Raw genomic sequence first — 55121 nt, forward strand, 5'->3', positions numbered from 1 at the left:
ACAGACGGTCGACGAGGCGATCCGGCTGATCCGTGGCCGGCGCTCGCCGTGGGCGCTGCACAACGACCTGTTCGTGGAGTACCTCCAGGCCGGGCTGTCGACGGCCCGGCTGCTGGAGGAGCTGACGGAGTAGGGCGGCCCGGACCCGCGGAACGCAAAAAGGACTTCCACACGAATAAGGTGGTCAGGCCCACGCATACCCCCACCCGGACCCCTGGAGCACAGTGCCACCCGCCCGCCGCGCGCCCCGTGCCGTCGCCGTAGCCGTCGCAGGCCTGCTGAGCGCGGCCGTGGCGGGCTGTGGTGACGCGGGCGACCTGGTGGGGGCGGGCTCCACGCCGACCGCGATCAGTCCGGACCGGCTGTGGCCGCAGCTGACGCCCGCCTCCAGCCCCGCCTTCGAGGTCGGGGAGGTCGAGTCGGAGGTGGTGGCAGGCGTCTCCGTGCCCCATGACGACATCCGGCGGGTGGACCCGGTCGCCGTCGTACGCGCCGAGATCAAGGAGGACCGGAGCGACTACGAGACCGGGGGGTACGTCGAGACGCTCCGCCGGATGGCGGACTGCGGCAAGCAGGGGGCGGCCGGGAAGAAGTGCCCCGTCCTGGAGCCGTACTACCGCGACCTCACCGGCGACGGGCGGGCCGACCTCACGCTGGGCTTCCGGCAGCTGCCCGGGAACGTCACCGCCGTGCGGGTCTACACCGTCGAGAAGCACCGGCTCGTGCGGGTCATGCACTGGGAGGACGCCGTCAGCGGGGTCGAGCTGGCCGGGCACTCCGTGATCATCCGTTCGCCGTCCGAGGTGGCCGGGTACGAGTACCGGCTCCAGTGGACCTGGGACCCGCAGCAGAAGTCGATGCTCCTGACGCACGACGAGATGCTGCGCTCCGGGCCGGACGGACCCTCGCCCCGCCCGTCGGCGAGCGGGGAACGGCGTTCGCCCGGCCCCTCCGCGAGCGCGCGATGAGACTCCCCCGCTGGTCCGGCACGCTGGCCGTGAAGGCGGCCGTGTTCATCACCGTGATGTGCTGTGCCCTCGCCGCGCTGCTCGGTGTGCTGGTGCATGTCTCGGTGACCAACCAGACCGTCGGCGAGGCCCGTGAGCTGGCCCTGAGCCGGCTGCGGGACGCGACGGCGGCGTACGAGGCCGGGGACACCCTGAAGTGGGACGCGTGGGTGGATCCGCCGGACCTGCCCGGGTCGTTGCGGGCGCTGGCGGTCGCCGGGGACCGGGGCACGATGGTCGGCGTGCACGGCGGGCGTCCCACGATGTGGGCGGCCGGTCCGGTGGACGGGGGCCGGGCGCTGGCCGTGGAGGTCGACTACTCGCAGGGTGCCCGCACGATCGCGGGGCTCGACCGGGCGATCCTGTGGTCGTCGGGTCTCGCGATCACGGCGACGCTGCTGGTGGGGGCGTTCGCGGTGACCCGGGTGACGAGACGGCTGGACACGACCGCCCGGGTGGCCCGGCGGATCAGCGCGGGCGACCTCGACGCGCGGGTCGACGACCCCCTCACGAAGGATGTCTCGCGGCCGCAGGACGAGGTGGCCGCGGTGGCCGCCGCGCTGGACACCATGGCGGCCTCCCTCCAGGGGAAGCTGCTGAGCGAGCAGCGGTTCACCGCGGACGTGGCGCACGAGCTGCGTACCCCGCTGACCGGGCTGCACGCGGCCGCCGAGCTGCTTCCGCCGGGGCGGCCCACGGAGCTGGTGCGGGACCGGGTGGGGGCGTTGCGGACGCTGACGGAGGATCTGCTGGAGATCTCCCGGCTGGACACCGGCCGGGAGACGGTCGAACTGGACACCGAGCCGTTGGGGGCGCTGGCCGAGCGGGTGGTGCGGGCGTCGGGGACGGAGACCGAGGTCGTCGTACGGCGGGATGTCGCCGTGGAGACGGACCGGCGGCGGCTGGAGCGGGTGCTGGGGAATCTGGTGGCCAATGCGCATCGGCACGGGCGGGGGCCGGTGTCCCTGACGGTCGACGGGCCTGTGGTGACCGTGCGGGATCACGGGGACGGGTTTCCGGAGTACCTGGTCGAGCACGGGCCGCAGCGGTTCCGTACGGAGGGCGGGGCGCGGGGGCACGGGCTGGGGTTGACCATCGCGGTGGGGCAGGCGGAGGTTCTGGGGGCTCGGCTGTCGTTCTCGAATGCAGTCGATGGTGGGGCGGTCGCGACGTTGGTGCTGGGGTGAGTGGTCGGCCGCGGGTTCGATGTGGCTGGTCGCGCCCACGCGGCGGAGCCGCATATCGACACAGCCCCGCGCCCCTGAGTGGGTTCCCCTATGGCCCATTTGAAAAGGCGACCTCCGTTCACGCCTCCTAACGTGGCGAACAGTCAGGTTTGTCGCTCCTCCCACGGAGGTCTCCCCATGTCCCTGCGCTCGCGCTTCTCCATAGCCGTCACCGCCGGTGCCCTCGCCGTCTCCGCCCTCGCCGTGCCCGCTGCCGTCGCCGACGACTGGGACGGCCCCGCCTCGACGAGTCACCAGAGCCAGAACCCGAACCAGGGGCAGAACCACACCGACCAGCGGCTGTACCGAGGCGTCGTGACGGCCAGTTCGCTCGCCCTGCGCAGCGCGCCGAACCGCGGCGGGCAGATCATCCGCTGGGCCGAGCGGGGCGAGGTGGTCAGCATCTTCTGCAAGACCAACGGCCAGAACGTCCAGGGCAACCGCCAGTGGTACCTGCTCACCGACGGCACCTGGGCCTGGGGTTCGGCCCGGTACATCCGGGACCTCGGAACCTCGCCACGCTGGTGCTGACACCCCGCGGAAACAGCGCAGACAACCCGTGATATTTGGGTAAGTTCCGGACATGACCAAGGCCGGAACCACCGTGGCCCCACCCGCGGACACCCCCGCTTCCGCGGTACGCCTGCCCCGGCGCCGCGGCATCGAACTGGCCCTCATCGTCCTCGCCGTCCTGCTCTGCGTGTACGGCTACTGCGCTGTCGGCCTCGCCCGGCACGGCACCGTCCCGCCCGGCGCCGCCGGTTACGGCGCCGGGCTCGGCGTGCTGGCGCTCCTCGCGCACCTCGCCGTCCGGCTGCGGGCGCCGGACGCCGATCCGCTGCTGCTGCCGATCGGGGTGCTGCTCAACGGCCTGGGCCTGGTACTGATCTACCGACTGGACCTGGAGACGCCCGGCGACCGTGCGGCCCCCACCCAGCTGGTGTGGTCCACGGTGGGGGTGGCCCTGTTCATCGTGGTGGTGCTGGCGCTGCGCGACCACCGGGTGCTCCAGCGCTACGCGTACGTCTGTGTGGCCGCCGCGCTGGTCCTGCTGACCCTGCCGATCCTGTTCCCCTCGGTGAACGGCGCCCGCATCTGGATCCGGATCGCCGGATTCTCCATCCAGCCGGGCGAGTTCGCGAAGGTGCTGCTCGCGGTGTTCTTCGCCGCCTACCTGGCCGCCAACCGCAACGCGCTGGCCTTCGCCGGGCGCCGGTTCTGGAAGCTGCAGCTGCCCACCGGGCGGGTCCTCGGGCCCGTGCTCGCGATCTGGCTGATCAGCGTGGGCGTGCTGGTCCTCGAACGGGACCTCGGGACCTCGCTGTTGTTCTTCGGACTGTTCGTGGTGCTCCTCTACGTCGCCACCGGGCTCAGCGGCTGGATCGCACTGGGGCTGCTGCTGGCCGCCGTCGGTGCCTTCGCCGTGGGCTGGCTGGAGCCGCATGTGCACACCAGGGTGGAGGACTGGCTGCACCCTTTCGCGTCGATCGAGGCGGGCCTGGGCCCGAACCAGCTCGCCCAGTCCCTGTTCTCCTTCGCGGCGGGCGGGGTGCTCGGCACCGGGCTCGGGCTCGGGCACTCCGTCCTGATCGGTTTCGCCGCGAAGTCCGACTTCATCCTGGCGACGGCGGGCGAGGAGTTGGGCCTCGCCGGCCTGTCCGCGATCTTCCTGCTGTACGCCCTGCTCGTGGAGCGCGGCTACCGGGCCGGGCTGTCCCTGCGCGACCCGTTCGGGCGGCTCCTCGCGACCGGGCTCGCCTCGATCGTGGCGCTCCAGGTGTTCGTCATCGCGGGCGGGGTGGGCGGACTGATCCCGCTCACCGGCATGGCGATGCCGTTCCTGGCGCAGGGCGGCTCGTCGGTCGTCACCAACTGGGCGATCGTCGCGCTGCTGATCCGGGTGAGCGACTCGGCCCGCCGCCAGTACGACGGGACGGAGGCCCCATGAGCACGCACGGTCCCGGCATGGCCCGCTACATCCGGCACGCGGCCTGTTTCTGCGCCCTGCTGCTGGTGGCGCTCCTCGTCAACGCCGCCCGCGTCCAGGTCTTCGAGGCGGCCGCCCACGACGACAACCCGGCCAACCGCCGTGAGGTCATCGCCCGTTACGGTCTGCGGCGCGGCGACATCCTGGTCGACGGGCGGCGGGTCACCGGTTCCCGGGACACCGGGGAGCAGCTGCGCTACGAACGGACGTACGCCGACGGGCCGTTGTTCGCTCCGGTGACCGGCTTCGCCTCGCAGGAGTACGGCACGACCCTGCTCGAGCACACCGAGGACGGGGTCCTGTCCGGCTCGGACCCGCTGCTGACGCCGTTCGCGCTGTGGAACGACTTCACGAGGCGGCGCAACCCGGGCGGGGACGTCGTCACCACGATCGACGGGGCCGCGCAGCAGGCGGCCTTCCGCGGGCTCGCCGGGCGCAAGGGCGCGGTGGCGGCCGTGGAGCCGGCGACGGGGCGGATCCTGGCGCTGGTGTCCTCGCCGTCGTACGACCCGGAGGTGCTGTCGGGCAACGACCCGGGGGTGGGCCGGTCCTGGGCCCGGCTCAACGCGGACCGGGAGAAGCCGATGCTCAACCGGGCGGTACGGCAGACCTATCCGCCGGGTTCGACGTTCAAGGTGGTCACGGCGGCCGCGGCCCTCGACGCGGGGGTCGTGACGGACCTGGACGCGCCGACGGACTCGCCCGCGCCGTACCGTCTGCCCGGCACCCGGACCTCGCTGACCAACGAGTCGGACGGCTGCGAGGACCTCTCGCTGCGGGAGGCGTTCCGGTGGTCGTGCAACACGGTGTTCGCCAAGCTCGGGGTGGACGTGGGGGTCGGGGACATGACGGCCACCGCGCACGCCTTCGGCTTCAACGACTATGCGCTGCGGATCCCGTTCTCGGTGGCCCGGTCCACCTTCGATCCCACCGTCGACAAGGCGCAGCTGGCGCTGTCGTCGATCGGCCAGTACAACACCCGGGCGACCCCGCTCCAGATGGCGATGGTCTCGGCGGCCGTCGCCAACGGCGGTCAGCTGCGGACGCCGTACCTGGTGGAGCGGACCACGACGAGCCGCGGCACGACCGTGACGACGGCGGGCCCGCGGCCGGTGCGGCAGGTGATGTACCCGTCCACGGCCGCGCAGCTGAGGGAGCTCATGACGCAGGTGGTCACGGAGGGCACCGGCACCAACGCGGCCATCCCGGGGGCCGTCGTCGGCGGCAAGACGGGCACCGCCCAGCACGGCATCGGCAACGCGGGGACGCCGTACGCCTGGTTCGTGTCCTGGGCGCAGGGGGACCGCGACATGGAGCCGAAGGTCGCGGTGGCGGTGGTGGTGGAGGACGCGGCGGCCGACCGCGGGGAGATCACCGGGGGCGGGGTGGCGGCGCCGATCGCGCGGGCGGTGATGGAGGCGGTGCTCAACTCCAAGGAGTAGATCGAGGAGCGAGGCGGTGCTCCCCTCCAAGGGGTGAGACGGGGATTGAGGCGGCGCGAGACACCGACCTAACGTTCGGTCCATGACTCACGCCGCCCCGTACCAACTCGCCCAGGTGAACATCGGACGACTCAAAGCCCCGCTGGATTCCGCGCAGTTGAAGGACTTCGTCGACAACCTCGACCCCGTGAACGCCGACGCGGACGCGGCCGACGGGTTCGTCTGGCGGCTGGAGGACGAGACCGGGGACGCGACGGACATCGCCGTGTTCGGTGACGAGTGGCTGATCATCAACATGTCGGTGTGGCGGGACGCGGAGGCGCTGAAGGCGTACATGTACCAGGGCCGGCACCGCGAGATGCTGGCCCGCCGGAGGGAGTTCTTCGAGCGGGTCCAGGAGGCGATGGTGGCCCTGTGGTGGGTCCCGACGGGCCACCGCCCCACGGTCGCCGAGGCGGAGTCCCGCCTGCTGCACCTGCGGGCGAACGGGCCGACTCCGTACGCCTTCACCCTGCGCAGTCTCTTCCCGGCCCAGGGCACCGAGCCGGCGGTCGCCCTGGAGCTCCCGGACGACCTGGGCTGCTCGGTCTAAACCATCAGCCGATCGGCTTCCGCATCTCCGAGCGGACCTGGAGGGTGGTCGCCGCCAACTTGTCCAGGTCCACGTCAGCGGGGTCCTGGGTCATCGTGGAGGCCCTGAGCTCGCCAACCGACGCGCCCGTGTTGGCGTCCGTCCACGCACAGACGGGGACGGTCATGTCCGTGCCGCTCTGGGTCTTGGTGAGGACCTCGCAGGTGACGGTGACACCGCCGGAGCCGTCCGGATGGAAGTCCTGCGGCGCCAGGGCGACCTTGGTGCCCTGGCCCTTGCCCGCCCCCTTCATAATGTTGTTCCGCGTCGCCTCGGGGTCCTTGAACCGCCCGTACATGCCCGACACCACGAGCGAGGCCTCCGTGGTGTTGCCGGCCGAGCTGTACTGCCCGACCACGACTCCGTCGACCTTGGCCTGCGAGTAGCCCTTCGCCGCGTCCATGATCTTCTGCCCCTCGGAGTCCGAGTAGTCCTGGGCTAGTTCGTAGCGGCCGATCAGCAGGGTCCTGGGAAGGGACAGGGTGTACTCGGCTGCCGGGTAACCGGCGTTCTTCGCCGCCGACTGGAGCAGGGCGTACCCCACGACGATCAGCACGACCAGGCCGACGACTCCGCCGACACCCCCGACCACCAGCCCGCGCCGCCGCTTCGGCGGGGGCGGCGGGGCCATCGGGGGCGCGCCCCAGCCGTAGCCGGCAGCCGGCTGCGGTGGGGGGTACGGGGTGCCGTACGGCGGCTGCGGCTGCGGCTGTCCGTAGGGGCCGGTGGCGTACGGGTTCTGGGAACCGTAGGGATTCGGCGCACCGTAGGGACTCTGGGGTGGTGGAGGCGTGGACACGTCAGAACACTACTGGAGGTTGGAGTTGCCCAGGTGGCGGGCCTCAGGCGCCTGCCAGTGAGGGTCCCCATGTCCCGCATGGCCGCCCCTTCGTAGACGCGGGGTCAACAAGTCGTGCGCAGGGGATTGACGGGCTTGCTGACAAGCAGTCTCATAAGTGCCATGACGAGTCTGACAGAAGTCGACGCGCTCGCTGGGCTGCGTGACGCGCTCGGTCTGCTCAAGGACCGGGAGCAGGTGGCCGAGCGGCTGCTCGACTCTTCCGCGAAGCACTCCTTCGACCCGGACGAGGAACTGGACTGGGACGCGCCCTTCGAGGAGGGCAAGTGGTTCTGGCCGCCGGAACTGGTCTCGCTCTACGACACCCCGATGTGGAAGCGGATGAGCGAGGAGCAGCGCATCCTGCTGTCCCAGCACGAGGCCGCGGCGCTCGCCTCGCTCGGCATCTGGTTCGAGATCATCCTCATGCAGCTGCTGTGCCGGCACATCTACGACAAGGCGGCGACGAGCGCCCATGTGCGGTACGCGCTCACCGAGATCGAGGACGAGTGCCGGCACTCGAAGATGTTCGCGCGGCTGATCACCCGGGGCGGGACGCCCTGGTACCCGGTGAGCCGGGGTCATCAGCAGCTGGGCCGGCTGTTCAAGACGATCTCCACGACACCGGGTTCCTTCACCGCGACGCTGCTCGGCGAGGAGGTCCTCGACTGGATGCAGCGGCTGACCTTCCCCGACGAGCGGGTCCAGCCCCTGGTCAGGGGCGTGACGCGGATCCATGTGGTGGAGGAGGCGCGCCATGTGCGGTACGCCCGCGAGGAGCTGCGGCGCCAGATGCTGACCGCCCCGCGGTGGTCGCAGGAGTTCACCCGGGTCACCTCCGGCGAGTTCGCCAGGGTGTTCTCGGTGGCCTTCGTGAACCCGGAGGTCTACACGAACCTCGGCCTCGACCGGCGGGAGGCGCTGGCCCAGGTGAAGGCGAGCGGGCACCGCAAGGAGGTCATGCAGACCGGTGCGAAGAGGCTGACCGACTTCCTGGACGACATCGGCGTGCTGCGGGGAGTCGGGCGACGGCTGTGGAAGTCGTCCGGGTTGCTGGCCTGAGGGTCGGGCGGGCGCCGGCCGGGCTGCTCAGCGGTGGCCGTCGCCCGCCCGCTCCCCCGCCCTGAGTGTCAGGTCGCGCCGGTACCAGGTGCCGTGCTTGCCGCCGAGGTCGGCAGGACCGGCCGGGCCCGCCGCGAGGAAACCGGCCTTGGTCAGGACCTTCCTGGACGCGATGTTCTGGTGGGCGACGGCCGCCCGCAGGGTGCGCAGGCCGTACGCGGCCGGCGCCCGTCGGCACAGGTCCCGTACGGTCGCGGTCGCCACTCCGCGGCCGGTCACGTGCTGGGCGACCCGGTAGCCGAGCTCCGCCGTACCGTCCTCGATGTCGAGCAGGTTGAACCTGCCGAGCACCGAGCCGTCCTCGTCGACGAGCACGTGGAAGGCGCAGACACCGGCCTCCTGCTCGGCCAGCAGGGCCGCGAACCGGCCGGTGAAGCACTCGAAGAAGGCGTCGCCCCGGTCGGAGACCGAGGCCGCGAAGTACGCGCGATTGGCCAGCTCGAAGGCCAGGACGGCCGGGGCGTGACGGGCATCCAACCGCTTCAGCTGGGGCACGGCCCGACCGTATCCGGGGGAAGGGCACGGCGGCCACCGGGTTTCCCAACCATGCGCCGGGCATCGGATTCCGGTCGCACGCCAAGCACCGGGTCCGGGCCACGCACCCCACACCTGCCAACACATTCCCGGCCGCGAGCCGGGCACCGGGTTCCCGGCCCCACGCCGGCCACCGGGGTCTCCCGCCGCGCACCGGCCGACAGATTCCCGACCGCGACCATCGGGTTTCCGGACGGCGCACCGGACACCAGGCCGGCCACGGCGCCGAACACCAGGTTTCCCCGCCCCACGCCGACCACCAGATCCCCACGCCGCGCGCCGACCACCATGACCACCGGGCCTCCAGCCGCGCGACCAGCCACGACGCCCCCGCCGACGCCGGACTACGCTGCATCCATGAGCCCTGCCGCGCCCGCCTATCGCCGTCTGAGTGTCGAGGAGCGACGCAGTCAGCTGCTGGAGGCCGCCCTCGGCCTGTTCGCGCACCGCGCCCCCGAGGACGTGTCCCTGGACGACGTGGCGGAAGCGGCCGGCGTCTCCCGTCCCCTCGTCTACCGGTACTTCCCCGGCGGCAAGCAGCAGCTCTACGAAGCCGCGCTGAGGTCCGCCGCCGACGAACTGGAGCAGTGCTTCGACGAGCCCCGGGACGGCCCGCTCCTGATCCGCCTGTCCCGTGCCCTCGACCGCTACCTCGCCTTCGTCGACGAGCACGACGCCGGTTTCAGCGCGCTGCTCCAGGGCGGCAGCGTCGTGGAGACGTCCCGGACCACCGCCATCGTGGACGGGGTACGACGGGCCGCGGCCGAGCACATCCTCCGTCACCTCGGGGTCAGCGACCCGGGTCTGCGGCTCCGGATGACCGTACGGATGTGGATCACCGCGGTGGAGGCGGCCTCCCTGATCTGGCTCGACGAGGGCAAGCAGCCGCCCGTGGCCGAGCTGCGCGACTGGCTGGTCGAGCAGTTCGTGGCCGTGCTGTCCGTGACCGCGAACCGTGACCCGGAGACCGCCGCGCTGGTCACGGCCCTCGCGGCGGATGGCTGACACTGGTGCCGTGAAGAGCGAAGACACCCCCTTCGAGGGCGGCCCCATGGACGGCCGGGTGCTGCCTGTGCTGCTGGGACCGACGGGCCACCCGCCGAAGACGTACCGCATCCCGGTCCCGGACGCGGCCGGCGGCCCGCCCACCGTGCTGGTGTACCGCCGGGTGCCCAGGGGGCACAGCAAGCTGGGGATCCAGAAGGGGTGGAAGTACGAGTACGCCCCCGAGGGCGACGCGGACGGCGGGCTGAAGTGGCCCTGGTCCAAGCCCGGCAAGCCCGGCAAGCCGACCGACACCGACGGGTGACGAGGTTGCGCCGAACCGCCCACACCCGGCGCGCGAAAACCTGAGCACCGGCTGATGCTCGCCGTGCGGAACAGAGGGGCTGCTCCGCACGGGAGGTGATGACGTGTCAGGAAGGCTTCTGCGTCTGGTGTGTACGGCGGCGGTGGTGGCCGGCACCGTCCTCGCACCGCTGCCGGCGGCGGCCGTACCGGAGCCCGAGCCGCGCGAGCGCACCGTGGCCGAGCTGCTGACGGACCTTCAGCGGCTGTACCAGGAGACCGAGAAGGCCACCGAGACCTACAACGCCACCGAGGAGCGGCTGCGGGAGAAGCGCGCCGAGGTGGTCCGTCTGGACACCGCCCTGTCCAGGGCCCGGCTCTCCCTCCAGGACAGCCGGGGTGCCGCGGGGCGGCTGGCCCGGCAGCAGTACCAGAGCGTCACCGCCATCTCCCCGTACGTCCGCCTCCTGCTGGCCCGCGATCCCCAGCACGCCCTCGAACAGAACCAGGTCATCGGCCGGTTGGCGAAGGAGCGGGCGAAGACGGTGGGCCGCCTCACCGGCACCGAGCACCGCGCCGACGGGCTCGCCCGGGTGGCCCGCAGGGCGCTCGACGACCAGCTCACCCTCGCCGCCCGGCAGAAGAGGGAACGGGACGCCGTGCAGCAGAAGCTCACGGAGGTGGAGGACCTCCTCGCGTCGCTCACCGCCGAACAGCTCGCCCGGCTGGCCGAGTTCGAGGAGAAGGGGGTGGCGAAGGCGCAGGAGGAGCTGACGACCTCCGGCGCCCTCGGCCACGGCGAACGCAAGTCGACCAAGAAGGGCGAGAAGGCCCTGGAGTACGCGCGCCGCCAGCTCGGCAAGCCGTACCAGTGGGGCGCGGAGGGACCGAGGACCTACGACTGCTCGGGCCTGACCTCCAGGGCCTGGGCGCACGCCGGCACCCGGATCCCGCGGACCAGCCAGGAGCAGTGGGCCCGGCTGCCGAGGGTCGAGCTGAAGGACCTGCGTCCGGGGGACCTGGTGATCTACTTCCCCGAGGCCACGCACGTGGCGATGTACGTGGGGAAGGGCAAGGTCATCGAGGCCCCGAGGACGGGCCAGAGGGTGAAGGTGTCCCCCATCGCGTCGCACCCGATCCTCGGAGCCGTACGGCCGGACGGTGCCGGTCAGGCCCCGGCGACCGAGGCCAGGTAGGCGCCCGCCTTCTCCGGCTCGTAGAAGTACTCCTCGAAGTCCGCGGGGTTGTCGAAGCCGTTGGCGAAACGGTCCGCCACCGGCGGCAGCTGCCCTGCCGCGCCGATGAGGTTCAGGATGTGCTCCGGCGGCGGAGCGAGCATCGCGTTGGTCCACTTGGTGACGTGCCGGGCGGTGTCCCAGTACCGCTCGAACGTCCCCCGCATCCACTCCTCGTCGAACTCCTTCTCGCCCTGCTCCAGGATCGAGGCGAGGTAGGAGGCGGCGCACTTGGACGCGGAGTTGGAGCCCTGCCCGGTGATCGGGTCGTTGGCGACGACGACGTCGGCCACGCCCAGGACCAGTCCCCCACCGGGCAGGCGGCCTATCGGGTTGCGCACGGTGGGCGCGTAGCGGCCGGCCAGTGTGGCGCCGGCGTCGGTGAGTTCGACGTTCGTGGCGCGCGCGTACTCCCAGGGCAGGAACTTCTCCATGAGGTCCAGGGTCAGGGAGAGGTGCTGCGCCGGGTCCTTCACGCCGTTGAAGACGTCGAGCGGGCCGCCGGGGACGCCCTCCCAGAACAGGATGTCGGCGCGCCCGGAGGTGGTGAGCGTCGGCATGACGAACAGCTCGCCCACGCCCGGGACCAGGTTGCAGCGGACCGCCTCGGTGTCCGGGTGCTCGGGGCGCGGGCCCAGGCCGTGGACGTAGGAGACGGCGAGGGCGCGCTGCGGCTCGGTGTACGGGGAGCGCTCGGGGTCGCGGGCGAACATCGACACCAGCTCGCCCTTGCCGGCGGAGACCAGCACCAGGTCGTAGGTGCGGGAGAAGTAGTCGAGGTCGCCGACGGCCGCGCCGTGGATGACGAGCTGGCCGCCGCGCTGGGCGAAGGTCTCCATCCAGCCGGCCATCTTGACCCGCTGGTCGACCGACTGCGCGTACCCGTCGAGCCTGCCGAGCCAGTCGATCGCGCGCTGCGAGGGGCCCGGGTCGAAGGAGCCGGGGGCCGCCACCGAGACGCCGAGCCCCTCGATCTTCGGGGCCTGGGACTCCCAGAAGTTCAGCTGGAGGTCGCGCTCGTGCTGGAGTGCCGTGTGGAACATGCACTGCGTCGACATGACCCGGCCGGAACGGATCTCGTCCGCGGTCCGGTTGGACATCAGGGTGACCTCGTAGCCGTGCGACTGGAGGCCGAGGGCGAGCTGGAGTCCGGACTGGCCGGCTCCGACGACGAGTATCTTCCGCATGCGGGTGATGGCTCCTTACAGGGCAGTGCTGCTCGGGGACGACGTCCGCCTCCGGGCTCGCTCGGGGGTGAGGTCCACACCGGGCTTCCGCCGGGGTGACGTCCGCGACCGGGCTTACTCGGGGGTGACGTCCAGCGCGTGGCCGACGAGGGACAGGAGCGTCTCGATCACCGAGATCCGCCGCCGCGCGTCCATGATCATGACAGGTATGTGTGCGGGGACCGTGAGCGCCTCCCGCACGTCCTGCGGGTCGAACAGCTCGCTGCCGTCGAAGTGGTTGACCGCGACGACGTACGGCAGTCCGCAGCTCTCGAAGTAGTCGAGCGCGGGGAAGGAGTCCTTGAGGCGGCGGGTGTCGGCCAGGACGACCGCGCCGATCGCGCCGCGCACCAGGTCGTCCCACATGAACCAGAACCGCTCCTGGCCCGGCGTCCCGAAGAGGTAGAGGACCAGGTCGTCGTCGAGCGTGATGCGGCCGTAGTCCATGGCCACGGTCGTGGTGACCTTCTCCGGGGTGCCGGTGAGGTCGTCGACCTGCTCGCTGGCCTCGGTCATCAGCGCCTCCGTCTGGAGGGGCTCGATCTCCGAGACGGTGCCCACGAGGGTGGTCTTGCCGACGCCGAAGCCGCCGGCCACGACTATCTTCGTGGCGACGGGCGCCCGGGTGCGGTCCGTCTGCCAGGACTTCAGGTTGTCGTCGGTGTCCTCGAGAGCGAGGTCCCTAAAGGCGACGGAGTCCACTCAGCACCCTTTCCAGCAGAGCGCGGTCGGGACGGCCCGTACCGTGAGCGGTACCGGTGCCGTACACACGGATCTTTCCCTGGTCCGCGAGGTCGCTGAGCAGCACCCGGACCACACCGAGCGGCATCTTCAGCAGCGCGGAGATCTCGGCCACCGTGCGCATCCGGCGGCACAGTTCGACGATGGCCCGCAGCTCCGGCATGACCGACTTGAGCGAGCCGTTGGTCAGCTCCCTGCGCTCCTCGGGAGCTTCGAGAGCCGCCACGAAGGTCTCGACCAGGAGGACGTGACCGAAGCGGGTGCGGCCGCCGGTGAGGGAGTACGGCCGTACGCGCGCGGGTTTGCGGTCGCCGCCGCGGACGGGGAGGTCGGGCCGGTTCGTCATCGGGCGCTCCCCGTCCCCTCGTTCTCCAGCGACTGCCGTAGCTCGCTGCGGAGTTCGGGGGTCAGGACGTGCCCGGCGCGGCCGACGAACAGGGCCATGTGGTAGGCCACCACGCTCATGTCGCAGTCCGCGGAGCCGTGCACGCCGAGCAGCGAGCCGTCGCTGATCGACATCACGAACAGGCTGCCGTCGTCCATCGCGATCATGGTGTGCTTCGTGGAGCCGAAGTCCATGAGCTTGGCGGCGCCGAGGGTGAGGCTGCCGATGCCGGAGACGATGGTCGCGAGGTCGGCCGACGAGCCGCGCGGGCCCGCTGGTTTGCCTTCCCGGGCCTCGCGTGCCTCCGCGTTCCGATCGGCGTCGGAGGAGAGCAGGAGCAGGCCGTCGGAGGAGACGACGGCGACGGACTGGACACCGGGGACCTCCTCCACCAGGTTCGTCAGCAGGAAGTGGAGATTGCGGGCCTCACGACTCAGTCCGAAGGTACTGGGCGCGGTCAACTGCTTGCCTCCTCGACAGTGCCCCCCGTGGCTTCTTCGGATGCGGTGCGGTGTTCTGCGGCCGGCAGCTTGGTCTCGCCGGTTCGTTCCTTGATCTCTGCCTCCACGTCCCGGTGACCGGCCTCCGCCCCCCGGCGGAAGCCGCCCAGCCTGCGGCGGAGTGCCTCGGCGTCCACCGACGCGTTGCGCCGGCGCGGGGCCGGGGCGGTGGGCGCGGTGATCTTGGGCGTGCGCTTGGGGAGGCCCTTGTCGGTGAGGGGTTCCTCTTCGGCGCGGGTGTGTTCGGTCTCGATCTCGGCGGCGGGTGCGGGTGCCGGTGCCTGCGGGTCGTGCGGTGCGGTTTCCGGGGTCTCCTGGGCCGGTACCGGTACCAGCAGCTCCATCGTCGTCTCGGCCGGGGACTCCGGCGCCTGTGCGCGGACGGCCTGCTCGGCCAGCGCGACCAGGGGGTCGCCCTGGTCGCCGTGGCTGTCCTGGTCGCCCTGGTGGCCTCGGTCGCCCTGGGAACGGCCGCTGAGGACGTTGGAGTTGACCTCCGCGTCCGCGCCCGGCAGGGCGAAGGTGTGGGTGGTGCCGGTCGCCGGGGTGTCGGCGGCCGGTACGGCCGACGCGGGCGCGGCGGAGAGCAGGGGCCCCGGGAGGACGACGACCGCGGCCACGCCCCCCTGCTTCTGCTCGCGCAGCTGTACGCGGACGCCGTGCCGGTGGGCGAGGCGGGCCACGACGTACAGGCCGAGGCCGAGGCCCTCGTCGCCCTCGTCGTACGACTCGTAGGCGGCCTCGGGATCGAACTCGGCGAGGCGGGAGTTGAGGGTGGTCATCCGCTCGGCGGTCATGCCGATGCCCTCGTCCTGGACGGAGAGCATGACCTCGCCGCTCTCCAGGAGCCAGCCGGAGACCTCGACGGGAAGGTCGGGCGGGGAGAACGCGGTGGCGTTCTCCATCAGTTCGGCCAGCAGGTGGGAGAGGTCGTCGGCGGCGAAGCCCGCCACATGGGCGTGCGGCGGCAGGGCGGCGATGCGGACCCGCTCGTAGCGCTCGATCTCGCTGACCGCGGCCCGGACGACGTCGACCAGCGGGACCGGGCCCGCGCTCTGCTGGACGTGTTCCGTGCCGGCCAGGACGAGGAGGTTCTCGCTGTGGCGGCGCATGACGGTGGCGAAGTGGTCGAGCTTGAAGAGGGTCGCGAGGCGCTCGGGGTCCTGCTCGCGCTCCTCCAGGTTCTCGATGACGGCGAGTTGGCGTTCGACGAGGCCGAGGGTGCGCAGCGCGAGGTTGACGAAGGTGGCGCCGATCGTCCCCCGCAGGCGCGTCAGCTGGGCGGCGGACTCGGCGAGTTCGCCCTTGAGCTGCTCGCGGGCGTCGGCCATCTTCTGGCGCTGGCCGACCAGGTGCTTGCGGTCGGACTCCAGTGTGGTGATCCGCTCGGCGAGGGCGACGGCGTGCGCGTGCAGGGCGTTGACGGAGCGGACGACCTGGGCGAACTCGTCGTTGCGGCCGGTGAAGGAGACCGCTTCCTCGGTGGTCGGGTCCTCGGCTCCGGCGAGCCGCGCGGAGCCCCGGCGCAGCACGGACAGCGGGCGGGTGAGGGTGCGGGCCATGGCGGTGGCGATGCCGACGGCGAGCAGCATCAGCGCGCCGAGTATCGCGACGCGCAGCTCCAGCGCGCTGACGTCGTCGTCGCGCAGCTGCTCCAGCGCCTTGACCCGGCGGTCGAAGAGGGCCGATTCGGCGCCCCGCATCAGGTCGACGCGGGCGGAGAGGGCGTCGTCGAGCTTGGTGGTGCTGGTGCCGAGCTCGCCGCCGGCGAGGGTGGGCTGGTCGGTGAGGGCCGCGAGGTACTTGTCGGCGGAGTTGACGTCGGGGCCGGTGACCGTGGAGTCGAAGCTGGCCTTGGCGGCCGCGGGCGCGGATTCCTGGAAGTCGGCGAGGGCCGCGTCGGAGCGCAGCCGGGCCTGCTGGGCGGCGGCGCTGAGCGCGTCGCGCTGCTTGGCGTCGGCGGCCGAGGTGACCTTCTTGGTGTCGGTCAGGCCGGTGAGGGGGTTGTAGACGCTCTGGGTCGTCGTCGGCACGCTGAGGGCCGCGAGCAGCAGCCCGCGGGTGGCGGCGGCCTGCTGTACGGCGGAGTCGAGCTCTGCGAGGGCGTAGGCGCCGGAGCCCGCGCGGGGCGGGGTCTTCGCGGCCAGCTCCTCGGCGAGCCGGTGCAGCTCGGTGACGGCAGCCGAGTAGGCGTTGTGCGCCTCCAGGGCGGTGGACTTCCCGGTGAGGGCGGAGTGCCGCACGGCGGCGATGTCGTCGAGGTCGCCGCGCAGGGCCGGGGAGAGGTCGGTGTCGGCGCGCAGTTCCTCGATCTGGCGGTCGACGCGGGCGCTCGACTGCTCGCCGGGCGCCTTGGACTTGGGGCGGCCGGCAGCGATGTACGGGGTGACCTCGTCGCGTTCGTCGGCGAGCGCGTGGGCGAGGTCGAGCGCGTCCTGGGTCTGCTCGGCGAGCGTGACCAGGTCCTGGGAGTCGTGGAGGTCCGCGGACGCGGTGACGAGGGAGGGGGCGCCGGCCCCGGCGATCGCGGCGGCCACGACGGCGACGGCGAGAATCAGCCGGGTGCGGACATGGGTGGGGCGGCCCTTGCCGACGGGGGTCTCGGGGGCGCCGGGCGCGACGGGTGTGCGCTCCGCTTCTTTGCCGGAGGCCGTCTGCTTGCCTGTGCGACGAGGCCGCGTCTTCTGCACCGCTGCTCGCATTCCTGAACTCGTGAAACCCATGGGCCCGGAGTGACGCTCCGTCAACTGGTGTGCACACCGGGGTGCGATTCCCGACCCTCCCAGCGCCGGTGGGCGGTGGGCGAGCATCGCCTGAGCCGCCACCCGAAGGAGTGAACCCCGTCGGGGAGTTGGCGGGCAAGTTCCTGCGGCACGCGCGCGTGTCGGGCCCGGCGGGCCGGTTGGACGCCGGGGAGAACCGATGGCAGGATTCGCCACCACGTCGGGCCGGAGTGCGCCAATCCCTCCTAAACCAGGCGTCTGACCTGCGCGTGTGCGTCAATTCCGGGACCGTTGCCGGGCTTTGGCGAAGCTTGTGAAGGGGTCGTGCAGACTGGCCGAATGCGTACGGAACTTGTCACGGAGCCCGGGGATGTCCAGCGGCCCAACGAGGACTTCGCGAGTGTCGCTCTGCCCGCGTCCGGGCGGGGCGGAGTGCTGGTCGTGCTCGACGGGGTGACGCCGCCGCGGAGCGGGACCGGGTGTCTGCATTCGGTTCCCTGGTTCACGGCCCGGCTCGGCGGGGCGCTGACCGAACTGGCCGTTTCGCTCACGGATGTTCCGCTGGTGGAGGTGCTGTCGGAGGCCATCGTGCGCACAGCTCGGTCACACGGTGAAGGTTGTGACCTTTCTCACCCGCGCACGCCCCAGGCGACGGTGGCGATGGCGCGGTGGTCGCCGTCGGCCGTGGAGTACCTGGTCCTGTCCGACTCGATGCTGCTGGCGGAGTCCCCGGACGGGGTGGTGACGCCGGTGCTGGACGACCGGCTGGCGCGGATCCCGCGCGCCGCGCTGGCCACGGACGCGCTGGTCGACGCCCACCTCCGCAACAAGGAGGGCGGCTTCTTCACGGCGGCCGCGGATCCCTCGGTGGCGGAGCGCTCGGTGACGGGTTCCCTCCCCCGCGCCGAGGTCCGCGTCCTGGCCGCGCTCACGGACGGCGCGGCCCGCTGGGTGGAGCGCTTCGAGCAGGGCACCTGGACCGACTGCCTCGCCTTCGTACGGCAGCACAGCGCACAGGCCCTCGTGGACCGCGTACGAGAACTGGAGCACGGGGACGCGGAGGCGCGAGTCCGCCTGGGCCGCGCCAAGACCCACGACGACGCGACGCTGGTCTATGCGGAACTGTGAGGGGCGGGGGCTGGGCCGATCGGGGGCTCGACGGGGTGCGTGGGGCCACGGACCAGGCGGGGCGGGTGCTCGACGGGGTGGCGGGAGGGGCGTCCGGTCGGGTGCCCCGGAGACGTCGGCCGGCTGTCGCCCGCGATCCTCTCCGAGGCCCCAGGTGCCCCGATCGGCTCAGCGGCCGGGTTCCGGGGGACGCCGACCCGGCACCGCGAACAGCTGGGCCGACTGACGCCGGACGGCCCGACCCGGCGCGGCGCCAGGGGCGGCTTGTCGGTCAGGTCGCAGACGTCCGGCTACTTCTCCATGCCCCGGTTCAGCTGGTTCAGGAGGCGGGCCAGTTCCGTGACCTCTGCCGGGTTCCAGTGGGCGAGGCGGCCCGCGTAGCGGGCGCGGCGGGCGTCGCGGACGCGTTGGACCCGGGTGCGGCCCTCCTCCGTGAGGTCGACGAGCCAGGCGCGGCCGTCCGCGGGGTCCGGTTCGCGGGCGACCAGGCCCAGTTCCTCCAGGGCGCGCAGCTGGCGGGACATCGTGGCCTTGCCGACGCCGATGTACCCGGCCAGTTCCGTGGCGCGCTGACGGCCGCATTCATCCAGACGGACCAGCAGGCCGTACGCCGCCGGCTCCAGGTCGGGGTGGACCTCGCGGGCCATCTCCCCCTGGTTGGCCCGGGCGCGCCGCAGCAGGACGGTCAACTCGCGTTCCAGCGCGAGGAATCCGGGCTGGTCCACACCGCTCGGCGGGGCGTCGGCCGTACGTCGGTCCCCGCCACCCTTTCCGTCTTCGTGCACGTCAGCCCCTGCCTCGGATTTCCCGGTTGTGAAAGTTTCCGCCAAATTGCGCCGTAGCCGCAGCTCCGTAAGTATTTCGCAGGGCTAGACCATCGGCAGCAACCGGTCCCTCTTCCCAGCCGCTCACAGCCGTGCGTAGCTTCTTGACCGGGCGATGTCTGGCATGCCCACGCCACACACCCCGGCCGGGTGTTCCCCCACCGAGCATCACCGAGCCCTTCGGAGGCCCGCCATGCCCGTGCACAGACCCGGATCCCCCCGCCCACGGCGCGCGTTCCTCGCCGGCGCCCTGATAGCCGTATGCGCGTTGGTGCCCATAACCCCGGCGTCGGCCGCCCAGTCGCCCGACGCCACCAGCAGCGCCGGCGCAACGGCCAACGCCCCCACCACCCCACCGCGCGGCACCGCCCGCATGGGCATGGGCGTCGCCGCCCACGACGGCCAGGGCGGTCTGCCCACCGGCACCCGCGCCGCCCAGACCGAAGGCGTCGACGTTGCCAGCTACCAGGGCAACGTCTCCTGGACGACCCTGTGGAACAGCGGGGTCCGCTGGTCGTACAACAAGGCCAGCGAGGGGACGTACTACACGAACCCCTACTTCTCCCAGCAGTACACCGGCGCCTACGGCGTCGGCATGATCCGCGGCGCGTACCACTTCGCGACCCCGGACACCACGACCGGCGCAACGCAGGCCAACTATTTCGTCGACCACGGCGGCGGCTGGTCCGCCGACGGCAGGACCCTGCCCGGCACCCTCGACATCGAGTGGAACCCGTACGGCGACACCTGCTACGGCAAGTCCACGAGCGGGATGGTCAGCTGGATCCGTGACTTCCTGAACCAGTACAAGGCCCGCACCGGCCGCAACGCCGTCATCTACACCTCCACCACCTGGTGGTCCCAGTGCACCGGCAACTACGCCGGCTTCTCCGCCAACCCGCTGTGGATCGCCCGGTACGCCTCGACCGCCGGAACGCTGCCCGCGGGGTGGAGCACCTACACGATGTGGCAGTACACGTCCTCCGGGCCGACGGTCGGCGACCACGACAAGTTCAACGGGGCGCCGGACCGCGTACAGGCGCTCGCCAAGGGCTGACGCGCTCTCCGGCACGGCGAAGGCCCGGGCCTCCCTCACGAGAACCCGGGCCTTCACCTCATCCGGCAGCCGCGGGACGGGCCCGCTGACGGACTACGGCGTCACGCCGCCACCGGAACCTCCGGCGCCGCCCCGTTCACAGCCGGGGACAGCGCCAGCTCCAGGACCTGGCGGACGTCGGTGACGGCGTGGACGTCGAGCTTGTCCAGCACCTCCGCCGGGACGTCGTCCAGGTCGGCCTCGTTGCGCTTGGGGATGATGACGGTGCTCACCCCGGCGCGGTGCGCGGCGAGCAGCTTCTGCTTCACGCCGCCGATCGGCAGGACCCGGCCGGTCAGGGAGACCTCGCCGGTCATCGCCACGTCCGTGCGGACCAGGCGGCCGCTGAGCAGCGACGCCAGTGCCGTCGTCATCGTGACGCCCGCGCTCGGCCCGTCCTTCGGGACCGCGCCCGCCGGGAAGTGGATGTGCACGCCCCGGTCCTTGAGGTCGGCGACCGGCAGCTCCAGCTCGGCGCCGTGCGACCTGAGGAAGCTCAGCGCGATCTGCGCGCTCTCCTTCATCACGTCACCCAGCTGGCCGGTCAACGTCAGACCCGCTGCGCCCGTCTCCGGGTCGGCCAGCGACGCCTCCACGTAGAGCACGTCCCCGCCCGCTCCGGTGACCGCGAGTCCGGTCGCCACACCCGGGACCGCCGTACGGCGCTCCGCCGGGTCCTGGGCCGACTCGGGCACATGGTGCGGCCGGCCGATCAGGGCCCGCAGGTCGTCGGCGCCGATGGTGAACGGCAGCTCCCGCTCGCCCAGTTCGTGCTGCGCCGCGACCTTGCGGAGCAGCCGGGCGATCGAGCGCTCCAGGGTGCGCACGCCCGCCTCGCGGGTGTACTCCCCGGCGAGCTTGCGCAGCGCGCTCTCCTCCAGCGTCACCTCGTCCTTGTCGATGCCCGCCCGCTCCAGCTGGCGCGGGAGCAGGTGGTCACGGGCGATGACGACCTTCTCGTCCTCGGTGTAGCCGTCGAGCCGGACCAGCTCCATACGGTCCAGCAGCGCCTCGGGGATCGCCTCCAGGACGTTCGCCGTGGCGAGGAACACCACGTCGGACAGGTCGAGTTCGACCTCCAGGTAGTGGTCGCGGAAGGTGTGGTTCTGCGCCGGGTCCAGGACCTCGAGGAGGGCCGCCGCGGGGTCGCCGCGGAAGTCGGAGCCCACCTTGTCGATCTCGTCGAGCAGGACGACCGGGTTCATGGAGCCGGCCTCCTTGACGGCCCGCACGATCCGGCCGGGCAGCGCGCCGACGTACGTACGGCGGTGGCCGCGGATCTCGGCCTCGTCGCGGACGCCGCCGAGGGCGACCCGGACGAACTTGCGGCCCATGGCGTGCGCGACGGACTCGCCGAGGCTGGTCTTGCCGACGCCGGGCGGGCCGACGAGCGCCAGCACGGCACCGCCGCGCCGCCCGCCGATGACACCGAGGCCCCGGTCGCTGCGGCGCTTGCGCACCGCCAGGTACTCGGTGATCCGCGCCTTCACGTCTTCCAGGCCGGCGTGCTCGGCGTCCAGGACCGCCTTGGCTCCCTGGATGTCGTACTCGTCCTCGGTCCGCTCGTTCCAGGGGAGTTCGAGGACGGTGTCCAGCCAGGTGCGGATCCAGGAGCCCTCCGGGGACTGGTCGCTGGACCGCTCCAGCTTGTCGACCTCCTTGAGGGCGGCCTCCCGCACCTTCTCGGGCAGGTCGGCGGCCTCCACGCGGGCGCGGTAGTCGTCGGACTCCTCGCCGTCCTGCTCGCCGTTGATCTCGCGCAGTTCCTTGCGGACGGCTTCCAGCTGACGGCGGAGCAGGAACTCGCGCTGCTGCTTGTCGACGCCCTCCTGGACGTCCTTCGCGATGGTCTCGGCGACGTCCTGCTCGGCGAGGTGGTCGCGGAGCTGCTGGGTGGCGAGCTTGAGGCGGGCGATCGGGTCGGCCGTCTCCAGCAGTTCGACCTTCTGCTCGGTGGTCAGGAAGGGCGAGTAACCGGAGTTGTCGGCGAGCGCGGACACATCGTCGATGGCCTGCACCCGGTCCACGACCTGCCAGGCGCCGCGCTTGCGCAGCCAGGCGGTGGCGAGGGCCTTGTACTCCTTGACCAGTTCGGCGACATGACCGGGCAGCGGTTCGGGGACGGTCTGCTCGACCGTGGTCCCCTCGACCCACAGGGCGGCACCCGGGCCGGTGGTCCCCGCACCGATCTTCACCCTGCTCCGGCCGCGGATGAGGGCGCCCGGGTCGCCGTCGGCCAGCCGGCCGACCTGCTCGACGGTGCCGAGCACACCGGTGCTCGCGTAGGTCCCGTCGATCCGCGGCACCAGCAGGACCTTGGGCTTGCCGGGTTCCGAACGGGCGGCGGCCTGGGCGGCCTCCACCGCGGCGCGGACGTCGGCGTCGTTCAGGTCCAGCGGCACCACCATTCCGGGCAGCACGACCTCGTCGTCGAGCGGCAGCACAGGCAGAGTGAGCGGTGTGGACGTCGAAGCCATGATCTCCCCTTCGGCAGTCAAGTTGAGCTATGCCGACTCAATGCACGTGAGCCTCCGAATGTTCCCCACCCGCTTTCCTGTTCGCTGTGGGCGATCACCGCTGTCTGGAGCAGCCGTCCGGCACCTATCGTGCGGTAGGTAACAGTCGGAATGCTTGATAGACCATTACAGGGGGTTCGGTGGACGGGATCGTGCAGGCATGGGTGGACGGCTGGGTCGTGTCCCGCGGGGCCGCCCCGCCGCAGCGTGAGGCGTGGGGGTTCACCGTGGACGTGGGGCAGACCGGGCACGTCTCGCGGCATGTCTTCGACGCGCTGGGTGACGGGGTGGACGAGGGCGCCGTGCGCAAGGTCGCGGACGCGGTGACGGGCGCCGGGGTGTGGCTGAAGGTGTTCCAGGACCCGGAGACCGTCGGCGCGTGGCTGGGCGAGGGCTGGTGGGTGGACCCCGAGCCCGGGTATCTGATGACGGTCCCGCTGGCGGGCACGCGAGCGGAAGCCGGTGTGCCGGACGGTTACCGCACGCGCGTGTGGTCCGCCGGCGGCGTCACGCGCATGCTCGTCGCCGCGTCCGACGGCTCCCTCGCCGCCCGCGGCCAGGTGGCCCCTACGGGCGCGAGTGCCGTCTTCGACCAGATCGAGACCGTGCCCGCCCATCAGCGGCGGGGGCTGGGCAGCGTCGTCATGCGCACGCTCCAGGCCGCGGCGGCCGCCACGGGTGCGCGGACCGGCGTCCTGGCGGGCACGCCGGCGGGCCGGGGGCTGTACGAGTCCCTGGGCTGGCATGTGCAGGCTCCGCTCACCAGTGCGAAGTTCGTGGGACCGAACACCGGGTGACCGCCCCGCCGTCTCCGGCGGTGCCCGCCGGCCGCACAGCGGACAACACCCGGCCGCGGTCGGCTCTTCCCGGGTACGGGGAGGACCGCCGCAGGGGAGCCCCGGATCGTCTACGACGGCCCTGCGAGGACCTGGTCGGCCGGCTGCGGGTGCCGCTCGTGGTGCCAGCGGCGTACCAACGGCCAGGTCGCGATGCCGGTCAGCAGGGCGATCGGGTGGCCCCAGTCGGTCAACGGGTCGGTGAAGGCGATCAGGTCGGTCGCCAGCTCCCAGCCGAAGAGGGCGAGCAGCGGCCAGCGCAGCCACGGGCGGAGGAGCCCGGCGAGCGCGCCGAGGCTCGCGGCGACGCCGAAGCTGACGCCGTAGTCGAGGCGATGCAGTGAGGAGGCGGGCAGGTGTCCGGCCAGGACCGCGACACCTACGGGGCCCTCGGTCGCGAGGGTCGCGCCGACGTGCCCCAGCAGGAAGACGGCGGCCGTGCGCATCCCGCCGATCCTGCGCTCCAGCGCGGTGAGGACGAACAGCAGGGCGACGGCGTACGGCGAGAGGATGCCGCCCGCGATCCACAGCGCACTGGCCGCGAGCACCAGCATCGGCGTCCGCACCAGGTGGGCCACATCGGTGCTGGAACCCTGGTGCAGGGTGTGCACGAGAGCGGGGCTCAGACGCGCCGAGACGAGCGAGACCGCGACCAGGACGGCGCCGTAGCCGAAGGTGAACGGGGTTCCGGTGGGCGTGGGGAACAGCCGCCGACCGCGCCGGACGTCAAACCGCCGGGCGGGGACGGTCGTTGCCGCTTCCCGTGGCTCAACTTCCCGTGGCTCAACGGTGGTCTCCGCCGCCGCACTCCGCTGCCGGGGCATGCCGTCGAGCAGCACGGCGACATCCGGGAGGCGGTCGTCGGGAGAGGACCCGTCGGGAGGAGCTGCGGGGGCGGTCCGTTCCAAGGTGAGCTGCTCCTTCCGTTTCACCCCCAGCCTTCGCGCCCGACCCACCCGCTGTCTGTGACCCGCACCACCCCGGCCGCGATTCACAGCGACTTCTCAAGAAGCCCCGTCCCCCTGGGCATTGCTGCCAGGATGGGCCGATGCCCACCTCGTACGACATTCCCGAAGTCCTGGACCGTCGCGAGGGCCCCTACGGGGAGGTCGTCCTGCGGCGCCACGGCGAGTTGCTCCAGATCATCGCCAACGGCTGCTTCCTGATGGACACCTCCGACGGGCGCTCGGAGCGGATCCTCGTCGACGCGGCGCTCGGTGCGCTGGACGACCGCCCCCACCCGCACGTCCTGATCGGCGGTCTGGGCGTGGGCTTCTCGCTCGCACACGCCGCCGCGAATCCGCGCTGGGGCCGGATCACGGTCGTGGAGCGGGAACCGGCGATCATCGGCTGGCACCGCGACTCCGGGCCGCTCTCGGCGCTCTCCGCGGCCGCGCTGGCCGATCCGCGGACGAACATTCTGGAAACGGATCTAGTCGGATTCGTCAATGAGACATGCGCCACTTTTGACGCGCTCTGCCTCGACATCGACAACGGCCCCGACTGGACGGTCACGGACGGCAACCACGGCCTCTACGCACCTGCCGGACTCACAAGCTGCGCAAGGGTGTTGAAGCCGGGCGGGGTACTGGCGGTGTGGTCCGCCAGACCATCAGCGGAATTTGAGGGATCCCTAGCAAATGCCGGGTTCCAGCAGGTACGTACCGAGGAGATCCCCGTTGCCCGGGGCGTACCCGACGTCGTACATCTCGCCGTCCGACCTGGATAGCAAAGGGGTGATGACTCCCCGTACTCTGCTTCCCTACGCCGATCATTCAAGCGTCAATCGCAGTCATGCGCAGACAAGGAATCACCCCACATGGTTCCGGAAAGCACTCCCCAGGGGCGGGCGATGGAGCAGACACACACCTCCCAGAACGGCACGACGACCACCCAGGGCGCACAGCGCCGCGTGCTGGTCGTCGAGGACGATCCGACGATCGTCGACGCCATCGCGACCCGCCTGCGCGCCGAGGGATTCCTCGTGCAAACGGCGGTCGACGGTCCGTCGGCGGTCGACACGGCCGAGGCCTGGCAGCCCGATCTGCTGATCCTCGACATCATGCTGCCCGGCTTCGACGGTCTGGAGGTCTGCCGACGTGTGCAGGCCGCCCGTCCGGTGCCGGTGATGATGCTCACCGCGCGGGACGACGAGACCGACATGCTGGTCGGACTCGGCGTCGGCGCCGACGACTACATGACCAAGCCCTTCTCGATGCGTGAGCTGGCCGCGCGCGTGCACGTCCTGCTGCGGCGGGTCGAGCGGGCGGCGCTGGCGGCCGCGACCCCCAGAAGCGGCATCCTCCGGCTCGGCGAGCTGGAGATCGACCACGCGCAGCGCCGGGTCCGGGTGCGCAGCGAGGACGTCCACCTCACCCCGACCGAGTTCGACCTGCTGGTGTGCCTCGCGAACACCCCGCGCGCGGTGCTCTCCCGTGAGCAGCTGCTGGCCGAGGTCTGGGACTGGGCGGACGCCTCCGGCACCCGCACGGTCGACAGCCACATCAAGGCCCTGCGCCGGAAGATCGGCGCCGAGCGGATCCGCACGGTGCACGGCGTGGGCTACGCCCTGGAGACGCCGACGCCATGAGCGAGGGTCCGGCAGGCCGGAGAGGCCCCAGGGAGCCCTGGGGGGGCGTCAGCCCGTTCTCGATCAAGACGAAGCTGGGCGCGCTGGTCGTCATCGCGGTCCTCATCACCACCGGGCTGATGATGATCGCGATGCGCACGGCGACCGAGCTGCGCTTCATCACGGTCTTCTCGATGATCGCCACCCTGCTCATCACGCAGTTCGTGGCGCATTCGCTCACCGCGCCCCTGGACGACATGAACGCGGTCGCCCGGTCCATCTCGCACGGCGACTACACCCGCCGGGTCCGCGAGAACCGCCGGGACGAGCTGGGCGACCTGGCCCAGACCATCAACCGCATGGCGGACGACCTGGAGGCCCAGGAACGCCAGCGCAAGGAACTTGTGGCAAATGTCTCCCACGAGCTGCGCACCCCCATCGCGGGCCTGCGCGCGGTGCTGGAGAACATCGTCGACGGGGTGACCCAGGCCGACCCCGAGACCATGCGCACGGCCCTCAAGCAGACCGAGCGGCTCGGACGGCTGGTGGAGACCCTGCTGGACCTGTCCCGCCTGGACAACGGCGTCGTACCGCTGAAGAAGCGCCGTTTCGAGGTGTGGCCGTATCTCTCGGGCGTGCTGAAGGAGGCCAACATGGTCGCCACCGCGCGCGCGGGCATCGCCTCCGGATCCGGCAGCCACACCCGCAACGACGTGCACCTGCACCTCGACGTGACGCCGCCGGAGCTGACCGCGCACGCCGATCCCGAGCGCATCCACCAGGTGGTCGCCAACCTGATCGACAACGCGGTCAAGCACAGCCCGCCGCACGGCCGCGTGACGGTCAAGGCGCGGCGCGGGGCCCTGCCGGAATCCCTCGAGCTGGAGGTCCTCGACGAGGGCCCCGGCATTCCGCGCTCCGAGTGGCACCGCGTCTTCGAGCGGTTCAACCGCGGCCAGGTGCCGCGGCCGCACGGTCCGGGCAGCGACGGCGGCACCGGGCTCGGGCTCGCGATCGCCCGCTGGGCGGTGGATCTGCACGGCGGCCGGATCGGTGTGGCCGAATCCGAGCGGGGTTGCCGGATTCTTGTCACCCTTCCAGGGCTTCCCTCTCTGCCAAGTTGACGTAAAGTTCGAAGCGGAGCCACAAGATCCATCTCTGTTCCGCGCCGACGGACACGTGTGATCAGGCAGAGGGCCGCGCGGTCGTCGCGCAGGGCCCCGCTCGGCGCTTCCCGAACCGTCCGTCACTGAACGGAACCCCGCTTGTTTCCCGCCATTTCCGGCCCCGAAACCCGCTGTTTCATGTGACTTACACGACGATGGACGGGCCCGGCCTGACCTCAGGGGTCTTGGGGGCGTAGCCTTTATTCCCGCTGTCCATCACCTTGTGAGAAGCGGAAGAGGGCGGTTGCCGCCGTGTCGCCACAGTCCCCCAGTAACTCGAGCATCTCGACCGACGCAGACCAAGCGGGCAAGAACCCCGCTGCCGCGTTCGGCCCGAACGAGTGGCTCGTCGACGAGATCTATCAGCAGTACCTCCAGGACCCGAATTCGGTAGACCGAGCCTGGTGGGACTTCTTCGCCGACTACAAGCCGGGTGCTGCGGGCGCTCCGGCTCCGGCGGGTACTGCGGCCGCGGGGGCCGCAGGGACCACCTCCCCGGCTCCGGCCGCCGCGGCTCCGGCCCAGGCTCCCGCGCCGGTCGCCCCGGCCGTGCCGGCTCCCGCCGCCGCGAAGCCCGCCGCCGCTCCGGCTGCCGCCCAGGCCGCCGCGCCCGCCGCCCCGGCCCAGGCGGCTCCGGCCGCCAAGCCGGCGGCCGCTCCCGCGAAGCCCGCCGCCGCGAAGCCGGCCGCGCAGGCCTCCTCGCCGGAGGGCCCGGAGCTGGTCACGCTGCGCGGTCCCGCCGCCGCGGTCGCGAAGAACATGAACGCCTCCCTGGAGCTGCCCACGGCCACGTCCGTGCGCGCGGTCCCGGTGAAGCTGCTCTTCGACAACCGCATCGTCATCAACAACCACCTCAAGCGCGCCCGGGGCGGGAAGATCTCCTTCACGCACCTGATCGGGTACGCGATGGTGCAGGCCATCAAGGCCATGCCGTCGATGAACTGGCACTACGCGGAGAAGGACGGGAAGCCCACCCTCGTCAAGCCCGCGCACGTCAACTTCGGCCTCGCCATCGACCTGGTGAAGCCCAACGGCGACCGCCAGCTGGTCGTCGCGGGCATCAAGAAGGCCGAGACGCTGAACTTCTTCGAGTTCTGGCAGGCCTACGAGGACATCGTCCGCCGCGCTCGCGACGGCAAGCTGACGATGGACGACTTCTCGGGCGTCACGGTCTCCCTGACCAACCCGGGCGGCCTCGGCACGGTCCACTCCGTGCCCCGCCTGATGCCCGGCCAGTCGGTCATCATGGGCGTCGGCTCCATGGACTACCCGGCGGAGTTCCAGGGCACCTCCCAGGACACCCTGAACAAGCTCGGCATCTCGAAGGTCATGACGCTCACGTCGACCTACGACCACCGGGTCATCCAGGGCGCCGCCTCCGGCGAGTTCCTGCGGATCGTCGCGAACCTCCTGCTCGGCGAGAACGGCTTCTACGACGAGATCTTCGAGGCGCTGCGCATCCCGTACGAGCCGGTCCGCTGGCTCAAGGACATCGACGCCTCGCACGACGACGACGTCACCAAGGCCGCCCGCGTCTTCGAGCTGATCCACTCCTACCGGGTCCGCGGCCACGTCATGGCCGACACCGACCCGCTGGAGTACCGCCAGCGCAAGCACCCCGACCTGGACATCACCGAGCACGGCCTCACCCTGTGGGACCTGGAGCGGGAGTTCGCGGTCGGCGGCTTCGCCGGCAAGTCCCTGATGAAGCTGCGCGACATCCTCGGCGTGCTGCGCGACTCGTACTGCCGCACCACCGGCGTCGAGTTCATGCACATCCAGGACCCGAAGCAGCGCCGGTGGATCCAGGACCGCATCGAGCGCTCCCACACCAAGCCGGAGCGCGAGGAGCAGCTGCGCATCCTGCGCCGCCTGAACGCCGCCGAGGCGTTCGAGACCTTCCTGCAGACGAAGTACGTCGGCCAGAAGCGCTTCTCCCTGGAGGGCGGCGAGTCCGTCATCCCGCTGCTCGACGCGGTCCTCGACTCGGCCGCCGAGTCGCGCCTGGACGAGGTCGTCATCGGCATGGCCCACCGCGGCCGCCTGAACGTCCTGGCGAACATCGTCGGCAAGTCGTACGCGCAGATCTTCCGCGAGTTCGAGGGCAACCTCGACCCGAAGTCGATGCACGGCTCCGGCGACGTGAAGTACCACCTGGGCGCCGAGGGCACCTTCACCGGCCTGGACGGCGAGCAGATCAAGGTCTCGCTGGCCGCGAACCCCTCCCACCTGGAGACGGTCGACCCGGTCATCGAGGGCATCGTCCGCGCCAAGCAGGACATCATCAACAAGGGCGGCACGGACTTCACCGTCCTGCCGGTCGCCCTGCACGGTGACGCAGCCTTCGCGGGCCAGGGCGTGGTGGCCGAGACCCTGAACATGTCGCAGCTACGGGGCTACCGCACCGGCGGCACGGTCCACATCGTCATCAACAACCAGGTCGGCTTCACGGCGGCGCCGGAGTCCTCGCGCTCGTCTATGTACGCCACCGACGTGGCCCGCATGATCGAGGCCCCGATCTTCCACGTGAACGGCGACGACCCGGAGGCCGTGGTCCGCGTCGCGCGGCTGGCCTTCGAGTTCCGCCAGGCGTTCAACAAGGACGTGGTGATCGACCTCATCTGCTACCGCCGCCGCGGTCACAACGAGTCGGACAACCCGGCCTTCACGCAGCCGCTGATGTACGACCTGATCGACAAGAAGCGCTCGGTGCGCAAGCTCTACACCGAGTCCCTCATCGGTCGCGGCGACATCACCCTGGAAGAGGCGGAGCAGGCGCTCCAGGACTACCAGGGCCAGCTGGAGAAGGTCTTCACCGAGGTCCGCGAGGCCGTCACGGCCCAGCCGGCCGCCGGCCCCGTCTCCGACCCGCAGGCCGAGTTCCCGGTCGCCGTGAACACCTCGATCTCCACGGAGACCGTGAAGCGGATCGCCGAGTCCCAGGTCAACATCCCGGACACCTTCCACGTCCACCCGCGTCTGCTGCCGCAGCTGCAGCGCCGCGCGGCCATGGTCGAGGACGGCACCATCGACTGGGGCATGGGCGAGACCCTCGCCGTCGGCTCGCTGCTTCTGGAGGGCACCCCGGTCCGCCTGTCGGGCCAGGACTCCCAGCGCGGCACCTTCGGCCAGCGCCACGCGGTCCTCATCGACCGCGAGACCGGCGAGGAGCACACCCCGCTCCAGTACCTCGCCGAGGAGCAGGCCCGCTACAACGTCTACAACTCGCTGCTCTCCGAGTACGCGGTCATGGGCTTCGAGTACGGCTACTCGCTGGCCCGCCCCGACGCGCTCGTGCTGTGGGAGGCGCAGTTCGGCGACTTCGTCAACGGCGCGCAGACCATCGTCGACGAGTACATCTCGGCGGCGGAGCAGAAGTGGGGCCAGACGAGCGGTGTCACGCTGCTCCTCCCCCACGGCTACGAGGGCCAGGGCCCGGACCACTCCTCCGCGCGTGTGGAGCGGTTCCTCCAGCTCTGCGCCCAGAACAACATGACGGTCGCGATGCCGACCCTGCCGTCGAACTACTTCCACCTCCTGCGGTGGCAGGTGCACAACCCGCACCACAAGCCGCTGGTGGTCTTCACCCCGAAGTCGATGCTGCGCCTGAAGGCCGCCGCGTCGAAGACGGAGGAGTTCACCTCGGGTCAGTTCCGCCCGGTCATCGGCGACTCGTCGGTGGACGCGGCCGCGGTCCGCAAGGTCGTCTTCGTGGCGGGCAAGCTGTACTACGACCTCGAGGCCGAGCGGCAGAAGCGCGGCATCACGGACACGGCGATCATCCGCATCGAGCGCCTGTACCCGCTGCCGGGTGCCGAGCTCCAGGCGGAGATCGCCAAGTACCCGAACGCCGAGAAGTACCTGTGGGCCCAGGAGGAGCCGGCGAACCAGGGTGCGTGGCCGTTCATCGCCCTCAACCTGATCGACCACCTGGACCTGGCGGTCGGCGCGGACGTCCCGCACGGCGAGCGCCTGCGCCGCATCTCCCGCCCGCACTCGTCGTCCCCGGCGGTCGGTTCCGCGAAGCGGCACCAGGCGGAGCAGGAGCAGCTGGTGCGTGAGGTGTTCGAGGCGTAACCGCTCGCGCGGGCAGCACGTCACCGGGCCGCATCCCTCTCCCGAGGGGTGCGGCCCGGCCGTTTGAGCGCACTTATCCTTGACGGCATGTACTTCACGGACCGTGGCATCGAAGAGCTGGAGAAGCGGCGCGGCGAGGAGGAGGTCACCTTCGAGTGGCTGGCCGAGCAGCTGCGGACCTTCGTCGACCTCAATCCCGACTTCGAGGTGCCGGTGGAACGACTGGCCACGTGGCTGGCCCGCCTGGACGACGAGGACGACGAGTAGGGCCACGGTGGTGTGCGGGGCGCTCCTTCGGGGGCGCCTTTTGCGTTGTGCCGTGCGTCCACGGCCGTCCCCTCCCCCGAAAGAGTGCCTTGACTTTCGAGGTCCACGATATATCGTGAATTGCAGGAGACGCGATATGGCGCGTTGCTACGGGGAGGTCTACCACCATGTCCGAGTGGTCCGTCACTGAGCCCAGCAAGCTCACCTTCGACGAGCCCGTCCGCGAACTTCACGTACGCATCGTCAACGGAACGGTGAACGTGGTGGGCACGGACGAAGGTTCCGCCCGCCTGGAGGTCTCGGAGATCGAAGGCCCGCCCCTGATCGTCACCCAGGAGGCAGGCACCCTGACCGTGGCGTACGAGGACCTGCCCTGGAAGGGCTTCCTCAAGTGGCTCGACCGCAAGGGCTGGCGGCGCAGCGCGGTCGTCTCCCTCGCGGTCCCGGCCGAGACCCGCGTCGAAGTGGGCGTGGTCAGCGCGGGGGCCGTGGTGTCCGGGGTGCGCGGCCCGTCGGTGGTGAAGGGGGTCAACGGCGACACGACCCTGGTCGGCCTGTCGGGGCCCGTCCGCGCCGACACCGTCTCCGGGAACCTGGAGGCCCAGGCCGTCACCGGTGACCTGCGCTTCAACTCGGTCTCCGGAGATCTCACCGTCGTGGAGGGCTCGGGCTCCTCCGTGCGGGCGGACTCGGTCAGCGGCTCGATGATCGTGGACCTCGACCCGGAGGGCCCCACCGACGTCCGGCTGACCAGCGTCTCGGGCGAGATCGCCATCCGGCTGCCCCAGCCGGCGGACGCGGAGGTGGAGGCCAACACCGCGAGCGGGACGATCTCCAACGCCTTCGACGGCCTGCGGGTGCACGGCCAGTGGGGCGCCCACAAGGTCACCGGCCGCCTGGGCGCCGGCACCGGAAAGCTCCGCGCCACCACCGTCTCCGGCTCCATCGCCCTGCTGCGGCGCCCGGCCCGGGAGGACGAGGAGGAGCCGTGGGACAGTGCGCCGGGGGACAATCCCCTTTCCGGCCAGGACGAGAGCCCCACGCCCACGGACACGTCCACCCCCACGGACACGTCCACTCCCCCGGCCGACGGCACGACCGACAAGAAGGTGCTCTGACATGCCCCCCGTCTTCGCCCACGGCCGCCTCCGCCTCTACCTGCTGAAGCTGCTGGACGAGGCCCCGCGCCACGGCTACGAGGTGATCAGGCTCCTGGAGGAGCGTTTCCAGGGCCTGTACGCCCCCTCGGCGGGCACCGTCTACCCCCGCCTCGCCAAGCTGGAGGCCGAGGGGCTGGTCACCCACACCACCGAGGGCGGCCGCAAGGTGTACGCCATCACGGACGCGGGCCGCGCCGAGCTGGCCGACCGCAGTGGTGAACTGGCCGACCTGGAGCTGGAGATCCGCGAGTCGGTCGCCGAGCTCGCCGCCGAGATCCGGGCCGACGTACGCGGCGCGGCGGGCGACCTGCGGCGCGAGATGCGGGCGGCGGCCACCGAGGCCCGCCGGGGGTCCGGCAGCGCCGGCAAGGGCGCCGGCGCCGAGTCCGAGGGCCCCTTCGGCGACTTCACGGAGTACGGCGACAAGGAGTCGTGGCGGGCCGCGAAGGAGGAGATGCGCCGGGTCAAGCAGGAGTGGAAGGAGCAGGCCCGGCGCGCCAAGGACGAGAGCCGCCGGGCCCGTGAGGAGGCCCAGCGGGCCCGCCGCCAGGCCAAGGAGGCCCAGGACCGGGCGCGGGAGCAGGCCCAGGAGGAGGTGCAGCGCATCGCCCGCCGTGTCCAGGAGCAGGTGCAGGACCACTTCGCACGCGGCGACTGGCCGACGGGGGTGCGCGAGGGACTGACCGAACTGGCCAAGGAGTTCGGCGAGTTCGGGAAGGACTACGGCAAGGAGTTCGGGAAGGACTTCGGCTTCGGCCAGGGCGGCGCGAAGCCGGAGAAGGCCGGGAGGTTCGAGAAGACCGAGGGCTCGGCACCGGGCCCGGACTACTCCCGCACGCCCGAGGACTTCCCCGCCGAGTACGAACCGTCCTGGGCCCACGAGGACTCCACCGGCAACCCGGCCCGCGACCTGGACCGGCTGCTGGACCGCTTCCGCGACGACGTCCGGGACGCGGCCCGCGACCACGGCATCACGGCCGACCAGCTCCGCGACGCCCGCCGTCACCTGTCGACGGCGGCGGCGCACATAGGAGCACTGCTGCGGGCCCCGAAGGCGTGACCGGCCCGGCGTCGGGTGGTACGGCTCGGGCAGGCGGTACGGCTGCGGCCGGCGACACGGCTCCGGCGCCGCCGGCCGGACCGTACCGCCGGAGCGGGCAACCCCCGCTCAGCCGGCCTTCGCCGCGCCCCCGCCGTACAGGACGCGCGTCACCGCCTCATGGGTCACCCCGTGGTCGGCGAGAACCTCACCGGACACCCCCGGCCTGACCGTCAGCGCCAGCAGGATGTGCTCGTCGCCGATGTGCCGGTCCCGGCGGGCCACGGCGATGCGCAGGGCCTTCTCCAGCGTCTCCTTGGCGCCCCTGCCGAAGGGGCGCCGCCGTCCGGGCCGGGGCCCCTGCCCGCCGCCGTCCATGGCGCCGGCCCCGTGCGCTTCCTCCACCCGGGCGACGATCTCCGAGACGTCGATGCCGAGCCCGGCCAGGGCCTCGGTGTCCGCCTGGGACAGTCCGGCCCGCCGCCGGGCCTGACCGAGCGCCTGCCGTACGGCGTCCCCGCGCTCCGTGAGCCCGAGGGCGAAGGAGGCCCGGCTGCCCTCTCGGTCCAGCAGGGCGAGGAGCAGGTGCTCGGCGTCCACGGACCCGGCCCCGGCCTCCTCGGCGTGCTCGACGGCGCCCGTGACCACGGCCCGGGCGTCCTTGGTGAACCGCTCGAACATCAATGCCTCCCGTACTTCTTGTGCACGGCCTGCCTGCTCACACCGAGTTCGGCGGCGATCTCCTGCCACGACCAGCCCTGATTGCGCGCACTGCGCACCTGCACCGACTCCAGCTGCTCCAGCAGCCTGCGCAGCGCGGCGACGGCACGCAGTCCGACGCGGGGGTCGCGGTCACCGGCCCGTTCGGCGAGATCCGTTGCTTCGGTCATGCTGTCAACCTACATTGACAGCCGACAGGTGTCAACCGTGGTTGACGCACGCAGACGGCCGGCCCCCGAGGGGACCGGCCGTCTGCAAAGGGACAAGGATCAGCTGTTGGTGAGCACGACCTTCCCGAAGAGGTCACCGGCCGCGATCCGCTCGAACCCCTCACGGGCACGGTCCATGGGCAGCACCTCGTCGATGACGGGACGCACACCGGTGGCGGCGCAGAAGGCGAGCAGATCCTCCAGCTCGTCCTTGGTCCCCATGGTCGACCCCACGACCTTGAGCTCCAGGAAGAAGATCCGGGTCAGCTCGGCGTGCGAGGGACGGTCGCCGCTCGTGGCGCCGGAGATGACCAGCGAGCCGCCGGGCTTGAGCGACTTCACCGAGTGCGACCAGGTAGCCGCGCCCACGGTCTCGATGACGGCGTCCACCCGCTGCGGCAGCCGCGCCCCGGACTCCAGCGCCTCCACGGCGCCCAGCTCCACGGCACGCTTCCGCTTGGCCTCGTCCCGGCTCGTGGCGAAGACCCGCAGCCCCGCGGCCTTCCCGAGCACGATGGCCGCCGTGGCGACACCACCGCCGGCGCCCTGCACGAGCACGGAGTCACCGGGCCGTACGCCCGCGTTGGTGAAGAGCATCCGGTACGCCGTCAGCCAGGCGGTGGGCAGACAGGCGGCTTCGGCGAAGGACAGCTCCTTCGGCTTGGGCAGCACGTTCCAGGTCGGCACGGCGACCCGCTCGGCGAACGTCCCCTGATAGTGCTCCGTGAGGATGGACCGCGGCTCCTTGGGCCCGACACCGTGCCCGCTCTGCCCGATGACGGAGTGCAGGACGACCTCGTTGCCGTCCTCGTCGACCCCGGCGGCGTCACAGCCGAGGATCATCGGCAACTTGTCCTCGGCGAGGCCTACGCCGCGCAGGGACCAGAGGTCATGGTGATTCAGGGAAGCGGCCTTCACATCGACGACGCTCCACCCCGAACGGGCTTCGGGGGCCGGACGCTCCCCCAACTCCAGTCCCGAGAGCGGGTTGTCGCGGTCGATGCGGGCGGCGTAGACAGCGAACATGACCTTGACGATAGGGTCCCCCGACGACACGGGGAACCGAGACGCGTTGTGACACGTGCCGCAGAGCGCTGCGCTGGGCTTGAGCCGGGCGCCTAGGAGGGTGCCGGGTGCGGTTGTCGGGCGGCTTGAGGCCCGTCGTGGCTGGTCGCGCAGTTCCCCGCGCCCCCGCTGCGCTGGGCTTGAGCCGGGCGCCTATGAAAGTGCCCGGTGCGGTTGTCGGGCGGCTTGAGGTCCGTCGTGGCTGGTCGCGCAGTTCCCCGCGCCCCTGGGGAGTTGCGGCCGGCCTGCGCTACGACGGGACCGCCCGCCCCCACCGGACCGCAACGGGCCGCCGCAGGCCCCCCGGGGCGCGGGGCTGCTGTATCGCTATGCGGCTCCGCCGCGTGGGCGCAAAACGCCCGCCCCCACCGACCCCGCAGCCAAACAGACGACCCGACCGGCCCAACCCACAGGCAAAAAATGGCCCCGCCCGAGCGACATCGCCCGGACGGAGCCACACTCCCCGCAGAAAAGGCTCAGCGGCGAGCAACCCCCTCCGCCCGAGCCGCCGCGGCAACCGCCGCCGTGACCGCCGGAGCAACCCGCTCGTCGAACGGCGACGGGATCACATAGTCCGCCGCGAGGTCGTCACCGACGACAGAGGCCAGCGCCTCCGCCGCCGCGATCTTCATGCCCTCGGTGATCCGAGAGGCCCGCACCTGGAGCGCCCCCGCGAAGATCCCCGGAAACGCCAGCACGTTGTTGATCTGGTTCGGGAAGTCGGACCGCCCGGTCGCGACGACGGCCGCGTACTTGTGCGCGACCTCCGGATGCACCTCGGGATTCGGGTTGGCCATCGCGAACACGAAGGCCCCCTCCGCCATGGAGGCGACGGCCGATTCCGGCACCGTCCCGCCCGACACCCCGATGAAGACGTCGGCGCCGGCCAGGGCGGACTCCAGCGACCCCGACAGACCGGCCTTGTTGGTGAACCCGGCCAGCTCCCGCTTGACGGACGTGAGGTCGTCCCGGTCCGCGGACACGACACCACGCCGGTCGGCGACCGCGACGTCCCCGAGGCCCGCCTCGACGAGCATCTTGGCGATGGCGACACCGGCCGCCCCGGCCCCGGAGATCACCGCACGAAGATCCCCGATGGCCCGCCCGCTCAGCCGCGCGGCGTTCCGCAGCGCGGCCAGCGTCACGACGGCCGTGCCGTGCTGGTCGTCGTGGAAGACGGGAATGTCGAGCCGCTCCTGGAGCCGCCGCTCGATCTCGAAGCACCGGGGAGCCGAGATGTCCTCGAGGTTCACACCGCCGAAGGACGGCGCGAGACGGACCACGGTCTCGATGATCTCGTCGACGTCGGTGCAGGCAAGCGCGAGCGGAACCGCGTCCACCCCGCCGAACTGCTTGAACAGGATCGCCTTGCCCTCCATCACCGGGAGGGAGGCCTCGGGCCCGATGTCACCGAGCCCCAGCACGGCCGTGCCGTCGGTGACGACGGCGACGACCGACGACTTCCACGTGTAGTCGTGGACGAGGTCCGGCTGCTCGGCGATGGCGCTGCACACCTTCGCCACGCCGGGCGTGTACGCGAGGGACAGGTCGTCCTTGTCACGGACGGGCACGGTGGCCTGCACAGCCATCTTGCCGCCGCGGTGCAGCGCGAACGCGGGGTCGAAGGAATCGAGGGGCTCCGCCCCGCCGTCCTGGCCCGTATCGCTGTCGCTGCGAGGATTGACGATCTCCGCTGCCACTTTGTTGTACCCCTTAGGTCTTCATGGTTTGAGGGTGGCCGCTCCTGATTGAGGAGCGGGCGGGCACCGCGCACGGCCCTGGTCGTGGACCCATACGGATACGTACGGGCCGCTGCGCGACGGGCGCGCCGCACACGCGCCCTGAGCCCCGGATGAGGGGTGTAAAGAACCTTCTTACCGGACGAACGGCGTCGAGGACGAGTCCAGTACGGCCAAGGTCACACGCCTCAGCGCAAATCGATCATCGATCATCGGAGGGCGGTGACATGAATCATGGATCGGCATCCGGACAAACCGTCAGAGGCCCCTTGACGATCACCGGAGGGCCACTCGGGGCGACACGGACCCACTCCGTACGGGTCGTCCGCCCCGCGAGCGGCACCGAAGATCTTGCGGCCGGAATGCGAGATTCCCGTAGATGGTCCGGCCGTGATGTACGGACATGGTCCGGTTCGGGGGTCACCCGTTATCCGATTTTGACATGACCGTCTCCCTGAATGGTCCAGTCCGAATGGCAAGATGCCGTCATCACACGAGGTCGCGACACTCGAAGACGTGTGCTCTCGTCGACCTGAGGAATGAAGGCAGTCCGCCGAACCTGTCGGCGGCCGCCCCGCCCATCGGCAACTCCACCCATCCGCCGGAGGAACCCAAAATGACCGCAAGCACCACCCGTCGTACGACCGCCGCGCGCACCAGGACAGCCGCGGTAGGCGCGATCGCGGTCGCAGGCGCCCTGATCCTCACCGGTTGCGGGGACCAGACCAACAGCGGCTCGGACAGCTCCAGCTCCGCCTCCACGTCCTCCGCCCCGCTGGCGGACAAGCTGCCCAAGGAGATCCGCGACAAGGGCGTCATCAAGGTCGGCTCGGACATCGCGTACGCACCGGTCGAGTTCAAGGACAGCACCGGCAAGGTGGTCGGCATCGACCCGGACCTCGCCGACGCCATGGGCAAGCAGCTCGGCGTGAAGTTCGAGTTCGAGAACGGCACGTTCGACACCCTGATCACGGGTCTGCGCTCCGACCGGTACGACATCGCCATGTCGGCGATGACGGACACCAAGGACCGCCAGGAGGGCGTCGACTCCGACACCGGCAAGAAGGTCGGCGAGGGCGTCGACTTCGTGGACTACTTCACGGCCGGTGTCTCGATCTACACCCAGAAGGGCAAGAACACCGACATCAAGACGTGGTCGGACCTGTGCGGCAAGAAGATCGTCGTGCAGCGCGGCACCGTGTCCGAGGACCTCGCCAAGTCCGAGTCGAAGAAGTGTACGGGTGGCAAGAAGATCGCCCTGGAGTCCTTCGACAACGACCAGCAGGCCCAGACCCGCCTGCGCGCGGGCGGCGCGGACGCCGGTTCCTCCGACTTCCCGGTCGCCGCGTACGCCGTGAAGACCTCCGGCGGCGGCAACGACTTCCAGCTCGTCGGCGAGCAGGTCGAGGCCGCACCGTACGGCATCGCGGTCGCGAAGAAGGACACCCAGCTGCGCGACGCGCTCAAGGCCGCCCTCGACGCCATCATCAAGAACGGCGACTACGACAAGGTCATCAAGAAGTGGGGCGTCGAGGCCGGCGCGGTCACCCAGGCCACCGTCAACGGCGGCAAGTGATCGCGGGCAGAGTCCGCTGAAAGGCAACACCGGTGACTGTTGACATCGACAAGACGGACGGGCCGGCGGACACCCCGCCGACCCGCCCGGAGGCCATCAAGGCCATCCCGGTCCGTCATTACGGGCGGTACGTCTCCGCCGTGATCGCGCTCGCCGCACTGGGCGCCATCGTCTACGCGTTCTCCCAGGGCAGGATCAACTGGGGCGCGATCCCTGACTACTTCTTCAACGACCGCATCCTCAGCGGCGTCGGCAAGACGCTGCTGCTCACGGTGCTGTGCATGCTCATCGGCATCGTCGGCGGCATCCTGCTGGCGGTGATGCGGCTGTCGAAGAACCCCGTGACCTCGTCCGTCGCCTGGTTCTACATCTGGTTCTTCCGCGGTACCCCGGTCCTGGTCCAGCTCATCGTCTGGTTCAACCTGGGCCTGGTCTTCGAGTACATCAACCTCGGGCCGATCTACAAGGACGAGTGGTCGCAGTTCATGACCCCGTTCCTGACGGCACTGCTGGGTCTCGGCCTCAACGAGGCGGCGTACATGGCGGAGATCTGCCGGGCCGGTCTGCTCTCGGTCGACGAGGGCCAGACCGAGGCGTCGCACGCGCTGGGCATGAGCCACAGCAAGACGCTGCGCCGGATCGTCATCCCGCAGGCGATGCGCGTGATCGTGCCGCCCACGGGCAACGAGGTCATCAACATGCTGAAGACGACCTCGCTGGTGTCCGTGGTGCAGTACTCGGAACTGCTCCGCGTCGCCCAGGACATCGGGCAGACCTCCGGTGCGCCGGCCGAGATGCTGTTCCTCGCTGCCGCCTGGTACCTGGTGCTGACCTCGGTCTTCAGCGTGGGCCAGTACTACCTGGAGCGGTACTACGCCCGCGGCTCCAGCCGCATGCTCCCCAGCACGCCGTTCCAGAAGATCAGGGCGAACCTGTTGTCCCTGTCGAACCGTTCGTCGGCGGGAGGCACCGCATGACCGCCATGGTGAAGGCCGAGGGCGTCCACAAGTCCTTCGGTCTGGTCGAGGTGCTCAAGGGCATCGACCTGGAAGTGAAGCAGGGTGAGGTCTTCTGCCTCATCGGCCCCTCGGGCTCCGGCAAGTCGACCTTCCTGCGGTGCATCAACCACCTGGAGAAGATCAACGCCGGCAAGCTCTACGTCGACGGGGAGCTGGTCGGCTACCGCCAGAAGGGCGACAAGCTGTACGAGCTCAAGGACAGCGAGGTCGCGCTGAAGCGCCGGGACATCGGCATGGTCTTCCAGCGTTTCAACCTGTTCCCGCACATGACGGCGCTGGAGAACGTCATGGAGGCTCCGGTCCAGGTCAAGGGCGTGAGCAAAGGCCAGGCCAGGGACCGTGCCGGGGAGCTCCTGGAGCGGGTCGGACTGGCCGACAAGGCCGGAAACTACCCGTCCCAGCTCTCCGGCGGCCAGCAGCAGCGCGTCGCGATCGCCCGGGCCCTGGCGATGGACCCGAAGCTGATGCTCTTCGACGAGCCGACCTCGGCGCTGGACCCGGAGCTGGTCGGTGACGTCCTCGACGTCATGCGCGACCTCGCCGAGTCCGGTATGACGATGGTCGTCGTCACCCACGAGATGGGCTTCGCGCGCGAGGTCGGCGACAGCCTGGTCTTCATGGACGGCGGCGTGGTCGTCGAGTCCGGCGACCCCCGCGAGGTCCTGACGAACCCTCAGCACGAGCGCACGAGGTCGTTCCTGTCGAAGGTGCTCTAGCGGTACGACGACGAAAGGGGCGGTACGACGGTGTCGTGCCGCCCCTTTCGCGTGCCCCTACTTCAGCGCGAGCACCAGCGTGTCCGACGGTGAGCTCCACACCGGGCGCGCCTCGGCGAAGCCCCGTTCGCGCAGGACGCGGGCGTGCCACTGGGCCGACGGGGTGTCGCCGTCCGCGTGTTCGCCGTAGATCTCGAAGCGCCTTGCCGTGGGGCCCGCGAGGACGGGGTCGGCGGCGGCGACCTCCCACCAGGCGGCCCAGTCGAGGACGCCGTTCTGCCGGGCCCGTTCCATGTGCGCGTGGCGCTGCGCGCGTTCGGCCGTGTTGATCCGGGGCGTGGACTCGTCGACCATGCGGTCCGCGTTCATGAAGACGCCGCCGTCGCGGACGAGTTCGGCGATCCGCCCGTAGAGGACCGCGAGGGGTTCGCTGTGCAGCCAGTGCAGGGCCGTGGCGGTCAGGACGGCGTCGTAGGAGTCGTGCGGCAGCTCCGCGGCCCAGTCCGGGTCCTTGAGGTCGGCCGTCACGAAGGTGACCCGCCGGTCGCCCGCGAAGGTGCCCTCGGCGATGGCGAGGAGCGCCGGGTCGAGGTCCACGCCGGTGCTGGTGGCCTCCGGGAACCGGGCGAGCAGCCTGGCCGTGATACTTCCTGTGCCGCACGCGAGGTCCAGCACGCGCGGCCGGGGTCCGACGAGGGCCTCGACCATGTCGAGCATCACCCGGAACCGCTCCTCGCGGTCCGGCATGTACCACTCCTGCTGCCGGTCCCAGCTCTCCTGCCAGGCCTGCCAGTCGGTTCCGACACCGGTCGTCATCAAAGCCCCCTGTCCCGTCATCGCCGTAATACCCTGGAAGCACGATCAGCTGTTACCCGACCGCATCCCGACGATAGAACGCCTCCGTAAGGACTACAAGTGGAACTGGCCTATTACTCGGACTACGCCGTACGTCTGGTCAACAGCGAGGACCCGGCCCGCGGCCAGGACTCCCTGACCTCCGTCGAGGCCGTCCGCGATCTGTTCGGTGCCGGACAGGAGGCGGGCCGGCGGGCCACGGACGCCGACGTGACCCGCTTCCGCTCCGTCCGGGCGCGGCTGCGGGCGGTCTTCGAGGCGGCGGACCAGGGCGACGAGACCCTCGCGGTGAACCTGCTGAACTCGCTGCTCCTGGAGTTCCCGGTGAGCCCGCAGATCTCCGGGCACGACTTCCGGGACGACGACGGCCGCCCGCTGTGGCACATGCACCTCGCGGACCACCCCTCCAACGCGACGGCGGGCTACGCGGCCATCGCCGCGATGGGCCTGGCCTTCCACCTCACCGAGTACGGCGTCGACCGGCTCGGCCTGTGCGAGGCCGCACCCTGCCGCAACGCCTACCTCGACACCTCCACCAACCGCTCCCGGCGGTACTGCTCCGACCGCTGCGCCACCCGCGCCAACGTGGCCGCCTACCGGGCCCGCAAGCGCCTGGAGGCCGACCGGTCGGCGAACAGCGGCCGCACCGCGGACACCGCCCAGCGCACGGCGGCCAGCGGCGAGCGCTGACCGGGCCTGAGCGGCCGGTACCTGAGCCGGGCCTTCCCCAGCACGAGGTCCTCGGGTACGACGCCGTAGTCCGTGCTGTCGCCGCCCGCGAACGCGTTGTCGCCGAGCACCCACCAGCCGCCCTCGCGACGCTCCACGGCCCGCTTGACGACGAGCAGGTCCTGCTGGAACGGATGCCTGAGGACCACGATGTCGCCGATCCCGACCCTGGCCCCCCAGTGCACGACGAGCTGGTCCCCGTGCTGGAGCGTGGGCACCATCGACGGCCCGGTCACCTCGGCCACCCCGAGGAAGGGCAGCAAGGACCTCCCCCGCTCGGTCTCCTGCGACAGCTCCGGCATCCCCGGCACCTCCCCGGTACGTTCATCCACCAGTCTCAGTCTGACCCCGGACTTTTGTCCTAAGCCCATGGGGGCACTCGCGAATTCGGCTCTCCCAGGGAGTAATGTCGCACCTGAGAAGACGATCACGAGGAAGGAATGCTCCATGCTTTCCCGCCTGTTTGCCCCCAAGGTCAAGGTCAGCGCACACTGCGACCTGCCCTGTGGTGTGTACGACCCGGCCCAGGCCCGCATCGAGGCGGAGTCGGTGAAGGCCGTGCAGGAGAAGATGGCCGCCAACGACGACCCGCACTTCCAGGCGCGTGCCACGGTCATCAAGGAGCAGCGCGCCGAGCTCGCGAAGCACCACGTTTCCGTGCTCTGGAGCGACTACTTCAAGCCCCCGCACTTCGAGAAGTACCCGGAGCTGCACCAGCTGGTCAACGACACCCTGAAGGCCCTCTCGGCCGCCAAGGCGTCGACCGACCCGGCGACCGGCCAGAAGGCCCTGGACTACATCGCCCAGATCGACAAGATCTTCTGGGAGACCAAGAAGGCCTGACCCACGGCCTGCTCCGCCTGGTCGGCGATCGGTGCACCATCGCGGATCCGAAGGCGGCCGAAGGGGCCCGGACGGTTCACCGTCCGGGCCCCTTCGTGCTGTTCTGACCACAGGACGCGGCCACCTCTGCGCAGCGAGCCCCTCAGTGCTCCCCCGCCTCCAACAACCCCGCCGCCGCGCCCACGATCCGCGGGTCCGGGGTGCCGACGACCTCCTCGTCCTTGTCGGAGTAGTCGAAGCGGGCCAGGACGCTGCGCATGGCCTCGACGCGGGCGCGCTTCTTGTCGTTGCTCTTGACCACCGTCCAGGGGGCGAACTGCGTGTCCGTCTCGCGGAACATGGCGACCTTGGCCGCGGTGTAGTCGTCCCAGCGGTCCAGGGAGGCCAGGTCCATGGGGCTGAGCTTCCACTGCCGTACGGGATCTATCTGGCGGATCGTGAAACGGGTGCGCTGCTCCCCCTGGGAGACCGAGAACCAGAACTTCAGCAGGTCCACGCCGTCGTCCACGAGCATCCGCTCGAACAGCGGGGCCTGCCGCATGAAGCGCCGGTACTCGTCGTCCGTGCAGAAGCCCATGACCCGCTCCACACCGGCCCGGTTGTACCAGGACCGGTCGAACAGCACGATCTCGCCGGCGGTCGGCAGGTGTTCGACGTACCGCTGGAAGTACCACTGCCCGCTCTCGCGCTCGGTCGGCTTCTCCAGCGCGACCACCCGGGCGCCACGGGGGTTCAGGTGCTCCGTGAAGCGCTTGATGGTGCCGCCCTTGCCGGCCGCGTCCCGTCCTTCGAAGACGATGACCAGCCGGCGTCCGGTCTCCTTGACCCAGCTCTGGAGCTTCAGCAGTTCGATCTGCTGGAGCCGCTTGTGCCAGTCGTACTCCTTGCGCTCCATGCGGTGCTGGTAGGGGTAGTTCTCCCGCCAGGTGTCGATCGGGCCGCCGTCCGGGCGGATGAGCACGGGGTCGTCGGGATCGGTGTAGTCGACCTTCAGGTCGGTCGGCAGAGGCGTCATCCTGGGTCCCCTCTCGTCTCGATGGGTCAGTGGAACTGCGGCACGATCAGGTAGATGCCGTACGCCACCACCGCCGCGCAGGCCAGGAAGCAGAGGCCGGCCTGGGCGGCGCCGAGAGTCGACGTGCTTCCGCCATCCTCCCGCGCTCCCTCGAATCGGGCGAGGCCGAGTACCCCGAGTGCGAAGACGACGACCACGGCGACGGTGACGCCGACGCTCACCGCGGTGACCTGGCCGAGTGCGGACCAGTCGATGCTCATGACAGGAACTCCTGGGGAGGCTCAGGCGGCCGTGCGGACACGGGCCGGCGGCTCGGTGCGGAGGGTGACCTCGTGGGTGTCGTTGACGTTGTGCGCGCTCACCGGGTTGCGGCGGGACAGCAGCACGATGCCCCCGGCGACGGCCACGCCGACCAGGGCGACGACGACGGTGCCGAGGTTGCCGCCGTGCTTGACCGCGCTCGCGGACAGGCCGCCCACCAGCGCGGCGGCGGGCAGGGTGATCAGCCAGGCCAGGACCATCCGGCCGGCCACGCCCCAGCGGACCTCGGCGAGTCGCCGGCCGAGGCCCGCGCCGAGGATGCTGCCGGAGGCGACCTGGGTGGTGGACAGCGCGAAGCCGAGGTGGGCGGAGGTCAGGATGACCGCCGTGGACGCCGTCTCGGCGGCGAAGCCCTGCGGGGACTGGATCTCGGTGAGCCCCTTGCCCATGGTGCGGATGATCCGCCAGCCGCCGAGGTAGGTGCCGAGACCGATCGCGAGGCCGGCGGAGGCGATGACCCACACCGGCGGACCGGCGTCGGGGCCGAGCGCGCCCGCGGAGATGAGGGTCAGCGTGATGACGCCCATGGTCTTCTGGGCGTCGTTGGTGCCGTGCGCGAGGGAGACGAGGGACGCGGAGGCGATCTGGCCGAGCCGGAAGCCCTTGGTCACCGAGTCCCTGCGGGCGCGGGCGGTCAGCTTGTAGGCGAGGTAGGTGGCGAGCAGGGCCGCGAGACCCGCCACCACGGGGGAGGCCACGGCCGGGAGCAGGATCTTCTCGACGACCTTGTCGAAGTGCACGCCGTGCTGGCCCGCCCCGACCCAGACCGCGCCGATCAGCCCGCCGAAGAGCGCGTGCGAGGAGCTCGACGGGAGACCGATCAGCCAGGTCAGCAGGTTCCACAGAATCGCTCCGACCAGCCCCGCGAAGATCATCCCGGGTGAGACGAGGGTGTCGTCCACGATGCCGCCGGAGATCGTCCTGGCGACCTCGGTCGACAGGAAGGCGCCCACGATGTTGAGGGCGCCGCTCACCAGGACCGCGGTCCTCGGTTTCAGTGCGCCGGTCGCGATGGACGTCGCCATCGCGTTGGCCGTGTCGTGGAATCCGTTGGTGAAGTCGAAGGCCAGAGCCGTGACGATGACGACCGCCACGAGGAACGTGATGTGGTCCATGCCCTCATGGGAGCAAGCGCTTCCGTACGGGAGACGAACGCGAGGCAAAGCCCGTTCCAGGTCCACGCACCCGGACGGTGAGCATCGTGCGATGCTGGCGTGATGGTGAGCGTCTCATGGTGAGCGTCGAGGACCTGGTGCGGCTGCGGCAGGCGCGGGACCGAATGGACCGCGAGTACACCGAGCCGCTGGACGTGCCCGCGCTCGCCCGGACCGCGCTGATGTCCCCCGGCCACTTCCAGCGCAGCTTCCGCGCGGAGTTCGGGGAGACGCCGTACGGCTATCTCATGACCCGGCGCATCGAGCGCGCGAAGGCGCTGCTGCGGCGGGGCGACCTGTCGGTCACCGAGGTCTGCATGGCGGTCGGCTGCACCTCCCTCGGTTCCTTCAGCTCGCGCTTCACCGAACTGGTGGGGGAGACGCCGAGCGCCTACCGCGCCCGCACCCACGAGGAGATCGCCGGGATCCCGCCGTGCGTGGTCCGCAGGCACACCCGGCCCCGGCGGGCCTAACGTGAACCCATGGACATCAGACTCAAGAACTGCTTCATCGCCGTCGACGACCATGACAAGGCGATCGCGTTCTACCGGGACGTCCTGGGCATGGAGGTGCGCAACGACGTCGGGTACGAGGGGATGCGGTGGGTGACGGTCGGCTCGCCGCTCCAGCCGGACCTGGACATCGTCCTGGAGCCCCCGGCGGCGGATCCGGACGCGTCCCCCGCGGACAAGGAGGCGATGGCCCGGCTGCTGGCGAAGGGGCTGTTGCGGGGAGTCAACTTCACGACCACGGACTGTGACGCGTTGTTCGCGCGCGTCCGGGAGTCCGGGGCCGAGGTGATCCAGGAGCCGATGGACATGCCGTACGGGGTGCGGGACTGCGCGTTCCGGGACCCGGCGGGGAACATGCTGCGGTTCATGCAGGTGCCGAAGTAGAGCCGCCTACGATCACCGCATGACTACCCGCTGGACTTACGCCTTCGTGGACCGGCCCGTCCCCCGCTTCGCCCAGGCCTGCGACTTCTGGGCCGGCGTCACGGGCACCCGCCTGTCCGGGTTCCGCGGTGAGCGGCGGGAGTTCGTCACGCTGCTGCCCGCCGAGGGGACCGACGCCTGCGTCAAGATCCAGGCCGTCGCCTCCGGGCCCGGCGGTGCGCACATCGACTTCTGCGTCGACGACGTACGGAAGTTCGCGAGGACGGCAGAGGCGCTCGGCGCGCATGTGGTCGCCGATCAGGGGACGTTGGTGGTACTGCGCTCCCCCGCGGGCCAGTTGTTCTGCGCCGATCCCTGGCGGGGGCAGTCGGCCCGCCCGCCGGTGTTCCGGGGCGCCCGGCTCGACCAGGTCTGCCTGGACCTCCCCCCATCCCTGTACGAGGCCGAAGTCGCCTTCTGGACCGCTCTGTTGCCTGACTGGGAGTCCTTCCCCGGCTCGCTCCCCGAGTTCCACGTGCTGAGGCCGCCGGCCGGTTTCCCCGTCCGCATCCTCCTCCAGCGCCTGGAGGAGGAACGCCCCGCCTCCGCCCACCTGGACCTGGCCTGCGCGGACGTCGGGGCGACACGGGCCGAACACGAGCGCCTGGGCGCCGAGTTCGTCGCCGAAGGCAGGAGCTGGACGGTGCTGCGGGACCCGGCGGGCGGCCTGTACTGCCTGACGGGCCGGGATCCGGAGACGGGCGGGCTCCCTAGCCGACGGTGACGATCAGGCAGTCGCTCCGGCCCTGCTTGTCGGGGGTGGCGTCGGCGCACGCCGACCTCCACCCGTCCGGCAGCGAGGGCGTCGGACTGCTCCGCTCCCAGACGTAGGGCCCCGGCGGCTCGGCGGAGTCCTGGAGCCACAGCGTCAGCGCGCCCGCGACGACCACGAGAACCGCCCACACCAGCAGGGCCCAGCGCCATAAGCGACCGGTCACCCCCACGGCTCCACGTCCACGACCGCCGCCACCGGAAGCGGGCCGTAGATGTGCGGGAACTCCTCGGCGCCGGGCTCGGGGGCCTCGTACTTCAGGGGTACGTCGAGGAGTGCGGGGTCGATGACGAGGACCACCAGGTCGGGCACGTCGGCGAAGAACGCGGCGGCCGTGCGCGGCAGCTGCTCGCGGGTCGAGCAGTGGATGAACCCCTCCTCCTGGAGGGTGCGGCCGCGCGTGGAGATCTCGTACGTGCCCTTGGCCCGGGCCTCCTCCCACAGGGAGCGTTCGGTGATGTGCACGATGGGCTGCGTTGTGGACATGCCGTCACGGTACGGCCTGAGCCGGGCCGCCCGCGCCTGCAAGTACCGCTGCTCGGGCAGGCTCAGCGTCCTGGCCGCCGCCGACTCGTAGGCGGCCCGGGCCTCCTCGTGGGCACCGGAGCGCTCCAGCAGGTGCCCGCGCACGGCGTCCAGCCGGTGCCCCAACTCGTCGGGCAGCCGGTCCAGTTCGGCGAGCCCCGCCTGCGGCCCGTGGACCATGGCCACCGCGACCGCCCGGTTCAGCCGCTCCACGGGCCCGGGAACCAGCCGTACGAGAACGTCGTAGAGCCCGAGGATCTCCCGCCAGTCGGTCTCCTGTGCCGAGGGTGCCTCGTCGTGCACGGCGGCGATGGCCGCGCGGATCTGGTAGGGCCCGGCACGGTGGCGGGCCAGCGTCCGGGTGACCAGGGCGACGCCCTCCCCGATCGCCGCCCTGTCCCAGCGGGCGCGGTCCTGTTCGTCGAGGGGGACGAGGTCGCCGTCCGGGCCGGTGCGGGCGTCACGGCGGGCGTCGGTGAGGAGCATCAGGGCGAGCAGGCCCGCGGTCTCGCAGTCGTCGGGGAGGAGCCGGTGGACCGTGCGGGTCAGCCGGATCGCCTCGCCGGCGAGGTCGCGCCGCTGGAGCGCGGGTCCGGAGGTCGCCGTATGGCCCTCGTTGAAGATCAGGTAGAGGGTGTGCAGGACCGCGGGCAGCCGCTCCTCCCACCGGTCGGGACGTCCGAACCGCACGCCCCGCACCTTCTGCTTGGCCCGGCTGACGCGCTGCGCCATCGTCGCCTCGGGGACGAGGTGGGCCCGGGCGATCTCCGCCGTGGTCAGACCGCCCACCGCACGCAGGGTGAGCGCGATCTGCGCGGACGCGGTGAGGTCCGGATGGCAGCACAGGAACAGCAGCGACAGGGTGTCGTCCTCGCGCGGCGCACGGTCGGCGACGGCCGTGACCCGCAGGTCCAGCGCCGCCGCCCGCTCCTCCCGGGCCCGCCGGGCCTCCTCCGCTCGCAGCGCGTCGGTCAGCCGCCGCGAGGCCACCCTGATGAGCCAGCCACGCGGATTGTCGGGCACCCCCGCGTCCGGCCACTGCCCGGCCGCGGCCAGCAGCGCCTCCTGTACGGCGTCCTCGGCGGCGTCGAAATGTCCGTACCGCCGGACCAGCGCGCCGAGGACCTGCGGCGCGTGCAGCCGCAGCAGGTCCTCGATCGCGGTGGTCCCCGGCACGGGTCTCAGATGTCCCCGGCGCCGTCCAGGATGGGCCGGATCACGACCGGGTACTCGGGGGCGCCGGCGGGCTGGGGGCACTGGGTGATCCGCTCGGCGATCTCCGTGACCCGCTCCAGGCTCTCGCACTCCAGGACCCAGTAACCGCACATGAGCTCCTTGGTCTCGCCGTACGGGCCGTCGGTGATCACCGCCTTGCCGTCCGCGTCCCGGCTGACGTGCCGGATCTTCGCGGGCTCCGCGAGGCCCTGGGCGTCGAGGAACTCTCCGGTCTCGGAGAGGTCGTTGTTGATGGCGCCCATGAAGGCGTACATCGCCTGGATCTCCTGCTCGCCCCAGACGGGGGACTGCTCGGAGCCCTTGCCGCGCATGGCCTCGTAGTCGGCCTGCGTCGCCTGCACCATCACCAGGTACTTCATGATTCCGCTCCTTCGGCGTCGATCGGCTCGGCCACCCGGGGTGGGCGGCTCTCACAGGGGACGTCGGAGCCGGGGACGGATTCTCGACAGGGCTCGGGAAAATTCTCCGGACCAGGTTCAGGAAGGGTTTCCGGCGGGTGCGCCGCCCTGCTCCTCGCCATGTCCGCCGTGCCCCTCGCCGGGGTCGGCGACCTGGTCGGCGCAGGCCGGGCACTCGGGGTTGTGGCACGGGCCGCCCGTCCACACGGGGACCCATGCGCCGAGGGTCTTGTGACGCCGTACGACGGTCTCGACCGGCTGCCCGCAGACGGGACAGACGCGTTCGTCAGTGCCCATGCCCTCAGGGTAGGGCGAAGGGGGGCGTGGCGCTCTGTGCCTAAAGGGTCGTTCCTGGGCCGTGGCGCGGCACCCGGACCGTTCCGGCCCTACCGCGGGGTACCCGGTTCGCGCCACATCGGCCACATCAGGGGGCCGTCGGGCAGTGCGAGCGGGCGTTCCACGAGGGCGAAGCCGAGGCGCTCGTACAGCACCCGGCTCCGCTCGCTGCTCGCTTCCAGGTAGGCCGGGATCCCCTCCCGGTCGCACCGCTCCAGCACCGACCCGATGAGCGCGCTCCCCAGCCCCTCCCCCTGCCGCCCGGGGGCCACGCCGATCATCCACAGGTACTCGTGCGCCCGCCCGGCGGGGTGCACCCCGGCCGTGAGCGTGCCGATCAGCTCGATCCGCTCGTTGTCCGGGTCCAGCGCCTCCCGCAACGCGGCGAAGCCGTCCTCCTCCTCGGCGCTCTCCGCCGGCACCGGCAGCCACAGCGCACACGCCGCCCCGTCCTCCGTCACATCGACCCGGCCCTCGGCCATCACGATGTCGACGAACGCGGCCATCAGCCGCGGATGCGTGGCACGGCGGTACTCCTCACCCGGGAAGATCCACCGGCTGACCGGATCGTCCTGGAAGGCCGAGTCCAGCAGCCGCGTGACCGGCTCCCGGTCGTCCGCGCCCGCCGTCCGTATCGCCACACCCATGCCTGCCCGCCCCTTTGGTCTCAACAGCCTCTGCTCGCAAGGTTGTTGAGCCTAACCGGTGAGCAGGCGGAAGCGGGCCCCGCACACCGTGGGGATGTGCGGGACCCGTTCCTACCGGAGCCTCGAGGGCCACGCGGGGTCAGGAACCGCGCGGCCCCCTCGCTCCGGCGTCCTCAACTGCTGCGCCGGGTCACGAACTCGGCGAGCGACAGCAGTCCGCCAGCCGCCTCCGGATCGGGCACCGCGCGGGCCAGGTGGCCCATCGCCCGAGCCATCCGGTCGGCCGCCTGCACCTGCGCCCAGTCCCGGCCCCCGGCCTCCTCCACGGCGAGGACCGTGCGCGCCAGGTCCCGCTCGTCGTACGGCGCCGCGTACAGCTCGGCCAGGTCCGCGGACGCCGCCGTGCCCGAGGTGAGCGCGGCGACCACCGGAAGGGACTTCTTGCGGGCGGCCAGGTCCGCGCCGGCCGGTTTGCCGGTGCGGCTCGGGTCGCCCCATATGCCGATCACGTCGTCGATGAGCTGGAAGGCGAGCCCGGCCTCCCGGCCGAAAGCGTCCATCGCCTCGACGTCCTCGGTGGACGAGCCCGCGTACAGCGCCCCGAGCGCACAAGCGCACCCGAGCAGCGCGCCCGTCTTCGCCTCGGCCATGACGAGCACCTGGTCGAGGGTGACCTCGCCGGGGCTCAGCCCCTCCATGGCGGTGTCCTCGTGCTGGCCCTCGCACAACTCGACGACGCATGAGGCGAGCCGGGCCGCGGCGGCACCGGCCGCGGGATGCGGATCCTCGGCCAGCAGCCGCAGCGCCAGCGCCTGGAGGGCGTCCCCGGCGAGGATCGCGTCCGCGTCGCCGAACACGGTCCAGGCGGTGGGGCGGTGTCTGCGGGTGGTGTCGCGGTCCATCACGTCGTCATGGAGCAGGGTGAAGTTGTGGACCAGCTCCACCGCCACGGCCGCCCGCACGGCCGCTTGCCTCGCCCGGTCCCCGCCGAGCGCCGTGGCCGCGGTGAGGACGAGGGCGGGCCGTATCGCCTTGCCGGCGTTGCCCGCGGCCGGGGTGCCGTCGGCGTGCTCCCAGCCGAAGTGGTAGAGAGCGACCCGGCGCAGGGACCGGGGCAGCGACTCCACCGCGCGGCGCAACGCGGGGTCGACCGCCGCCCGGACCCTCTCCAGGATCACGCCGGCCTCGTGCCCGTCGGCCGGGCCGGGCGCGGTCACCCGGTCCCCGGGGCGCTCCCCGGCGGGCACCCCCCTTCCCGCCTCGGCCGGCACCTCCGCCCGCCCCTCGACCGACGTGCCCGTCCATCCGGAAACCGCTGCCCCGGCCCGTCCGGCGGCTGATGTCCCCGTGCCCCCGGCGGGCGATGCCACCGTCCCCCCGGCGCCCGACACCTCCGTCGCCTCGGCAGCCGACACCTCCGTCCCCTGGGCGGTCGGTGTCCGTGTCGTCTCCGTCCCCTGGGCGGTCGGCGTCCGTGCCGTCTCCGTTCTCCCCGGCGCCCGTGCCTGCGTATCCGTCGTGAACTCCGCCATGGGACCCCCCTCGGTCACTCCGCGGACGGTGGCGCTTCCGCTGCGGGTGGGCGCCTGCCACCGGGGTGTCTCCACCCCGGTGTCCGACCGGGATGTACCCGCGCCCGAGGGCGAGGACACGGCTCCCAGGTGCAGAAACGTCACCTCCACCGGCCGATCTCGACGTTCTCCAGCACCCCGAGCGCGTCCGGCACCAGCACGGCCGCCGAGTAGTAGGCCGTCACCAGGTACTTGATGATCGACTGTTCGTTGATGCCCATGAACCGCACCGACAGGCTCGGCTCGATCTCGTCCGGGATGCCCGCCTGCTGAAGGCCGATGACGCCCTGGTCCGCCTCACCGGTACGCATGGCGATGATCGACGTCGTCCGCTCCGGGGTGACCGGGATCTTGTTGCACGGGTAGATCGGCACCCCGCGCCAGGTGGGGATGCGGTTGCCGCCCACGTCGATGGTCTCGGGGACGAGACCGCGCTTGTTCAGCTCACGGCCGATCGCGGAGATCGCGCGCGGGTGGGCGAGCAGCAGCTTGGTGCCCCGCCGGCGGCTGAGCAGTTCGTCGAGGTCGTCGGGGCTCGGCACACCGTCGTGCGGCTGGAGCCGCTGGTCGTACTCGCAGTTGTTCAGCAGCCCGAACTCGCGGTTGTTGACGAGCTCGTGCTCCTGGCGCTCCTTGAGGGCCTCGACGGTCAGCCGGATCTGCTGTTCCGTCTGGTTCATCGGCTGGTTGTACAGGTCGGCCACGCGTGTGTGGATGCGCAGGACGGTCTGGGCGATGCTCAGCTCGTACTCGCGGGGCCGGGCGTCGTAGTCGACGAAGGTGTGCGGGATGTCGGGCTCGCCGTCATGGCCCGCCGCGAGGTCGATCTCCTTCTCGCCGTACTTGTTGGTGCGCTGCGACGGGATCGCCCGCTGCTCCCGCAGGTGCTCGCGCAGGGCGTCGGAGCGCTCCGCGACCTGCTCGACATCCTGGCGGGGCAGCACCAGGACGGTGCAGGTGGTGGCCGCGCGGGCGGTGTACTCCCAGATGGCGTCCGGGTCCAGGAGCGCCTGGTCGCCGAAGTAGGCGCCGTCGGCGAGGACTCCGAGGACCGCGTCGTCGCCGTAGGGGCCGGTGCCGACCTTCTCCACGCGGCCGTGCGCCAGCAGGTACACCTCCTCGGTCCGGCCGCCGAACGAGGCGATCACCTGCCCCGGGGCGAACTCCCGCTGCTGGCAGCGCTGGGCGAGCTCGGAGAGCACGTCGTCGTCCTCGTAGGACCTGAGCGCCGGCAGCTCGCGCAGCTCGTCGGGGATCACCTCGACCCGGTCGCCGGTCTTCACGAACGTCACGCGGCCGTCGCCCACGGCGTAGCTCAGGCGCCGGTTCACCCGGTACGTGCCGCCCTGGACGTTCACCCAGGGCAGCATGCGCAGCAGCCAGCGGGAGCTGATCTCCTGCATCTGGGGTGCGGACTTGGTGGTGGTGGCCAGGTTCCGCGCGGCCGCCGTGCCGAGACTCTGCTGCGGCCGGCCCTGCTCGGTGCGGACCTCTTCGCCTACCGACATAAGGAATTGCCCTCCCGGTACATGCCCGGACGCGATCTGCTCCCGGGCATCGATGTGCGGGACCAACCCTTCCTCACGGAGCGTGCCGGTGCTATTACCCGAAAGAGCGGGAATGGATCACCACGGAGCTGGGCATATGCGCGTTTCATGTTCCCTTCCGCCCGGTCAAGGCCGTTCGCCGCAGCGGAATATGACTGTCCGAATCAGCTCGCACGCCGTACGAACCAGGAGTCGGATGCGGCCGCCTTCGGTACAAGCACGGGTACGAGCCGACCCGCGTCGGGCGGTCGGTGCGCAGCGCGAAGGAGGGGGCCATGGCCTCACCCATGTCCGCCGCCAGATTCCTGGCCGTCCTGAAGGCGGAGGGCGCGACCGTCGTCGAGGTCGGTGACTGGGAGCACCACAACCGCAACCACGTCGGCGCCTGGGGGCCCGTGCACGGCGTGATGATCCACCACACGGTGACCAGCGGCAGCGCGGCCACGGTGGAGCTGTGCCGCAAGGGCTACACGGGCCTGCCGGGCCCCCTGTGCCACGGCGTCATCACCAAGGACGGCCGGGTCCATCTCGTCGGCTACGGCCGCGCCAACCACGCCGGTCTCGGCGACGACGACGTCCTGCGTGCCGTGATCGCGGAGACGGCGCTGCCGCCCGACAACGAGGCCAACACCGACGGCAACCGCCATTTCTACGGCTTCGAGTGCGAGAACCTCGGCGACGGCGAGGACCCCTGGCCGGACGCCCAGCTGACGGCGATCGAGCGGGTCTCCGCGGCGGTGTGCCGTCACCACGGATGGACGGAGCGCTCGGTCATCGGCCACCTGGAGTGGCAGCCGGGAAAGGTGGACCCCCGCGGCTTCACGATGTCCTGGCTGCGCGGCCGGATCCGCGAGCGCCTGGAGTGACCCCGCAGGTCACAATGGGGGCGTGACCGTCCTCGACACCCTGCGCCCCCGCCTCCCCTCCCCCGTGCAGGAACTGTCGGACCCCCGCTTCACCCGCCACGGCCTGCGCCTCCTCCTCAAGCGGGACGACCTGATCCACCCGGAGATCGTCGGCAACAAGTGGCGCAAACTCGTGCCGAACCTCGCCGCGGCGGCCGGCCGTACCGTCGTCACCTTCGGCGGCGCCTACTCCAACCACCTGCGCGCCACGGCAGCCGCCGGACGCCTCCTCGGCCTGCCCACGGTGGGCGTGGTCCGCGGGCAGGAACTCGCCGACCGGCCCCTGAACCCCTCCTTGGCCCGGTGCGCGGCCGACGGCATGCGCCTGCACTTCGTGGACAGGTCGACGTACCGCGCCAAGACCGACCCGGCCGCCCTCGCGCGCGTGCTGCGCGCGGCGGACGCCGAGGACGCCTACGTCGTCCCGGAGGGCGGCAGCAACGTGCTCGCGGTACGCGGCTGCCGCGCGCTCGGCGCGGAGCTCGTCGGTCGGGCGGACGTGGTCGCGATCGCCTGCGGCACCGGCGGCACCCTGGCGGGCCTGGCGGCCGGACTCGCCCCTGACCAGCGCTGCCTGGGTGTTCCCGTCCTCAGAGGCGGCTTCCTGAGCGGCGACACGGAGTCCCTGCAACACCGCGCCTTCGGCGCCCGCCGCGGCGACTGGACACTCGACGACCGCTTCCACTTCGGCGGCTACGCCCGCACCACGCCCGAACTCGACGCCTT

57 protein-coding genes and 1 pseudogene (2 of these 58 running past the window's edge) are annotated in these 55121 nt (G+C 71.2%); 31 read left to right on the forward strand and 27 right to left on the reverse strand.

Annotated elements, in window-relative coordinates; genetic code table 11:
- The 7 genes from H295_RS0117335 to H295_RS0117365 all read left to right on the forward strand — a co-directional run.
- Window positions 1-133, forward strand: partial view of a protein-tyrosine phosphatase family protein gene (locus H295_RS0117335; protein WP_028809452.1) — the 3' end only. 374 nt of this gene lie to the left of the window's left edge; the window shows 133 of its 507 coding nt (coding positions 375-507); its start codon lies off the left edge, out of view; it ends in the stop codon at window positions 131-133.
- A gap of 91 nt (window positions 134-224) precedes the next feature.
- Window positions 225-968 carry a hypothetical protein gene (locus tag H295_RS0117340; RefSeq protein ID WP_028809453.1) on the forward strand — a complete coding sequence of 248 codons (744 nt, stop codon included), beginning with the start codon at window positions 225-227 and terminating at the stop codon, window positions 966-968.
- Window positions 965-2194, forward strand: a complete 1230-nt coding sequence (locus H295_RS0117345) for a sensor histidine kinase (protein ID WP_020136602.1) — start codon at window positions 965-967, stop codon at window positions 2192-2194. Before H295_RS0117340 ends, H295_RS0117345 begins: the two co-directional genes overlap by 4 nt.
- 177 nt (window positions 2195-2371) lie before the next feature.
- Window positions 2372-2764 carry an SH3 domain-containing protein gene (locus H295_RS0117350; protein ID WP_020136603.1) on the forward strand — a complete coding sequence of 131 codons (393 nt, stop codon included), beginning with the start codon at window positions 2372-2374 and terminating at the stop codon, window positions 2762-2764.
- Window positions 2765-2816: 52 nt separating this feature from the next.
- Window positions 2817-4181: an FtsW/RodA/SpoVE family cell cycle protein gene (locus tag H295_RS0117355; RefSeq protein WP_020136604.1), complete on the forward strand. Its 1365-nt coding sequence runs from the start codon at window positions 2817-2819 to the stop codon at window positions 4179-4181.
- Window positions 4182-4198: 17 nt separating this feature from the next.
- Window positions 4199-5662 (forward strand): peptidoglycan D,D-transpeptidase FtsI family protein, encoded by a 1464-nt coding sequence (locus H295_RS0117360; RefSeq protein WP_043217612.1) that lies wholly within the window; start codon window positions 4199-4201, stop codon window positions 5660-5662.
- Window positions 5663-5744: 82 nt separating this feature from the next.
- Window positions 5745-6254, forward strand: a complete 510-nt coding sequence (locus tag H295_RS0117365) for a DUF3291 domain-containing protein (RefSeq protein WP_020136606.1) — start codon at window positions 5745-5747, stop codon at window positions 6252-6254.
- 4 nt (window positions 6255-6258) lie between these two features.
- Here H295_RS0117365 and H295_RS0117370 read toward each other — a convergent pair whose 3' ends face one another.
- The gene (locus H295_RS0117370; RefSeq protein WP_028809454.1) at window positions 6259-7092 is read right to left on the reverse strand and encodes a hypothetical protein; all 834 of its coding nucleotides are present in this window, start codon (window positions 7090-7092) and stop codon (window positions 6259-6261) included.
- A gap of 162 nt (window positions 7093-7254) precedes the next feature.
- Here H295_RS0117370 and H295_RS0117375 point away from each other — a divergent pair, with 162 nt between their 5' ends.
- A complete protein-coding gene (locus H295_RS0117375; protein WP_020136608.1) occupies window positions 7255-8193 on the forward strand; it encodes an AurF N-oxygenase family protein in 939 nt (312 codons plus the stop codon).
- Between the two features lie 27 nt (window positions 8194-8220).
- On the opposite strand, the gene H295_RS0117380 is transcribed toward H295_RS0117375, so the two are convergent.
- A complete protein-coding gene (locus tag H295_RS0117380; protein ID WP_020136609.1) occupies window positions 8221-8748 on the reverse strand; it encodes a GNAT family N-acetyltransferase in 528 nt (175 codons plus the stop codon).
- 396 nt (window positions 8749-9144) lie between these two features.
- Between H295_RS0117380 and H295_RS0117385 the strand changes: the two genes are divergently transcribed.
- The 3 genes from H295_RS0117385 (at window position 9145) to H295_RS0117395 (ending at window position 11270) form a co-directional block, all read left to right on the forward strand.
- The gene (locus H295_RS0117385; protein WP_020136610.1) at window positions 9145-9792 is read left to right on the forward strand and encodes a TetR/AcrR family transcriptional regulator; all 648 of its coding nucleotides are present in this window, start codon (window positions 9145-9147) and stop codon (window positions 9790-9792) included.
- Entirely contained in the window at window positions 9785-10096 is a 312-nt protein-coding gene (locus H295_RS0117390) for a hypothetical protein (protein WP_020136611.1), read from the forward strand. Before H295_RS0117385 ends, H295_RS0117390 begins: the two co-directional genes overlap by 8 nt.
- Window positions 10097-10199: 103 nt before the next feature.
- On the forward strand, window positions 10200-11270 hold the full coding sequence (locus tag H295_RS0117395; RefSeq protein ID WP_106960866.1) for a C40 family peptidase: 1071 nt from the start codon (window positions 10200-10202) through the stop codon (window positions 11268-11270).
- Here the strand turns inward: H295_RS0117395 and H295_RS0117400 are convergent.
- The 5 genes from H295_RS0117400 to H295_RS0117420 all read right to left on the reverse strand — a co-directional run bounded on the left by H295_RS0117400 (window position 11243) and on the right by H295_RS0117420 (window position 16851).
- Window positions 11243-12496, reverse strand: coding sequence for a styrene monooxygenase/indole monooxygenase family protein (locus H295_RS0117400; RefSeq protein ID WP_020136613.1), 1254 nt, complete (start codon window positions 12494-12496; stop codon window positions 11243-11245). The two genes, H295_RS0117395 and H295_RS0117400, sit on opposite strands and share 28 nt — an antisense overlap.
- Window positions 12497-12610: 114 nt before the next feature.
- Complete coding sequence (locus H295_RS0117405; RefSeq protein ID WP_020136614.1) at window positions 12611-13237, reverse strand: GTP-binding protein; 627 nt, start codon at window positions 13235-13237, stop codon at window positions 12611-12613.
- On the reverse strand, window positions 13218-13622 hold the full coding sequence (locus H295_RS0117410; RefSeq protein WP_020136615.1) for a DUF742 domain-containing protein: 405 nt from the start codon (window positions 13620-13622) through the stop codon (window positions 13218-13220). Before H295_RS0117410 ends, H295_RS0117405 begins: the two co-directional genes overlap by 20 nt.
- Window positions 13619-14122: a roadblock/LC7 domain-containing protein gene (locus H295_RS0117415; protein WP_020136616.1), complete on the reverse strand. Its 504-nt coding sequence runs from the start codon at window positions 14120-14122 to the stop codon at window positions 13619-13621. Before H295_RS0117415 ends, H295_RS0117410 begins: the two co-directional genes overlap by 4 nt.
- Window positions 14119-16851, reverse strand: a complete 2733-nt coding sequence (locus H295_RS0117420; protein WP_020136617.1) for a nitrate- and nitrite sensing domain-containing protein — start codon at window positions 16849-16851, stop codon at window positions 14119-14121. Before H295_RS0117420 ends, H295_RS0117415 begins: the two co-directional genes overlap by 4 nt.
- A gap of 372 nt (window positions 16852-17223) precedes the next feature.
- On the opposite strand from H295_RS0117420, the gene H295_RS0117425 reads away from it, so the two are divergent.
- Entirely contained in the window at window positions 17224-18012 is a 789-nt protein-coding gene (locus H295_RS0117425; RefSeq protein ID WP_020136618.1) for a protein phosphatase 2C domain-containing protein, read from the forward strand.
- A gap of 290 nt (window positions 18013-18302) precedes the next feature.
- On the opposite strand, the gene H295_RS0117430 is transcribed toward H295_RS0117425, so the two are convergent.
- Window positions 18303-18797 carry a MarR family winged helix-turn-helix transcriptional regulator gene (locus H295_RS0117430; RefSeq protein WP_028809457.1) on the reverse strand — a complete coding sequence of 165 codons (495 nt, stop codon included), beginning with the start codon at window positions 18795-18797 and terminating at the stop codon, window positions 18303-18305.
- Between the two features lie 232 nt (window positions 18798-19029).
- Here H295_RS0117430 and H295_RS0117435 point away from each other — a divergent pair, with 232 nt between their 5' ends.
- The gene (locus H295_RS0117435) at window positions 19030-19893 is read left to right on the forward strand and encodes a lysozyme (protein WP_028809458.1); all 864 of its coding nucleotides are present in this window, start codon (window positions 19030-19032) and stop codon (window positions 19891-19893) included.
- Window positions 19894-19994: 101 nt separating this feature from the next.
- Here the strand turns inward: H295_RS0117435 and lon are convergent, their stop codons facing one another.
- Window positions 19995-22409: an endopeptidase La gene (gene lon, locus H295_RS0117440; RefSeq protein ID WP_020136621.1), complete on the reverse strand. Its 2415-nt coding sequence runs from the start codon at window positions 22407-22409 to the stop codon at window positions 19995-19997.
- 179 nt (window positions 22410-22588) lie between these two features.
- Here lon and H295_RS0117445 point away from each other — a divergent pair, with 179 nt between their 5' ends.
- Entirely contained in the window at window positions 22589-23245 is a 657-nt protein-coding gene (locus tag H295_RS0117445) for a GNAT family N-acetyltransferase (protein WP_020136622.1), read from the forward strand.
- Window positions 23246-23355: 110 nt separating this feature from the next.
- On the opposite strand, the gene H295_RS0117450 is transcribed toward H295_RS0117445, so the two are convergent.
- A complete protein-coding gene (locus tag H295_RS0117450; protein WP_020136623.1) occupies window positions 23356-24192 on the reverse strand; it encodes a rhomboid-like protein in 837 nt (278 codons plus the stop codon).
- A gap of 140 nt (window positions 24193-24332) precedes the next feature.
- Between H295_RS0117450 and H295_RS0117455 the strand changes: the two genes are divergently transcribed.
- The 7 genes from H295_RS0117455 to H295_RS0117485 all read left to right on the forward strand — a co-directional run bounded on the left by H295_RS0117455 (window position 24333) and on the right by H295_RS0117485 (window position 33583).
- Window positions 24333-25013 (forward strand): spermidine synthase, encoded by a 681-nt coding sequence (locus H295_RS0117455; protein ID WP_020136624.1) that lies wholly within the window; start codon window positions 24333-24335, stop codon window positions 25011-25013.
- A gap of 123 nt (window positions 25014-25136) precedes the next feature.
- Window positions 25137-25874 (forward strand): response regulator transcription factor, encoded by a 738-nt coding sequence (locus H295_RS0117460; RefSeq protein ID WP_020136625.1) that lies wholly within the window; start codon window positions 25137-25139, stop codon window positions 25872-25874.
- Complete coding sequence (locus H295_RS0117465; RefSeq protein ID WP_020136626.1) at window positions 25871-26977, forward strand: HAMP domain-containing sensor histidine kinase; 1107 nt, start codon at window positions 25871-25873, stop codon at window positions 26975-26977. The genes H295_RS0117460 and H295_RS0117465 overlap by 4 nt, the downstream gene beginning before the upstream one ends.
- Window positions 26978-27271: 294 nt before the next feature.
- Complete coding sequence (locus H295_RS0117470) at window positions 27272-31096, forward strand: multifunctional oxoglutarate decarboxylase/oxoglutarate dehydrogenase thiamine pyrophosphate-binding subunit/dihydrolipoyllysine-residue succinyltransferase subunit (protein ID WP_020136627.1); 3825 nt, start codon at window positions 27272-27274, stop codon at window positions 31094-31096.
- Between the two features lie 87 nt (window positions 31097-31183).
- Window positions 31184-31363 carry a DUF6104 family protein gene (locus tag H295_RS0117475; RefSeq protein WP_003992906.1) on the forward strand — a complete coding sequence of 60 codons (180 nt, stop codon included), beginning with the start codon at window positions 31184-31186 and terminating at the stop codon, window positions 31361-31363.
- A 167-nt stretch (window positions 31364-31530) separates the two neighbouring features.
- The gene (locus H295_RS0117480) at window positions 31531-32481 is read left to right on the forward strand and encodes a DUF4097 family beta strand repeat-containing protein (protein WP_020136628.1); all 951 of its coding nucleotides are present in this window, start codon (window positions 31531-31533) and stop codon (window positions 32479-32481) included.
- A gap of 1 nt (window position 32482) precedes the next feature.
- Window positions 32483-33583, forward strand: a complete 1101-nt coding sequence (locus H295_RS0117485) for a PadR family transcriptional regulator (protein ID WP_020136629.1) — start codon at window positions 32483-32485, stop codon at window positions 33581-33583.
- Window positions 33584-33691: 108 nt separating this feature from the next.
- On the opposite strand, the gene H295_RS0117490 is transcribed toward H295_RS0117485, so the two are convergent.
- The 4 genes from H295_RS0117490 to H295_RS0117505 form a co-directional block, all read right to left on the reverse strand.
- Window positions 33692-34243 carry a Clp protease N-terminal domain-containing protein gene (locus tag H295_RS0117490; RefSeq protein ID WP_020136630.1) on the reverse strand — a complete coding sequence of 184 codons (552 nt, stop codon included), beginning with the start codon at window positions 34241-34243 and terminating at the stop codon, window positions 33692-33694.
- The gene (locus tag H295_RS0117495; RefSeq protein WP_007384656.1) at window positions 34243-34452 is read right to left on the reverse strand and encodes a helix-turn-helix domain-containing protein; all 210 of its coding nucleotides are present in this window, start codon (window positions 34450-34452) and stop codon (window positions 34243-34245) included. The genes H295_RS0117490 and H295_RS0117495 overlap by 1 nt, the downstream gene beginning before the upstream one ends.
- A 99-nt stretch (window positions 34453-34551) precedes the next feature.
- Entirely contained in the window at window positions 34552-35517 is a 966-nt protein-coding gene (locus H295_RS0117500; protein ID WP_020136631.1) for a zinc-binding dehydrogenase, read from the reverse strand.
- Between the two features lie 515 nt (window positions 35518-36032).
- Complete coding sequence (locus tag H295_RS0117505; protein ID WP_020136632.1) at window positions 36033-37256, reverse strand: NAD(P)-dependent malic enzyme; 1224 nt, start codon at window positions 37254-37256, stop codon at window positions 36033-36035.
- Window positions 37257-37911: 655 nt separating this feature from the next.
- Here H295_RS0117505 and H295_RS0117510 point away from each other — a divergent pair.
- From H295_RS0117510 to H295_RS0117520, 3 genes are read left to right on the forward strand one after another with little or no spacing between them, the layout of a single operon-like run.
- Window positions 37912-38871, forward strand: coding sequence for an ABC transporter substrate-binding protein (locus H295_RS0117510; RefSeq protein WP_020136633.1), 960 nt, complete (start codon window positions 37912-37914; stop codon window positions 38869-38871).
- 32 nt (window positions 38872-38903) lie between these two features.
- The gene (locus H295_RS0117515) at window positions 38904-39848 is read left to right on the forward strand and encodes an amino acid ABC transporter permease (RefSeq protein WP_020136634.1); all 945 of its coding nucleotides are present in this window, start codon (window positions 38904-38906) and stop codon (window positions 39846-39848) included.
- Window positions 39845-40606, forward strand: a complete 762-nt coding sequence (locus tag H295_RS0117520; protein ID WP_020136635.1) for an amino acid ABC transporter ATP-binding protein — start codon at window positions 39845-39847, stop codon at window positions 40604-40606. The genes H295_RS0117515 and H295_RS0117520 overlap by 4 nt, the downstream gene beginning before the upstream one ends.
- Before the next feature lie 57 nt (window positions 40607-40663).
- Here the strand turns inward: H295_RS0117520 and H295_RS0117525 are convergent, their stop codons facing one another.
- Window positions 40664-41422 carry a class I SAM-dependent methyltransferase gene (locus tag H295_RS0117525; protein ID WP_020136636.1) on the reverse strand — a complete coding sequence of 253 codons (759 nt, stop codon included), beginning with the start codon at window positions 41420-41422 and terminating at the stop codon, window positions 40664-40666.
- Window positions 41423-41521: 99 nt separating this feature from the next.
- On the opposite strand from H295_RS0117525, the gene H295_RS0117530 reads away from it, so the two are divergent.
- Complete coding sequence (locus tag H295_RS0117530) at window positions 41522-42151, forward strand: CGNR zinc finger domain-containing protein (protein ID WP_020136637.1); 630 nt, start codon at window positions 41522-41524, stop codon at window positions 42149-42151.
- Here H295_RS0117530 and sodX read toward each other — a convergent pair.
- Complete coding sequence (sodX, locus tag H295_RS0117535) at window positions 42055-42492, reverse strand: nickel-type superoxide dismutase maturation protease (protein WP_020136638.1); 438 nt, start codon at window positions 42490-42492, stop codon at window positions 42055-42057. The genes H295_RS0117530 and sodX overlap by 97 nt on opposite strands.
- Window positions 42493-42637: 145 nt before the next feature.
- Between sodX and sodN the strand changes: the two genes are divergently transcribed.
- On the forward strand, window positions 42638-43033 hold the full coding sequence (gene sodN, locus H295_RS0117540; protein WP_020136639.1) for a superoxide dismutase, Ni: 396 nt from the start codon (window positions 42638-42640) through the stop codon (window positions 43031-43033).
- A gap of 142 nt (window positions 43034-43175) precedes the next feature.
- Here the strand turns inward: sodN and ppk2 are convergent, their stop codons facing one another.
- The 3 genes from ppk2 to H295_RS0117555 are packed head-to-tail and all read right to left on the reverse strand — an operon-like array spanning window position 43176 to window position 45484.
- Window positions 43176-44048, reverse strand: a complete 873-nt coding sequence (ppk2, locus tag H295_RS0117545) for a polyphosphate kinase 2 (protein WP_020136640.1) — start codon at window positions 44046-44048, stop codon at window positions 43176-43178.
- Window positions 44049-44074: 26 nt separating this feature from the next.
- Window positions 44075-44308 (reverse strand): hypothetical protein, encoded by a 234-nt coding sequence (locus H295_RS0117550; RefSeq protein WP_020136641.1) that lies wholly within the window; start codon window positions 44306-44308, stop codon window positions 44075-44077.
- 21 nt (window positions 44309-44329) lie between these two features.
- Window positions 44330-45484, reverse strand: coding sequence for an inorganic phosphate transporter (locus H295_RS0117555; protein ID WP_020136642.1), 1155 nt, complete (start codon window positions 45482-45484; stop codon window positions 44330-44332).
- 116 nt (window positions 45485-45600) lie between these two features.
- Between H295_RS0117555 and H295_RS0117560 the strand changes: the two genes are divergently transcribed.
- From H295_RS0117560 to H295_RS0117570, 3 genes are read left to right on the forward strand one after another with little or no spacing between them, the layout of a single operon-like run.
- On the forward strand, window positions 45601-45996 hold the full coding sequence (locus H295_RS0117560; RefSeq protein ID WP_020123529.1) for a helix-turn-helix transcriptional regulator: 396 nt from the start codon (window positions 45601-45603) through the stop codon (window positions 45994-45996).
- Window positions 45997-46005: 9 nt separating this feature from the next.
- Window positions 46006-46419, forward strand: a complete 414-nt coding sequence (locus H295_RS0117565; protein WP_020136643.1) for a VOC family protein — start codon at window positions 46006-46008, stop codon at window positions 46417-46419.
- A gap of 19 nt (window positions 46420-46438) precedes the next feature.
- Window positions 46439-47182, forward strand: coding sequence for a VOC family protein (locus H295_RS0117570; RefSeq protein WP_020136644.1), 744 nt, complete (start codon window positions 46439-46441; stop codon window positions 47180-47182).
- Here the strand turns inward: H295_RS0117570 and H295_RS0117575 are convergent.
- The 8 genes and pseudogenes from H295_RS0117575 to H295_RS0117605 all read right to left on the reverse strand — a co-directional run bounded on the left by H295_RS0117575 (window position 47169) and on the right by H295_RS0117605 (window position 53451).
- Window positions 47169-47396, reverse strand: a complete 228-nt coding sequence (locus tag H295_RS0117575) for a hypothetical protein (RefSeq protein ID WP_234021631.1) — start codon at window positions 47394-47396, stop codon at window positions 47169-47171. The two genes, H295_RS0117570 and H295_RS0117575, sit on opposite strands and share 14 nt — an antisense overlap.
- On the reverse strand, window positions 47393-47716 hold the full coding sequence (locus H295_RS47970) for a DUF952 domain-containing protein (RefSeq protein WP_234021635.1): 324 nt from the start codon (window positions 47714-47716) through the stop codon (window positions 47393-47395). Before H295_RS47970 ends, H295_RS0117575 begins: the two co-directional genes overlap by 4 nt.
- Before the next feature lie 12 nt (window positions 47717-47728).
- A pseudogene (locus H295_RS43320) lies at window positions 47729-48940 on the reverse strand (RNA polymerase sigma factor); the annotation flags it as partial.
- On the reverse strand, window positions 48937-49350 hold the full coding sequence (locus H295_RS0117585) for a YciI family protein (RefSeq protein WP_020136647.1): 414 nt from the start codon (window positions 49348-49350) through the stop codon (window positions 48937-48939). The pseudogene H295_RS43320 and the gene H295_RS0117585, both read right to left, overlap by 4 nt.
- A gap of 117 nt (window positions 49351-49467) precedes the next feature.
- Window positions 49468-49686, reverse strand: coding sequence for a hypothetical protein (locus H295_RS0117590; protein WP_020136648.1), 219 nt, complete (start codon window positions 49684-49686; stop codon window positions 49468-49470).
- Between the two features lie 89 nt (window positions 49687-49775).
- Window positions 49776-50372: a GNAT family N-acetyltransferase gene (locus tag H295_RS0117595; protein WP_020136649.1), complete on the reverse strand. Its 597-nt coding sequence runs from the start codon at window positions 50370-50372 to the stop codon at window positions 49776-49778.
- 173 nt (window positions 50373-50545) lie between these two features.
- Window positions 50546-51619: a family 2 encapsulin nanocompartment cargo protein polyprenyl transferase gene (locus H295_RS0117600; RefSeq protein WP_020136650.1), complete on the reverse strand. Its 1074-nt coding sequence runs from the start codon at window positions 51617-51619 to the stop codon at window positions 50546-50548.
- Window positions 51620-52044: 425 nt separating this feature from the next.
- Entirely contained in the window at window positions 52045-53451 is a 1407-nt protein-coding gene (locus H295_RS0117605; RefSeq protein WP_020136651.1) for a family 2B encapsulin nanocompartment shell protein, read from the reverse strand.
- A 314-nt stretch (window positions 53452-53765) separates the two neighbouring features.
- Here H295_RS0117605 and H295_RS0117610 point away from each other — a divergent pair, with 314 nt between their 5' ends.
- Window positions 53766-54356: an N-acetylmuramoyl-L-alanine amidase gene (locus tag H295_RS0117610; protein WP_020136652.1), complete on the forward strand. Its 591-nt coding sequence runs from the start codon at window positions 53766-53768 to the stop codon at window positions 54354-54356.
- A 22-nt stretch (window positions 54357-54378) separates the two neighbouring features.
- On the forward strand, window positions 54379-55121 hold the 5' portion of the coding sequence (locus tag H295_RS0117615; protein ID WP_020136653.1) for a 1-aminocyclopropane-1-carboxylate deaminase/D-cysteine desulfhydrase. Its footprint extends 151 nt past the window's final position; the window shows 743 of its 894 coding nt (coding positions 1-743); its start codon is at window positions 54379-54381; the stop codon falls past the right edge of the window.

Source organism: Streptomyces sp. 351MFTsu5.1, assembly GCF_000383655.1.
In the GTDB taxonomy this organism is placed as follows: Bacteria; Actinomycetota; Actinomycetes; order Streptomycetales; family Streptomycetaceae; genus Streptomyces; species Streptomyces griseorubiginosus.

Bases quoted from the DNA above. Each gene is read 5' to 3' on its own strand.
- H295_RS0117345 (WP_020136602.1), top strand. From the start codon at position 965: ATGAGACTCCCCCGCTGGTCCGGCACGCTGGCCGTGAAGGCGGCCGTG.
- H295_RS0117350 (WP_020136603.1), top strand. From the start codon at position 2,372: ATGTCCCTGCGCTCGCGCTTCTCCATAGCCGTCACCGCCGGTGCCCTC.
- H295_RS0117355 (WP_020136604.1), top strand. From the start codon at position 2,817: ATGACCAAGGCCGGAACCACCGTGGCCCCACCCGCGGACACCCCCGCT.
- H295_RS0117360 (WP_043217612.1), top strand. From the start codon at position 4,199: ATGGCCCGCTACATCCGGCACGCGGCCTGTTTCTGCGCCCTGCTGCTG.
- H295_RS0117365 (WP_020136606.1), top strand. From the start codon at position 5,745: ATGACTCACGCCGCCCCGTACCAACTCGCCCAGGTGAACATCGGACGA.
- H295_RS0117375 (WP_020136608.1), top strand. From the start codon at position 7,255: ATGACGAGTCTGACAGAAGTCGACGCGCTCGCTGGGCTGCGTGACGCG.
- H295_RS0117385 (WP_020136610.1), top strand. From the start codon at position 9,145: ATGAGCCCTGCCGCGCCCGCCTATCGCCGTCTGAGTGTCGAGGAGCGA.
- H295_RS0117390 (WP_020136611.1), top strand. From the start codon at position 9,785: ATGGCTGACACTGGTGCCGTGAAGAGCGAAGACACCCCCTTCGAGGGC.
- H295_RS0117400 (WP_020136613.1), bottom strand. From the start codon at position 12,496: ATGCGGAAGATACTCGTCGTCGGAGCCGGCCAGTCCGGACTCCAGCTC.
- H295_RS0117410 (WP_020136615.1), bottom strand. From the start codon at position 13,622: ATGACGAACCGGCCCGACCTCCCCGTCCGCGGCGGCGACCGCAAACCC.
- H295_RS0117425 (WP_020136618.1), top strand. From the start codon at position 17,224: ATGCGTACGGAACTTGTCACGGAGCCCGGGGATGTCCAGCGGCCCAAC.
- H295_RS0117435 (WP_028809458.1), top strand. From the start codon at position 19,030: ATGCCCGTGCACAGACCCGGATCCCCCCGCCCACGGCGCGCGTTCCTC.
- lon (WP_020136621.1), bottom strand. From the start codon at position 22,409: ATGGCTTCGACGTCCACACCGCTCACTCTGCCTGTGCTGCCGCTCGAC.
- H295_RS0117455 (WP_020136624.1), top strand. From the start codon at position 24,333: ATGCCCACCTCGTACGACATTCCCGAAGTCCTGGACCGTCGCGAGGGC.
- H295_RS0117460 (WP_020136625.1), top strand. From the start codon at position 25,137: ATGGAGCAGACACACACCTCCCAGAACGGCACGACGACCACCCAGGGC.
- H295_RS0117465 (WP_020136626.1), top strand. From the start codon at position 25,871: ATGAGCGAGGGTCCGGCAGGCCGGAGAGGCCCCAGGGAGCCCTGGGGG.
- H295_RS0117475 (WP_003992906.1), top strand. From the start codon at position 31,184: ATGTACTTCACGGACCGTGGCATCGAAGAGCTGGAGAAGCGGCGCGGC.
- H295_RS0117480 (WP_020136628.1), top strand. From the start codon at position 31,531: ATGTCCGAGTGGTCCGTCACTGAGCCCAGCAAGCTCACCTTCGACGAG.
- H295_RS0117485 (WP_020136629.1), top strand. From the start codon at position 32,483: ATGCCCCCCGTCTTCGCCCACGGCCGCCTCCGCCTCTACCTGCTGAAG.
- H295_RS0117490 (WP_020136630.1), bottom strand. From the start codon at position 34,243: ATGTTCGAGCGGTTCACCAAGGACGCCCGGGCCGTGGTCACGGGCGCC.
- H295_RS0117495 (WP_007384656.1), bottom strand. From the start codon at position 34,452: ATGACCGAAGCAACGGATCTCGCCGAACGGGCCGGTGACCGCGACCCC.
- H295_RS0117500 (WP_020136631.1), bottom strand. From the start codon at position 35,517: ATGTTCGCTGTCTACGCCGCCCGCATCGACCGCGACAACCCGCTCTCG.
- H295_RS0117510 (WP_020136633.1), top strand. From the start codon at position 37,912: ATGACCGCAAGCACCACCCGTCGTACGACCGCCGCGCGCACCAGGACA.
- H295_RS0117520 (WP_020136635.1), top strand. From the start codon at position 39,845: ATGACCGCCATGGTGAAGGCCGAGGGCGTCCACAAGTCCTTCGGTCTG.
- H295_RS0117525 (WP_020136636.1), bottom strand. From the start codon at position 41,422: ATGACGACCGGTGTCGGAACCGACTGGCAGGCCTGGCAGGAGAGCTGG.
- sodX (WP_020136638.1), bottom strand. From the start codon at position 42,492: ATGCCGGAGCTGTCGCAGGAGACCGAGCGGGGGAGGTCCTTGCTGCCC.
- sodN (WP_020136639.1), top strand. From the start codon at position 42,638: ATGCTTTCCCGCCTGTTTGCCCCCAAGGTCAAGGTCAGCGCACACTGC.
- ppk2 (WP_020136640.1), bottom strand. From the start codon at position 44,048: ATGACGCCTCTGCCGACCGACCTGAAGGTCGACTACACCGATCCCGAC.
- H295_RS0117550 (WP_020136641.1), bottom strand. From the start codon at position 44,308: ATGAGCATCGACTGGTCCGCACTCGGCCAGGTCACCGCGGTGAGCGTC.
- H295_RS0117555 (WP_020136642.1), bottom strand. From the start codon at position 45,484: ATGGACCACATCACGTTCCTCGTGGCGGTCGTCATCGTCACGGCTCTG.
- H295_RS0117560 (WP_020123529.1), top strand. From the start codon at position 45,601: ATGGTGAGCGTCGAGGACCTGGTGCGGCTGCGGCAGGCGCGGGACCGA.
- H295_RS0117565 (WP_020136643.1), top strand. From the start codon at position 46,006: ATGGACATCAGACTCAAGAACTGCTTCATCGCCGTCGACGACCATGAC.
- H295_RS0117570 (WP_020136644.1), top strand. From the start codon at position 46,439: ATGACTACCCGCTGGACTTACGCCTTCGTGGACCGGCCCGTCCCCCGC.
- H295_RS47970 (WP_234021635.1), bottom strand. From the start codon at position 47,716: ATGTCCACAACGCAGCCCATCGTGCACATCACCGAACGCTCCCTGTGG.
- H295_RS0117585 (WP_020136647.1), bottom strand. From the start codon at position 49,350: ATGAAGTACCTGGTGATGGTGCAGGCGACGCAGGCCGACTACGAGGCC.
- H295_RS0117590 (WP_020136648.1), bottom strand. From the start codon at position 49,686: ATGGGCACTGACGAACGCGTCTGTCCCGTCTGCGGGCAGCCGGTCGAG.
- H295_RS0117595 (WP_020136649.1), bottom strand. From the start codon at position 50,372: ATGGGTGTGGCGATACGGACGGCGGGCGCGGACGACCGGGAGCCGGTC.
- H295_RS0117605 (WP_020136651.1), bottom strand. From the start codon at position 53,451: ATGTCGGTAGGCGAAGAGGTCCGCACCGAGCAGGGCCGGCCGCAGCAG.
- H295_RS0117610 (WP_020136652.1), top strand. From the start codon at position 53,766: ATGGCCTCACCCATGTCCGCCGCCAGATTCCTGGCCGTCCTGAAGGCG.